This is a genomic window from Bradyrhizobium liaoningense (genome assembly GCF_018130825.1).
Classification (GTDB): domain Bacteria; phylum Pseudomonadota; class Alphaproteobacteria; order Rhizobiales; family Xanthobacteraceae; genus Bradyrhizobium; species Bradyrhizobium liaoningense_B.
Map to the genome: position 1 here is coordinate 342,058 of NZ_JAFCJS010000005.1, position 55,767 is coordinate 397,824.

Below are 55,767 nucleotides of genomic sequence, written 5' to 3' on the forward strand. Positions count from 1 at the left end.
AGGAGGCTTGCGGAGAGGGTGCGAAGGGATACAGGGATCATGGCCCGCGTTTTCAACGGCAAAGTTGAGGCGGAAATAAGAGAGGATTGCATCCCTGCCGGCAACCCCTCCGGCCCCAGATCGCAGCCTACCGTTTATTCGCCTGTCGCAGCAGCCGTTCGCGCTCCATCGGCGTCACCTGCTTGGGCAGATTGGCCTGGGCGCAGGCTTCCGCCAGCCGCCGCCGCTCCTGCCAGGGCTCGACCACGTTCATCCAGAGCTCGCGCGCGCCCATGATGGAGATAGCGAGCCCGAACGGGATCACGAAATAGAGCAGGCGGAACACCAGCAGCGTTGCCAGAAGCTGCTCACGGCCGAATTCGGGCAGCGCCACCAGCATGGCGGCGTCGAACACGCCGATCGAGCCGGGCGCGTGGCTGGCGAAGCCGAGCAGGGTCGCCAGGATGAACACCACGGCGAGCGAGAGGAAATCGATCGGCGGATTGGCCGGCATCAAGAGGTACATCGCCGTGGCGCAGAAGCCGAGATCGACCACGCCGATCAGGATCTGCACCAGCGTCAACGGCGCCGAGGGCAGCACCACCTTCCAGCCCTTCTGGCCGAGCTCGCGCCGCTTCTCGCCCATGCAGAGCCAGACCAGATAAGCGCCGATCGAGGCGAGGCCGCCCAGCGCGATCAACCGGTTGAGCGACGAGGGGAGCTGATCCATCGAGGACGCGGCATCCGGATGGATGGCCATGCCGATCGAGAGCACGAAGATGTTACCGAGCCAGAAGGTCAGGCCCGACAGGAAACAGATTTTCGCGACGTCGATCGCGTTCAGCCCGTAGTCCGAATAGATCCGGAAGCGGATCGCACCGCCGGTAAACACCGTGGCGCCGATGTTGTGGCCGATCGAATAGGACGTGAAGCTGGAGAGCGCTGCGATGCGATAGGGAACATGCTTCTTGCCGATCGTTCGCAGTGCAAAAAAGTCATAGAACGTCAGCGTACAGAACGCGAAGAAGACGCAGATCGCCGCCAGCCCGATGCTGCCGCGGGGAATCTCGGTTAACGCGGTCAGGATGACGCCGGTATCGATGCCCTTGAGGGTCCGCACCAGCGTTGTGATCGCGAAGGCGATGATGAAGACGCTCGCGGCAATTCCGAGCCGTCGCCAGCCAATCCATCTCTTGAAGCCGCGTTTCAGCGCGGGCAGCAGTCCGTGCATTCATCCTCCCGGCGGGGGGCAAGACCGACCCGGCCGGGCATTGGCCAGTCGGGCGCGATCGTTGCCGAAGGCAAGTGTCGATCGCTAGATATGATCCAGCTCATTTAAGGCAAAAACGGTGACTTGTGCAGCCCTTGACAAGGATAGGTTCTGCGCCAGACCAGCTACTTTTGTCATATGCGGTTCACATCGGACCGCGCGTTAAGCATATGAGTCGGCAGATCGGCCCGGATCGTACGTTCACATACCGGCACGATTTCATATCGAGCTACCGCCTGCATTGTTCCAGCTCAAGCGATGCGGGCTTTTATGGAACGTCGATGCCGGGCGCTCGTTAGCGGCCCATCAGCAACCGAACATGGCGGAATAACGGGCTTTTCGTGCAAGCCGCCGCCTCCGTGTTCCCGAAACGCAAGAGGATTGGAACGATGGGACTGTTCACAAAGGACATCAAGACCATGAACGACCTGTTCGTGCACCAGCTCCAGGACATCTACTACGCCGAGCAGCAGCTCACCAAGGCGCTGCCGAAATTGGCCAGCAAGGCCACCGATCCGCAACTGAAACAGGGCTTTTTGACGCACCTCGAAGAAACCAAGCAACATGTCAAGCGGCTCGAGGAAGTGTTCAAGATGCACGGTGTCGCCGTGAAGGCAGTCGACTGCCCGGCGATCGACGGCATCATCGAGGAGGCTGATGAGACCGCCGGCGAAGTCGCCGACAAGGCGGTGCTCGACGCCGCGCTGATCAACGCGGCGCAGGCTGCAGAGCATTACGAGATCGTGCGTTACGGCAGCCTGATCGCCTGGGCCAAGCAGCTCGGCCGCAACGATTGTGCCACCGTGCTGGCCAAGACGCTGGAGGAAGAGAAGGCGACCGACAAGAAGCTGACGGCGCTTGCCGAGAGCAAGGTGAATCTGCGCGCGGCAAGTTAGGGCGAGGTCGCTTGCGGAGTGCGTCGCGGTGATCCGCGGCGCTGCCGCCACATAGACTCTGTCATCGCCCCCTTGTGCGCACTTGCGCGCTCGGGCGGGCAATCCAGTATTCCAGAGACAGCAGTGATTACGCAGAAGCCGCGGCGTACTGGATGCCCCGCCTTCGCGGGGCATGACAATGAATGTCAGGCAAGGGCGTTCGCCACACATCGATCCTTCGTCCATTGTCGAAACATGACAGCGGATCGGCGGCGTATGTTTCGCATGGGGCTGCAACCGAGGTGGCAGCATGCGCGTGAGCACCATCAAATATGAAGCCTTCGGCGACGAAGCCGGCGCACGGCGTGCCGGCTCGCGTCTTGCGACTTCGCTGACGCTTGCCGCAATGAGCCTCGGCTATGGCGTGGTGCAGCTCGACGTCACCATCGTCAACACCGCGCTCGATGCGATGGGCAAGACGCTCGGCGGCGGTGTCACCGAGCTGCAATGGGTGGTCAGCGCCTACACCATCGCCTTTGCCGCGTTCATCCTGACGGCCGGCGCGCTCGGCGACCGGATCGGCGCCAAGCGCGTCTTCATGGCCGGATTCGCCATCTTCACGGCGGCCTCGCTCGCCTGCGCGCTGTCGCCCAATGCGATCGTGCTGATCGCGGCGCGACTGGTCCAGGGGCTGGCGGCGGCGATCCTGGTGCCGAATTCCCTGGCGCTGCTCAATCATGCCTATACGGACGATCGCGTGCGCGGCCGGGCCGTTGCAATCTGGGCTGCCGGCGCCAGCCTTGCGCTCACCGCGGGTCCCTTCGTCGGCGGCGCGCTGATCACGCTGGTCGGCTGGCGCGCGATCTTCCTCGTCAACCTCCCGATCGGCCTCATGGGCCTTTGGCTGACCTGGCGCCACGCAACCGAGACCACGCAAGCGCGCTCGCGCGAGATCGATCTGCCCGGCCAGCTCGCAGCGATCGGCGCGCTGGGGGCGCTCGCCGGCGCGATCATCGAGGGCGGCGCGCTTGGCTGGGATCATCCGGCCGTGCTCGCGGCCTTCGCTTCGGCCCTGGTCCTGGGCGTGCTGTTCGTCTGGCGGGAAAGCCGCGCGGCGCAGCCGATGCTGCCGCTGGCGCTGTTCGGTCACCGGCTGTTTACCCTGACCGCGCTGGTCGGACTGCTCGTCAACATCGCGATCTACGGACTGATCTTCGTGCTCAGCCTGTACTTCCAGCGGATCAACGGGCTGTCGGCGTGGTGGACTGGGCTCGCCTTCGTGCCGATGATGGCGGCGGTGCTTCCGGTCAATCTGCTGGCGCCGGTTCTCGCCGAGCGTATCGGCGCGTGCCCGACCATCGTGGTCGGCGCCTGCATCTCGGCGCTGGGCTGTCTCGGCCTGCTCTGGATCGCACCTGACACGCGCTATTGGATGATCTGCGCGCAGATGATCGCGATCAGCGGCGGACTCGGGCTGCTGGTGCCGCCGCTGACCTCGACCCTGCTGGGCAGCGTCGAGAAGGCGCGCTCGGGCATCGCGGCGGGCGTCCTGAACGCGACGCGGCAGACCGGCAGCGTGCTCGGCGTTGCGCTGTTCGGCTCGCTGGTGGCTTCGGAGGGGGGCTTCATGGCCGGGCTGCACGCGTCGCTGGCCGTATCGGCCTGCGTCCTGCTGCTCGCTGCCGCCGCGATCGGGATCGGCGCGCCCTCGCGAGGATGAACAATCCGAGCGAATGAACACATCTCCCGTTCACCATCCGCGGAACCAGCACATAGCCGGTTACCGATCGTCCACCTCTGTCGGTTGAAGTACGGGTCCATAGGGGCCGGCAATGTATCAAGTTCTTTACTGTCTCACCGACGAGCATGATTGGCGACTGGTCGCGCTGGGCGGAGCGGTGTGCCTGCTCGCGAGCGCCGCAGCGATCAGCCTGTTTCACCGGGCGCGCGCGACGCGGGGCCCGGGACGCCTCGCCTGGATCACCCTGGATGCTGCCGTCAGCGGATGCGGCGTCTGGGCGACGCATTTCATCGCGATGCTCGCCTATGGGCCGGGCGGCGCCGGCGCCTACAACATCCCGGTCACGATCCTTTCGCTGATCCTTGCGATCTCCGTAACCTTCGTGGGTCTGAGCATCGCGGTATCGTCCTCGCGCGCGGCTTGGGTCGTCGTCGGCGGCGCCATCGTCGGCGGCGGTGTCGCGGCGATGCATTATACCGGCATGGCGGCGCTGGAGATGCCGGCCCGCGTGGACTGGGTCGGAAGCACTGTTGCCGTTTCGGTGTTGCTCGGAATTGTCTTTGCTGCACTCGCGCTGTTCGTCGCCGCGCGACGCGACGATCTCTCCCATGCGCTGAGCGCGACCGCCTTGCTGACGCTCGCCATCGTTGCACATCATTTCACCGCGATGGGCGCCGTGCTGCTGACGCCGGACCCGACGCTGGCGATCAGCGGGCTCGCGGTTCCGCCTGCCTCGATGTCCTTCCTCACCGCCACCGCCGCGGTTGCGATCATCGCGATTGCGCTCGCTTCCGCGCTGCTCGACCGCCGCGCCAAGGGCGAACTGGGACGCCAGCAGCTGGTGCTGGACTCCGCGCTCGAGAACATGTCGCAGGGGCTGTGCATGTTCGATGCGGACGGCAAGATCATCCTGTTCAACGAGCGATATGCGTCGATGCTCCGCCGTACCGACATCGCGCTCACCGGCCGTCTGCTGGTCGACGTGCTCAGGGAAGAGCAGGCCAAGGGCCAGTGGCTGGGCGATGCCGATGAATTCTTCGCGCGGCTCGTCGCCGATGCGCGCGAGGGCCGCACCACGACCGACGTCGTCAACCGGTTCGGCCGCTCCATCCGCGTCGTCAACCAGCCGATGCAGGGCGGCGGCTGGGTCGCGACCTTCGAGGACATCACCGAATGGCTGGAGGCCCAGGCCAAGATCACGCACATGGCACGCCATGACGCGCTGACCGGCCTGCCGAACCGCGTGCTGTTCCACGAGGAGCTCGAGCAGGGACTGCACCGGGCGAAATCGGACGATCAGCTCGCGGTGCTCTGTCTCGATCTCGATCATTTCAAGGACATCAACGACTCGCTCGGCCATCCCATCGGCGATGCGCTGCTCAAGGAGGTCGGTCGCAGGCTGAAGGCCACGGTCGGCGAGCACGACACGGTGGCTCGGCTTGGCGGCGACGAATTCGCGGTGGTCCAGATCGGACGGTCGGAGGAAGCCGCTGCGCGGTCGCTTGCCGGCCGCCTCGTCGAGGTGATCTCGGCGCCTTACGAGATCGACGACCATCAGATCGTCATCGGTGTTTCGATCGGCATCTCGTTGTCGCCGCAGGACGGCGACAATCCGGACGAGCTGCTCAAGAACGCCGATCTCGCGCTGTACCGCGCCAAGGCGGACGGCCGCGGCACCTATCGCTTCTTCGAGACCGGCATGGATGCGCGCGCGCAGGCGCGGCGCCTGCTGGAAATGGATCTGCGCGCAGCGCTGCAGCGCGACGAGTTCCAGCCGTACTATCAGCCGATCCGCGACGTCGCCAGCGGCCGGGTCGTCGCCTTCGAGGCGCTGTTGCGCTGGAATCATCCGCAGCGCGGCCTGATCGCTCCCATCAGCTTCATTCCGCTCGCCGAGGAAACCGGACTCATCGTCCAGCTCGGCGAATTCGTGCTGCGCTCCGCCTGCACCGACGCGGCCACCTGGCCCGACGATATCGACGTTGCCGTCAACCTGTCGCCGGTGCAGTTCAAGAGCCCGAACCTGATCGCATCCGTGACCGCGGCGCTGGCCGCCTCGGGACTTGAGGCGCACCGCCTCGAGCTCGAGATCACCGAGTCCGTGCTGCTGCAGAACAGCGAGGCGACGCTGACCACGCTGCACGAGCTGCGCGCCATGGGCGTGCGGATCTCGCTCGACGATTTCGGCACCGGCTATTCGTCGCTGAGCTATCTGCGCAGCTTCCCGTTCGACAAGATCAAGATCGACCGCTCCTTCGTGTCGGAGCTGGCGACGCGCGAGGATTCCATGGCGATCATCCGCGCCGTGACCGGCCTTGGCCGCAGTCTCGGGATCGTCACCACGGCGGAAGGCGTCGAGAACGATGCGCAGCTCGAACTGCTCCGGCGCGAGGGTTGCACGCAGGCGCAGGGTTATCTGTTCAGCAAGCCGCGGCCTGCCTCGGAAGTGGCGATGATGCTGGACCGGCCGCGGCTGCGCGCCTCGGCCTGAAGGATCAGCCGCGGCGCAACGCGAAATGCGCGCCGCAGAACGCCATCACGGCGCCGAGGCACAATGCGGCAAGGCCAGCCAGCACGCCCGAGACGGTCGGGATCGGGCTCGGCGCCGAGGCGACCTGGCCGGCACCCGCAAGCAGGAGCACGCCGACCGCGATCAGGAACTGCCGCATCCGCTGCGGGATCTGGCCGGAGACGGCGCTCTGCATCAGGCTCGCTGTGAAATAGCCGCCGGAGAATCCGACCGTTGCGATCAGCCACCAGGCGATCGCCGCGCCGGCCGGAATGAACTCATGCGTGTCGGAGCGCCAGAGACCGCCGAGGTCGAGACCGTAGCGCGCGCCCAGCATGTGCACCGCGAGCGCGAGCAGCACGCCGGAGATCATTGCGGCGCCGAGAATCAGGCGACGCGGAAAAAAGGTCGTCTCAGCCATGCCTCGCTTGTAGGATGGGCGAGGGCGATCGCGCAAGCACATCGCGGACGGGATTGAATTCGAGATGCAGGTTTCGGGAGCCGAGGCGGCCACGAGCTACGCCTACAAGGCGTCACTGATCGGCTCGGCGCATCGTTTCGAGCTGACGGAGGAGGGATTGTCCTGGCACATCGCGGGACGTTCGGGCCTGTGGCGCTATGACGAGATCTCGGCGATCCGGCTGTCGTTCCGTCCGGTGTCGATGCAGCAGCATCGCTTTCGCGCCGATGTCCGCCACGCCAAGGGCGGCCGCATCGCCATCCTGTCGACGAGCTGGCAGACCGCGGCCCTGATGGCGCCGCAGGACAACGGTTTTCGCGATTTTCTGATCGAGCTCCACGCGCGGATGGCGAAAGCGGGCAGCCGCGCGGAATTGACCGCAGGTCTCGGCCGCAAGACCTATGCGGCCGTGCTGGCATTCCTGGCGGTGCTCGCCGTGGCGATGACGGGGCTCCTGATCCGCGCCCTCATGATCGGCGAATTCGCCGGTGTGCTGTTCATCCTCGGCTTCGCCGCGCTGTTCGCCTGGCAGGTCGGCGGCTTCGTGCGGCGCAACCAGCCGCAGCGCTACAGTTTCGATCGCGTGCCGAAGGCCCTGCTGCCTTAGTCCCCACGGTGCGCTACTCTGTCGAGTCGAAATCCTCTTCCTTGGTGCCGAGCAGCGAGACGATCGTGCGCAGGCCGGAATCGAGTTGCTCCGGGGTGGGCGGGGCGAGCGCGAGCCGCACCGCGTTCGGTGCATGGCCATGCGCAATCGCGAAGGTCGAGGACGGCGTCAGCGCGATGCCGCGCCTCGCTGCGGCCGCGACGAAGGTCTGCGAGCGCCAGTGCGGCGGCAACGTCAACCACAGATGATATGCGCGTGTGTCGGCCGCGATCTGGTAGCCGGCGAGCAGCCTTGCCGCGGTCTGCTGGCGGCGTGCGGCGTCGATGCGCTTCAGCCGCGTCAGCTCGGCGACGGTGCCGTCGGCCATCAGCCGCTGGCCGGACGCGAGCGCGTGGCCGGAAGCGATCCAGCCGCCGGTGCGGACCGCGCTCATCACGCTCTCGCGCAAGTGAGGCGGGGTGACGAGGATGCCGAGTGCAAGGCCCGGCGCGACCTTCTTGGACAGGCTGTCGATCACGATGCAGCGGTCCGGCCCGAGTGCGGCCAGCGGCGTGTCGTCGGCGAGGAAGCCGTAGACGGCGTCCTCGATGATGGTGAGATCGAGCTTCTCGGCGACGCGCATGATGTCGGCGCGCCGCGTCGCGTTCATGGTGACGCCGAGCGGGTTCTGAATGATCGGCTGGAGGTACAGCGCCGACAGATGCGCCTCGCGATGCGCTTTCTGAATCGCATCGGGACGCGCGCCGAATTCGTCCATCGGAATCGGCACCAGCGTGATGCCGAGCCGCGCGGCGATGCTCTTGACGTAAGGGTAGGTCAGCGCCTCGACGCCGCAGCGCCCGCCGGTGGGGACGAGCGCGGCGAGCGCGGCCGCGAGCGACTGCTTGCCGTTGGCGGTGAAGACGATCTGCTCGGCCTGCGGCATGAAATCCTTGCGCGCGAGATAGGCCGCGGCCGCATTGCGCGCGCTCTTGGTGCCGGTGCTGGTCGAGACCCGCAGCGCCGATTCGAGCGCGTCGACGCGCTCGAGACCCGCGAGGCTCTTGGCGATCATGGCCCATTGTTGCGGCAATAACGGATAATTGACCTCGAAATCGATCCGAGCGTCGCGCGGCTCACTCAGCGCCTCGACCTCGCGCCTGATGTCGCCGGAGATGAAGGTGCCGCGGCCGACCTCGCCGACCACGAGGCCGCGGCGGAGCAACTCCGTATAAACCCGGCTCGCGGTCGAGACCGCAATGCCACGATCATAGGCAAAATTGCGCTGCGGCGGCAGCCGGTCGCCGGGCCTTAACGTGCCGTTAGAGATATCCGCGGCAATGGCATCGGCAAGCTTCACGTACTCGAACTTGGACATTATTGCACCGAGAGCAATGTTTTACTTGCTCCGAGAAGTGTACTGGAGCATTTAAGTTTCATCAAGTTCCGCGATTGAGCCGAGGAGAGCGAGAGCAATCCGACGGCAAATGAGGTGCAGGCGCTGAGTGCGTCCGTGCCAACGGCACCTGCTTCGCCGCGCGGGACGATACGCCGGAGAAGAAACATGACCACGATCTCGCAAACTGCCGGGCGGAGTTTACGCCCATCCTCCTCGAGCGGATTTTTTGGCACGCTCGTCACCGCCGCCTATGCGCTGTTCGACCGCCTGGAGCGCCGCTCCGCCGTCAAGACCCTGAACGAGCTCGACGACCGCGCCCTGCGCGACATCGGCATCAATCGCAGCCAGATCGAGGACGCCGTCTACGGGCAGTTCAAGGCCGAGCTGTCGCGGTATCTGTAAAACGCCACTCTCGTGTCCCGGACGCGACGCAGCGCGCGAGCGCTGCGGCGCAGAGCCGGGACCCAGCGGGCCCGCACTCGCTGCAGCATGGGCCCCGGCTCTGCAGCGCGCCGCTGAAGTAGCGCTGCGCTACGTCCGGGGCACGAAACCTAGTTTTCGCGCACACTTGCCTCAACGTCGTCATTGCGAGCGCAGCGAAGCAATCCAGAATCTCTCCGCGGAGGCAGTATCCATCCCGTCATCCTGAGGCACGAGTAGCGCGGTGCGGAGCATCGTGCTGAGAGCCTCGAAGGATGAACGGCCGAGATGCCGCCGGGCCGTCGCCCTTCGAGGCTCTCCACGCGACGCGTTGCGTCGCATGGTTCGCGCTCAGGGTGACGGTCTTGGATAGTTCTCGTAGGATGGCTAGAGCGAAGCGAAACCCAGCACACTTTTGAATACACGGAAGCATGATAGGTTTTGCAAGAGCTCAATCCATCGGATTTGCAGGCACACCTTTGCAGCCTCGCGGCTTGTTTCGCCCGAGCTAGGATTGCGCGGACAGGTATTTGAGGTTTAGACGATGGTCGACAGCTTCGACTCTCTGCCTTGGCACGATGCCGCGTTGCTGGAACTGACGATTGATCGGCGGGACCCTGGGGCTCGTGACGAGATTCGCGTTCAAGTCATTTGGCCTGACGGCGGCCGCGCAACCGTGTTTTTCGCGATTGCTATGCCATGACGGCCGACATGAATTTCGGCATTATCGCCGACGAGCGAGTTCTCAGCGCTTCGTTGATCGAAGACGATCCGGGCTTAACATCGATTCGAGACCGGTGGAGGCCGCTCGGCGTAACGCTAGACATGCTACGCTGCTATCGGCTGGAGATGTCTTCGACATCCAGCGTCCTGCGAATCTACGCCGAAAAATTTGAAGTCGCATAGCTTCGTAGCCCGGATGGAGCGCAGCGTAATCCGGGATTCCATCCACACGGACAGAGCGGCCCCGGATTGCGCTGCGCTCCATCCGGGCTACGAGCCCGGTGCTCCCCTCAATGCCTGACCACCAGCACGGAGCACTTGGCATAGCGCACGACGTGCCCGGCATTGGAGCCGAGGAAGTAGGTGCGCATCGCAGGCCTGTGCGAGGTCATCACGATCAAATCGGCCTTCATGTGCACGGCTTCTTCCAGGATCTCGTGGTAGATGCCGCCCTGGCGCACCACGCTGGAGATGCGAGCAGGCTCGATGCCGGATTCGCGCGCGACGATGGCGAGGGCTTCCTCGGAGGTCTGGCGCTGCTGTTCGTCGAAATCGGCCGGGACGTATTCGGCGAGCATCACCGGCGTCATCGGCAGTACGTTGAGCAGGCGCACAGTGCCGCTCCAGGTCTGCGACAGCGTTGCCGCGGTCGCGATCGCCGGCTTGGCGAGATCGGTGTCGGCGAGGTCGATGGGCACGAGGATGGACTTGAACATCTGCGCCTCCAGTCTTCCGGTCAGGAAGTCTTGTGACCAAGCTGGATCAACCGGTCGAGACGGCGCCCGCGCGTCTCTAGCCCGATCGAAGCAGCTTGGGGCTGACGAACAGCACCAGCTTGCCGTGGCGGTAGGCCACGTCCCCCCAATCCTTGACGTCAAAGTCGAAGATCGCAAGCCCCGCCGTGGGCAGGTTGTGGGCGAGCGCCTTGGCGCCGGTCTGATCGCCGCCGCCGATCAGCATCAGGGCGATCTCGTGCATGCCGGGATTGTGCCCGACCAGCAGCAACCGCTTCGGATCGGCGGGAATCGTTGCAGTGCGAATGGATTCCAGGAGCTGCGCGGGATCGGCGCCGTAGAGTTCTGGCAGGACCTCGACCTGCGGCGCCGGGACGCGGTCCTTCATCGTATGCCAGGCGATGTCCCAGGTCTGCCGGGCGCGGACGGCATGCGACACCAGCACGGCATTGGGGAAGGGCGGGTGGCTGGCGATCCAGTCGCCCATCTGGGCGGCATCCTTGTGGCCGCGGTCGTCGAGGCGGCGATCCTGGTCACGGCCGCTTGGCGCGTCAGTCTCTGTCTTGGCGTGACGCAGCAGCATCAAACGGCGCATTGGCATTCTCGAATCGTTCCACGTCCTGGATAATCTACAGGCGCCGGTTGAGGACAAGGTGACAGGCGCCCGGTTGGTATTTTAAGAAAACGACATGAGCGAGACTTTCACAAGCGTGTCCCAGGAAGAAGCCGGCTTTCGCGAGCGCGCACGGCTGTCGTTCGAACTTGACGCCGACATCTGCGTGATCGGGGCCGGGCTTGCGGGGCTCTCCATCGCGCTGGAGGCGGCCCGGCTCGGGGCCAGCGTCGCGGTGCTCGAGGGCCGCCATGTTGGCTGGAATGCCTCCGGCAACCAGCTCGGTACCGTGATGCCGGGTTTTGCGCTGCCGCTCACCGAGCTGATCGAGCGCATCGGTTTCGAGGACGCGCGCGAATTGTGGGCGCTGTCGAAGGAGGGGGCCGAATTCGTCCGCGCCAACGCCACCGAGGAGAACATGCCGGGAATCGCCCCCAGCGACGGCGTGCTGGAGGTCTCCAACGTCGATGCCGGCGACCGGCTGATCAGCCGGTTGCAGATGCTGAACGAGGATTTTGACACCGAGGTCGAGGGCTGGCAGGTCGATCGCGTCCGCGAGGTGCTGAAGACCGATCGTTACTTCCACGGCGTGTATTATCCCCGGGCGTTCCAGGTCGACGGCCGCAAATACGTGCACGGCCTTGCGGCGCTGGCGCGGCGGGCAGGCGCCCGCATCTTCGAGGACACGCCGGTCGTCAGCATCGATCATTCCGGCATCCGCAAGCGCATCGTCACGCCCTCGGCGCGGCTGCGGGCCACCCACATCGTGCTCGCCGGCAACATCCATCTCGGCGCGCCCTTACGGCGCCTGTCGGAGACGCTGCTGCCGGTCTGGCGTTATGCCGGCATCACTGCGCCGCTCGGCGAGCGCGTGCATGAGATCATCGCCTTCAAGGGATCGGTGATGGATTCCGACGGCGTCGATCATTTCCGCATCGTCGATGGCGACCGCCTGCTGTGGGAAAGCCCGGAGACCACCTGGGCCGCGCGGCCGCAGCGCTTTGCAGGCAGCGTCAGGCGGCGGATCCGGTCGATCTTCCCCGAACTCGGCAATGCCGAGATCGCCGAGACATTCGGCGGCGCTACCGGCCACACCGTGCACGGCATGCCGCAGATCGGCCAGCTGCGCAAAGGCCTGTGGGTGGCGAGCGGGTTCGGCCGCCAGGGCATGAACACATCGGCCATGGCCGGACAGTTGATCGCGCGCAGCATCCTGTGGGGCGATGACCGCTGGAAACTGTTCTCGCCATTCGAGCTGGTCTGGGCCGGCGGGGCGACCGGCCGCGTTGCCGGCCAATTGGTCGGCATCTGGGGCAGGGCGAGTTCGGCCGCAGCGGGCTCGCTCGCCCGCTACCGCGAGCGTGCCAGGGCCAAGGACAGAGAGCGAGAGGCCCGTCTGGCCGAGGCCAACCGCGCCGCCGGCACCGGTCCGCGCCGTCTGCCGCCGGGTCTGCGGCCGCAGCCGGCGCTTGCGCCGGAACATGCGGCCCAAGGCGTGAAACAGGCTGCGGAACCGGCTGTCCAGGACCAGAGCGTCTCGCAATAAGTTGAGAAATCCTCCGCCCGGAAGTGTAACGTCGGCCGTTAGAGCCCGTATCTCAGGGCGTGGACGTCCCGCGCACGGAGAATGAGATGTTTGACCGCCGCATCCTGCTAACGACTGTCGCCGGCCTGTTCGGTCTTTCGGCCTTCCGCTGGCTGAGAGGATCACCTGCCGAGGCTGGCGAGAAGGCCGCGGAAAAGTTCGAGATCACGAAGACGGAGGCCGAATGGCGTGCCCAGCTCACGCCGCAGCAATATGAGATTCTGCGCAACCACGGCACCGAGCGGCCGGGCTCCAGCCCGCTGTTGAAGGAGCATCGCAAGGGCATCTTCGCCTGCGCCGGCTGCGACCTGCCGCTGTTCTCGTCCGAGACCAAGTTCGAGAGCGGCACGGGTTGGCCGAGCTTCTACCAGCCGATCGAGGGCAATGTCGGCAAGACCGAGGACCGCACCTACGGCATGGTGCGCACCGAGGTGCACTGCCGGCGCTGCGGCGGCCATCTCGGCCACGTCTTCGATGACGGTCCGAAGCCGACCGGACTGCGCTACTGCATCGACGGTTTCGGGCTGGTTTTCCACCCGGCGGCGGCGTCGGCGACGTAGGCTCTCGCTGGAGTCATTCCGGAGCGGTGCGTGAGCATCGAATCCGGAATCTCGAGGTTCTCAGGTGTGCAATCGCGCACCAGAGTTCGATGCTTCGCGTCGCCCCGGAACGACGATATGTCCCGGCAATTGTTGCCGGTCCCGGCAATTGTGCCCTGGTCATCAGACCGGGGCTTTTTCAATAAGTCATTGATTTTTCGAAGATACCCGCATTGGCATAGCCCTTGCGACTGTCTCCTCCGACTGCGGCCATGGTCGACCGGCCGCCGGGATCGGATTTGGAGACAAAGTTATGGGTATCTTCGATGCAATGAACACCTCGGTGGGTGGCCTGCAGGCGCAGTCCTACGCGCTGCAGAACATCTCCGGCAACATCGCGAACTCATCCACCACCGGTTACAAGGGCATCGGGACCAGCTTCGTCGATCTCATTCCGGACGCCTCGGTGCCGAGCAAGCAGGTCGCGGGCGGCGTGACGGCCAACGCCAAGGCCACCATCACCACGCAGGGCACGATCTCGTCCTCCACCGTCGCCACCAACATGGCGATCACCGGCGACGGCTTCTTCTCGATCCAGAAGGCGACCGGCGTCGTCGACAACGTCCCGGTGTTCAGCGGCGTCACCTACTACACCCGCCGCGGCGACTTCCAGCTCAATGCCAACGGCAACCTGGTCAACGGCGCCGGCTATTATCTGATGGGCACCACGGTCGACCCCAAGACCGGCAACCCGACCGGCAACGTGGCGACGGTCCTGAAATTCCAGAACAACTTCATCCCGGCGCAGGCGACCACCTCGATCCAGTACGCGGCGAACCTGCCGTCCCAGCCGAACACGGCGGCCAGCTCGACCGCGGCGAGCAAGACGCTGCTGGCGGCCGGCGGCCTGAACCCGTCGGACTTCCAGGCCAACCCGCTGCCGGTGGGCACGCCGCCTGCACCCTACACCAACGCGACGGTCTCCGGCGCGGCCGCCACCGGCAACATTCGCTCGGCCTATTCCTCGACGACCGGGACGGGCACGGTTGCGCTCCAGAACAATTCGTCCGCGGTGGCCTCGACCACCACGTCTCTCGACAACACCGTGGGCACGCATCTCGCCTCCAGCATTCTCACCGCGCTGAGCGGCCAGACGCTGACCATCAACGGCAACACGATCACCTTCAACGCCGGCACCACGGTGACGATCGGCACCAACTCCACGATTGGTCTTGGCGCGGGTACCACCGCAACGGTTGCCGACATCCTGAACGCGATTCAGTCGGCGGGCGGTGCCGGTGTCACGGCCTCTCTCTCTGCCAGCGGCAACATCCAGATCTCGAGCGGCACCGGCACCGACGTGGCGGTCAACAGCGGCACGGCAGCGACGGCCCTCGGCATCAGCAGCGTGACGCGCGGCGGCAACGTGCTGTCCTCGCCCGCCATCTCGGGCTCCACGGTGCTGAGCGGCACCGCGACCGCCGGCGGCGCCCAGGTGCTGTCGTCGGGCTTTTCGGCAGGTCCGCCCGCGGACACGATCACCGTTAACGGTCAGACGCTGACTTTCGTGGCTTCGGGCGCGTTGTCGACCGATAACACCCAGATCAACATCACTGACAACATCTCGATGCTGCTCCAAAAGATCGACGCTCTTGCCGGCGCGTCAGGCTCGTCGGTCAGCAGCAGCGGCGTGATCACGCTCAACACCGGCACCGCTTCCAACCTGCAGGTGTCCAGCTCCAACAGCGCAGCGTTCGCCGCGCTCGGCTTCACGTCGACCGTCACCAAGAACCGCGACGGTGGCGGCACTGCGGGCACCGGCGGAGTGATCGGCAACGACATCGCCACGTTCACCAAGGAATCGATCAGCGGCGGTGCGGTCACGGCCTACAACGCCGCCGGCACGCCGGTGAACCTGCAATTGCGCTGGGCCAAGACCGACAGTGCCTCTCTGGGCACGGGTCATAGCGATAGCTGGAACCTGTTCTACCAGACCGACCCGAACGCGACCGGCACGACGGTGGGCTGGGTCAACACCGGACAGACCTTCACCTTTGCGGCCGACGGCTCGCTGACCTCGCCGAGCGGCTCGGGCATCACCATCAACAATGTCAGCGTCAGCGGCCAGTCGCTCGGCTCGGTTGCCTTCAACATCTCCTCGGGCGGGCTGACGCAATACGCCAGCACCAGCGGCGCGGTGACCATCAACACCATCACCCAGAACGGCTACGCCGCCGGTCAGCTCCGCTCGGTCTCCGTCAACAACAACGGCCTCGTGATCGGCACCTTCTCCAACGGCCAGAACCTCGATCTCGCGCAGGTCTCGCTGTCGCACTTCAACGGCACCAACTACCTGAAGGCCCTCGACGGCGGCGCTTACGCCGCGACCGAACAGTCGGGACCTGCGATCGACGGCGCGTCGGGCACCATCAGCGGCTCGTCGCTCGAAGGCTCCAACACCGACATCGCCGACGAGTTCACCAAGCTGATCGTGACCCAGCAGGCTTATTCGGCCAACACCAAGGTGATCACGACGGCCAATTCGATGGTGCAGGACCTCCTGAACGTGTTGCGCTGATCGCGCGTGACGTAACCAAAGGCGGGTAAGTACACATGGGTTTGAGTTCAGCCCTCGCCAGTGCGATGAGCGGTCTGCGTGCCAACCAGGCCGCGCTCTCGATCGTCTCTTCGAACGTCGCCAATTCGCAGACGCCGGGTTACGTCGTCCAGACCCCGAACCAGATCGAGGTCACCACCGGCGATTTCGGCTCGACGGCGATGACGACCGGCGTCAGCCGGGAGCTCGACACTTTTGTGCAGAACCAGCTGCGCACCGAGACCGGCGGCAGCGGTTACGCCGACCAGATGGCCAACATCCTGAAGCAGCTTCAGAATGTCTATGGCACGCCCGGCAATAACGGCACGCTCGAAACCGCGCTGAACAATTTCACCACGGCGCTCCAGGCGCTCTCGACGAGCTCGGGTTCGTCGTCGGCGCAGACCGTTGCGCTGGGCGCGGCTCAGGCTCTGGCGCAGCAGCTCAACGTCACCACCAGGGGCATCCAGTCGCTGCGCTCCAACGTCGAGCAGGACCTCGGCACCTCGGCGCAAGCCGCCAACGCGGCGCTGCAGCAGATCGCCGACATCAACACCAAGCTCCAGGGCCTGTCAGCCAACGATCCCTCGGCCGCGACGCTGATGGACCAGCGCGACCAGGCCATCAACACGCTGTCGAAATTCGTCGACGTGCGCGTCACCACCGACGGTTCGAACCAGGCTAACATCTACACCACGACCGGCGTCCAGCTGGTCGGCGCCGGGCTCGCCTCGCAGTTCACCTTTGCCTCCGCCGGCGCACTGTCGGCGACCTCGCTCTACAACATCGACCCGGCCAAGTCCGGCGTCGGCGCGCTCAACATCAAGCTGCCGAACGGCTCGCAGCTCGACGTCGTCGCCAACAACGTGGTCTCGTCCGGCCAGATCGCGGCCGACCTGAAGCTGCGCGATCAGACGCTGGTGCAGGCGCAGAACCAGATCGACCAGCTCGCCGCGACGATGTCGAGCGCGCTGTCGGACAAGACCACGGCCGGCAGCACCGTCTCGGGCCCGCCGGCCGGTTTCGACCTGGAGCTCGCCGGCGCGCAGCCGGGCAACACGGTCAACATCACCTACACCGACACGACGACCAACACCCAGCGCCAGATCACGCTCGTCAACGTGACCGATCCGGCGGCGCTGCCGCTCCAAAACGCCACCAATGCCAATCCGATGCGGGTGGGCGTCAATTTCTCCGGCGGCATGAGCGCGATCGCCGCCGCGCTCAACACCGCGCTCTCGGGCTCGCATCTGTCGTTCTCCGCGGCGCCGTCGCCGGCGACCGCCACGACGCTGCGGGTGACCGATGACAACACCGGCCTTGCCAAGGTCAATTCGGCCTCGACCACCAAGACGATCTCGTCGCTGACATCGGGCAGCCCGCAACTGGCGGTGTTCACCGACGGCGGGCAGGCGCTCTACACCGGTGCGATCACGGCGTCGGGCTCGCAGATGACCGGCCTTGCCGGGCGCATCGCCGTGAATACGCAGCTCGTCAGCGATCCCACGCGGCTGTCGGTCTACAGCACTTCGCCGGTGACGCCTGCGGGCGACACCACGCGTTCCGACTATCTCTATTCGCAGCTCACCAATGCGGTGTTCTCCTATTCGCCGACGACGGGCCTCGGTTCGGCGAACCAGCCGTTCACAGGCAGCGTCTCGAACTACCTCCAGCAGTTCCTGAGCATTCAGGCCAACGCCTCGACCCAGGCCACCCAGCTCCAGCAGGGCCAGAGCGTCGTGGTCTCGACGCTCCAGGCCAAGTTCAACTCGACCTCCAGCGTCAATCTGGACTCGGAGATGTCGAACCTGATCCAGCTCCAGAATGCCTATGCCGCCAACGCCCACGTCATGTCGGTGGTGCAGGGCATGATGAACACGTTGCTCCAGGCTCAAGCGTAAAAAGTAACAGGGCTCTGAAACATGTCGATCAGCAGCATCAACTACTCATCGTCGGTCCTCGGCGCGCAGATCCGCAACATCAATCAGCAGCTGACCGACCTGTCGACGCAGCTCTCGACCGGCAAGCTGTCGCAGAACTACTCCGGCATGGGCACCAACGAGGGCTTCGCGATCGCCTCGCGCGCGCAGCTCTCCAACATCGCCGCCTATACCGACACGATCACCAACGTCAACGTCAACATCAACCTCGCCAACACCGCGCTGCAGTCGCTGACGACGATCCGCAACACGGTGCAGACCGGCTCCGCCAGCACCGCGCAGGATCTCAACGTCAACGGGCAGACGGTTGCGCAAAACACCGCCGCGGCGCAATTCGGCTCGATGGTCGGCGTGCTCAACACGCAATCGGGCAACCGCTATCTGTTCTCCGGGACGGCCGTCAACACGCAGTCGGTCGCTGACGCCGGCGACATCATCAACGGCACGACGACGCAGGCGGGCTTCAAGACCGTGATGGCGGAGCGCCAGGCCGCCGACTTAGGGGCCAACGGCATGGGGCGGCTGGTGCAGACGCAGCCGACGCCGAGCTCGGTCCAGGTGTCGGAAGACGTCGCCGGTTCGCCGTTCGGGCTCAAGATCAAGGCGGTATCCTCGACGCTGACGGGCGCGACGCTGACGGGCCCGAGCGGCTCGCCGGTGTCCTTCTCGGTCGATCTCAACGGCGTCAATCCGAACAATGGCGACAAGCTGAGCGTCCAGTTCACGCTGCCAGATGGTACGACCGAGCAGATCGATCTGACCGCCTCGACCGCCACGCCGACGCCGGCCGGCAGCTTTGCGATCGATACGACCACTCCGGCCAACACCGCGACCAATCTCAACACCGCGCTGAACACTGCGATCCTGAAGCTCGCCAACACCTCGCTGGTCGCGGCGTCGGCCGTGACCGCCGGCGATAATTTCTTCAACACCGCAAGCTCCGCGATCGGCACGCCCTTCAACAACCAGGCGGCACCGCCGGCGCCAGTGACCGGGGCGACGGCGCTGTCCGGTGCGAGCCCCTCGGACTCGATCTCGCCGGGCTTCGTCGCCGGCGACACCATCACCGTCAACGGCACCACGCTCACCTTCGTCAGCTCGGGCGCGACCGGCAACCAGCTCAACGTCACCGACAGCATCCAGACCCTGCTGAGCAAGATCGACGCGATCACGGGGACTTCGAAGCCGTCGACCGTCCATGGCGGCGCGATCACGATCAACACCGACGATGCGGCGAGCCTGAACATCACGAGCTCGAATACGGGTGCGCTGGGCTCGCTCGGTTTCAGTGCGACGCCGGTCACCGCCACGCAGCCGCCGCTGCGCGTCGGCTCCTCGCCGGCGAGCTCGGCGACGACGCTGGTGAACGGCTCGGCCAACACCGTGAAATGGTACCTCGGCAATGACGGGCCCGGCTCGCCGCGCTCCACCGCGATGGCGCGGGTCGACGATTCCGTCACGGTGCAGTATGGCGCGCAGGCCAACGAGGACGCGATCCGCCGCCAGTTGCAGGCGATCGCCGTGTTCGGGACCTTCTCGACCTCGCCGACCGGGCAGTATTCGGGCGGGCAGGTCTCGGCGCTGAGCCTGCGGGTGACGCAGGCGCTGACCCAGCAGCCCGGCCAGCAGCGCATCGAGGACATCCAGACCGACATCGCGATGGCCCAGAACACGATGAAGGACGCGACCACGCGCCAGACCCAGGCCAAGGCGCAGCTCCAGAGCATCGTCGATCAGGCGGAATCGGCCTCGCCCGACCAGGTCGCGAGCGAGATCCTCGCGCTCCAGAACGCGCTCCAGGCGTCCTATCAGGTGACCTCGAACCTCGCGCAGCTCTCGCTCGTCAAGTTCCTGTAAGGTTGCGTTAAGACGCCGTTAACCATGCCTGTTTACCTCTTGGTGAGGATTGCAGCGGGGGCGGAGCGGTCGATGTCTGACAGGATGCAGCTGGTGGTGGCGACGCCGTGCTTCGGCGGGCAGGTGTCGAGCATCTATGCGAGCTCGATCTTCGCGCTGCAGCGCGCCGTCCACGGCATGTCCAATCTCGAGCTCAAGGTGCACTTGCGCGACGGCGATGCGCTGATCACGCGGGCGCGGGCCAACCTGGTCGCGATGTTCCTGGACGATCCCAACGCGACGCATTTCCTGTTCATCGATGCCGATATCGGCTTCAAGCCGGAGCAGGTGTTCCGGCTGATCGAATGCGGCGCGGACGTCGTTGCGGGCTGCTATCCGATCAAGCGGGTCAACTGGGACAAGGCCGCGCGTGCGATCCAGTCAGGTCGGGCCGACGTGCCGGCCGCCTCGCTCGACTACGTGCTCGAGATCGAGGATCCCGACCGCATCGTGGTGGTCAACGGCTTTACCCGCGTGCGCTATGCGGGCACGGGTTTCCTGATGATCCGCCGTCACGTGCTGGAGGCGATGTGCCGCCATAGGGACTACGCCAACCTTCAGTTCTTCCGCGAGCACTCGCATGACACGCTGGCGGCGAGCCAGAACCGGTTCGCGCTGTTCGAATGCATGATCGACCCCGCGACCGGCACCTATCTCTCCGAGGACTTCGCCTTCTGCAAGCGCTGGACCGATATCGGCGGCGAGATCTGGGCCGACATCCAGAGCTCGCTCGATCACGTCGGGCCGTCGGTCTTCCACGGCGATATCGCATCGCAATTCGCACCGGCGCCCGCGGCGGCGGCCGACGCGGCCTGAGCGCTCCGGGATGAGCACCGGCGCATCCCGTCCGGCCGACATCGAGCGAGCGTCCGACGGCGGCTCGCGCTATCGCCTGCGCGATCTCTTCACCCCGCTCGACACGCTGCTGGTCTCCGGCGGCGATCCGCGCCTGACGCTCGATCCTGACGATCGCGTCAACGCCTATGGCTGTGCGCCATCGCCGGAGCCGGAGATCTGGAATTTCGCCTCGTCGACCGCATCCACGATCTCGCAAGCAGCTTACGACCGCGCCGCGCTGGCGCGCGAAGAGCTGATGCACCGATGCCTGTTAGACGAGGTCGAGGTCGCCTTCGACGCACGTGGCGAGGGCATCCGCGAGGAGCTGCGCGGGCATCTCCAGCTTTCGCCGCGCGTCGACATCGTGTTCTCGCCGTCAGGCACCGACTCTCAGCTCCACGCCTTGTTCCTGGCGCGCGCGGTGCTCGGCGCACCGCCGGTGACGATTGTGGTCGGCGCCGATCAGACCGGAAGCGGGACGGCCCATACTGCGGGCGGGCGCCATTTCAGCACGCTGACGGCGAGCGGCCTTGCGGTGCGCAAGGACGGCGCGGTGGCCGGCCTTGCCGGTGACAGCATCGCGGTGCCGCTGCTCGACGCCGCCGCGTCCGACATCGCGATGCGCGCCGATGCCGACGCTGCAGTAATGCGTGCAATCGAGAACAGCCTCGCGCAAGGCCGGTGCGTTCTTCTGCACATCATGGATTCGTCAAAACTCGGCTGGCGCGCGCCGAGTGCTGCCTGCCTCGATGAGATCGCGCGGCGCTGGCCGCGCAAGGTTCAGGTGGTCGTCGATGCCTGCCAGGCGCGACTCGGCCGGCGCCGGCTGCGTTCCTATCTCGATCGCGGTTACATGGTGCTGATGACCGGCTCGAAATTCTTCGGCGGTCCGGCCTTCAGCGGTGCGCTGCTGGTGCCGAAGGGGCTATCGCGGTCGATCGACCGGATTGGCGCGATCGCGCCCGGCATCTTCGACTATGCCGGCCGCTGCGACTGGCCGATCGCCTGGACGGCGCTGCGCTCGCGGTTCGAGCGCCGGCCGAATTTCGGTCAATGGCTGCGCTGGGAGGCGGCGCTTGCGGAGATCGGCCGTTATTATGCCGTGCCCGGCGCATTCCGCGCCAGGGCGCTGGCTGAGCTCGCTTCCGGCATCGACAGCATGATCAAGCTGTCGCCGGCGCTTCGCCCCGTTCCGAACGCATCTGAGAACGGCGGCGTCGACGACGAGGAATTCGCACGAGGCACGATCTTTCCGCTCGCGTTGCTGCGCGGCGGCGAGCCGGTCTCCATCGCCGAAACCAGCGCGGTCTATCGCGCTCTGGCCCGCGACATGAGTAGTGAGATCGACGGCAGTGCCGCGGACCAGCAGGTGGCCGCACAGCGCTGTCTCGTCGGCCAGCCGGTGCGGCTGGAGCGGACGGACGGCAAGCCGCAGGGATTGCTGCGGCTGTGCGTCGGCGCGCGGCTCGTCACCGAATCCTGGTCGGCTGACGCCGCCCAAGCGCAACGCAATTTGCAGCATATGCTCGATCGCATCGCCCACGTGCTGGCGAAGATCGAGCTGCTGCTCGACCGTGCGGCGACTGTGCCGGGAAAGTCTGTGCTCGAGACCTAAGATGCTGCCTCCTGTTTCTGCGCCGAACGGCATGACCACACCGAACTATTCCGACCGCATCGGCTTTGCGCAGTTGACGCGCCGGGCCTTCGAGGGCGGCGACCTGCATCCGTTGCGCGAGCATCTGCTGGCGCGGATCGCGGAGGGGACCGCGGAGGCCGGCGAAGGTCTCGATCTGTCGCTGGTCGCCCAGCTGCTCGGCGAGAAGGAGGCCGGCCTCGTGATCCAGACCGAGGTGCTCGCCTTCCATCAATTGTTCCGCACGCCTTGCGCGGGCACGAAACCGCGCATGCGCGTGCTGGCGCTCGCGGCCGATATCGACATGGGCGGCAACACCCCGATCGAGTTTCTGCTCGAAGGCTCCGACATCGAGCTGCTGACGCTCTACGTGGTCAAGGGCGTCGGTCTGCCGGAGACGTTGCCCGATCACGACGTGGCCATCGTGGTCGCCTCCGATTCCGAGGAATGCCGCGAGGCGCTCGCCGTGATCGAACAGGCTGCGCCGCGCTGGCCGCGGCCGCTGCTCAATCGCCCCGAGCTGATCGGCAATCTCGATCGCGACAAGCTGTATCGGTTGCTGGCTGATATCCCCGGTCTCGATATTCCCGTGACCGCCAACGCGACCCGTGCGCAATTGACGGCTCTCTCAGAAGACCGGATCGCTTGCGCGGAGATTACGAGCGAATTGCACTTTCCAATGATCGTACGGCCGCGCGGCACGCACGCCGGCGTCGGTCTTGCGAAGGTCGACGATGCTGCCGCGCTGAAGGCCTATCTGGTCGAGCGACAGGAGCAGGACTTTTTCGTCGCGCGTTTCGTCAACTACGCGAGCCCCGACGGGCTCTTTCGCAAGATCCGGCTCACCATGGTCGACGGCGAGCCTTATGCGTGTCACATGGCGATCGCCGATCGTTGGGACATCTGGTATCTCAACGCCTACATGGCGTTCAGCGAGGAGAAGCGCGCGGAAGAGGCCATCTTCATGCAAGACTTCGATCATGCCTTCGCTGCGCGCCACAAGAATGCGCTCGACGAGATGAGCCGGCGCGTCGGCCTCGACTATTTCATCGTCGACTGTGCCGAGAACCAGGACGGCGAGCTGCTGGTGTTCGAGGCCGACAACACCGCGGTCGTGCACAACATGGATCCGCCCGCCGTGTTTCCATACAAGCCGCCGCAGATGCGCAAGATCTTCGCCGCGTTCACGGCGATGCTGTCGCGGCATGCAAAGGTGGGCGAGGCATGAACGAGATCATCCGCAACACGCAAGGCTCCGTCACGCACACCTCGCTCGATCCGCAGGACTGGAGCGAATTCCGCACGCTCGCCCATCGCATGCTCGACGAGGCGATCGACGGCATCGCCAATGTCCGCGCGCGTCCCGTCTGGCAGCCGATCCCCGATGATGTCCGTGCGGCCATCAAGTCCGACGTGCCGCGTGAGGCAACCGATCTCGCCGATGTCTATCGCGAATTCGCTGAACATGTCGCGCCTTACGCGACCGGCAACGTTCATCCCGGCTTCATGGGCTGGGTGCATGGCGGCGGCACGGCGGTCGGCATGGTCGCGGAGATGCTCGCTGCGGGTCTCAACGCCAATCTCGGCGGGCGCGACCACATGCCGATCGAGGTCGAACGCCAGATCGTCGACTGGATGCGCCGCCTGTTCGCGTTCCCGGAAGAAGCGAGCGGCATCTTCGTCACGGGCACGTCGATGGCCAATCTGATGGCGGTGCTGGTGGCGCGCAACGCTGCGCTCGGCACGCTGGCGCGGCAGCACGGCATCGGCAATGACGGTGCGCTGCTCGCGGCCTACACGTCGCGGGCCGCGCATGGCTGTGTCTCCAGGGCGATGGACATCGCCGGGCTCGGCACCGATGCGCTGCGCAAGATCGGCGTCGACGCCGATCATCGCATCGACGTCGACGTACTGCGAGCGCAGATCGCAGCCGACCGCGAGGTCGGCTTCAAGCCGTTCCTCGTCGTCGCTTCCGCCGGCACGGTCGATGTCGGTGCGATCGACGATCTCAGGGCCGTCGCGAAGCTGTGCCGCGAGGAAGGACTCTGGTTTCACGTCGATGGCGCTTTTGGCGCGCTCGCAATTCTCTCCCCCGAGCTCGCGCCATTGCTCGGCGGCATCGAGCTTGCCGATTCCATTGCGCTCGACTTCCACAAATTGGGGCAGGTGCCCTACGACGCCGGCTTCCTGCTGGTGCGAGACGGCGAACGGCACCGGCAGGCCTTTGCCCAGCCGGCGGCCTATCTGAGCCGCGAGGCGAGGGGGCTGGCGGCCGGTGCGGTCTGGCCCTGCGATCTCGGCCCCGATCTGTCGCGCGGCTTCCGGGCGCTGAAGACCTGGTTCACGCTGAAGACGTTCGGCACCGACCGGCTGGGTGCGGTGATCGCGCGAAGCTGCGCGCTCGCCAAATATCTGGAGGCACGCGTGCTGGCCGAACCGCGGCTGGAATTGCTGGCGCCGGTGAATCTCAACATCGTCTGCTTCCGCTACCGGTGCGGCGACGCTGTCAATCGCGAGATCGTCGCCGACATCCAGGAATCCGGCATCGCCGCGCCCTCGGGGACGACCCTGGACGGCAAGTTCGCGATCCGTGCGGCCATCGTCAATCACCGCACGAACGAGACTGATATCGATGCGCTGGTTGCGGCCGTGCTGGAGTTCGGCGGACGGCGGAGCGGCGGAGTGATCGAAGTCGAGGCGCCGCCGCTCGTGGCGCAGTAGCGTCGCTGCATGGCTGAAACGACGACGGCCCCGGAGGCGATCCGGGGCCGTTGTCGTTCGTCAGGTGTGGTCGCCCGCGCGAACGCCTGTGGTCAGGCGGCGCTGCTGACGTCGTTCTTGCCCGCTGCCGCCTTGGGATGCGTGGCCTCGAACTGGCTCCGCAGCTTCTCCTCATAGGCGATCAGCTTGCGGGCATCCTTCAGCGCGCGATAGAGATCGCCGCTCATGATGTTGTTGTTGATGTCTTCGATGATCGGCCAGGCGCTCGGCACCGCGGTAACGATGTCGCGCACCAGGCTGAAATAGGTGCCGTGCTGGGTCTGCGGGTCCGGCGAGATGTACATGAGCTGGACCGCCAGATAGACGAGCTTGGCCGGCGTGTCGGCGGTCTCGGGCGTGAGGATGTCGCGCTCGCGCAGGATCGGCACGTTCTCGCCATCGATCAGGAGGCGGGCACGCTGGTCCGTGTTGGTGATCACGGAGTTACCGACGATGATGCGCTCGTGCGGTTTGAGCTCGACCTTGAGAGCCATGCCTGTTCTCCATCAATCCTTTTGCAGCAAGCGGTCGGTGCGCCCCTTCTATATGGCGACGATCGGCAGCGATTTGGGGCGATCGTCGCGCAACATGGTTAACGGAGAGTAAACGAACACGCTTGTGGCCGAAAACTCAGTGATTCGAGCGTTGTAGCGGTATTCTGGTCGCCTCCGCGGCTGCTCCCGGGAGAGGGCTCGCGTGCTGACGCAGAGAATGCGGGGGGTTCATTTCACGGATTGTTAGAGGCTTGGACGCAGGTTCCGGCGGTCGTCTGACCAATCATGGTCAGATGGGACGCGTAGCTACCAGAAAGGTACCAGTATGTCCGTTGTCCTCTCCGCATCGGTTCGTCAGAACCTGCTCTCTCTCCAGTCCACCGCCGACCTTCTCGCCACCACCCAGTCCCGTCTTTCGACTGGCCGCAAGGTGAACTCGGCTCTCGACAATCCCACTAACTTCTTCACCGCGCAGGGTCTCGACAACCGCGCCAGCGACATCGGCAACCTGCTCGATGGCATCGGCAACGGCGTTCAGGTGCTGCAGGCCGCCAACACTGGTATCACCTCGCTGCAGAAGCTGGTCGACAGCGCCAAGTCGATTGCAAACCAGGTGCTGCAGAGCCCGACGGGCTACTCCGCCAAGTCGAGCGTGACGTCAGCTGCGATCACCGGTGCGACTGCCGACAATCTGCTCGGTACGGGCTACACGAACGCCACGGTCACCGGCGGCACTGTCACCAACGACAACACCACGACTGCCGCCAACATCACGGCTGCCACTAAGCTGGTTGGCACGGCCGGCACTGGTTCCGACAACCTCGGCACCGCCATTACCAACGGTTCGGTTCTGACCGTCAACGGCAAGACCATCACCTTCTCGACTGCGCAGACCACCTCGACCACCGACGCTTCCGGCAATGTCACGATCGGCATCGGCTCGGGCAGCACCTTGGCGGTGAGCGATGTCCTCTCGGCCATCGACGGCATCACGGGAGCCGGCACGGCTTCGACCGTCACCAGTGGCCAGCTTGTGCTGAGCACCGGCACGGCCTCGGACCTGACGATCTCGGGAAGCGGTAACGTGCTCACCGCGCTCGGTTTGACGGCTGGCACCACCGCCCGTGTCCCGCCCGCCATCTCGGGCAAAACGTTGACGATCGGCGCAACCGCTGGCGGCACTGCGACCAACATCACGTTCGGCACCGGCGCCGGTCAGATCTCGACCCTGAACGGGCTGAATACGGCGCTCGCAGCCAACAACCTGCAGGCCTCGATCGACTCGAACGGCAAGATCACCATCACGACGACGAACGATGCGGCTTCCGCGACGATCGGCACGATCGGCGGCACTGCGGCTGGCTCCAGCCAGGCATTCAACGGCCTGACTGCGGCGGCTCCGGTTGCCGACCCGACCTCGCAGGCCCAGCGTGCGAGCTTGGTCGCGCAGTACAACAACGTGCTCGCGCAGATCAACACGACCGCGCAGGATGCCTCGTTCAACGGTGTCAACCTGCTGAACGGCGACACCCTGAAGCTGACGTTCAACGAAACCGGCAAGTCGACGCTGAGCATCACCGGTGTGACGTTCAACACCGCTGGTCTCGGCATCTCGTCCCTGACTTCGGGCACCGACTTCCTGGACAACGCTTCGGCCAACAAGGTTCTGACCACGCTCAACGCCGCCAGCAGCACGCTGCGGTCGGAAGCGTCGACGCTGGGTTCGAACCTCTCGGTCGTGCAGATCCGCCAGGACTTCAACAAGAACCTGATCAACGTTCTGCAGACCGGTTCGTCCAACCTGACGCTGGCCGACACCAACGAGGAAGCGGCCAACAGCCAGGCGCTGTCGACCCGCCAGTCGATCGCGGTCTCGGCGCTGTCGCTGGCCAACCAGTCGCAGCAGAGCGTGTTGCAGCTTCTGCGCTGATACGCGGCGAAAATCGTCACTCAAGGCATCGCGGCGGGGCTTTTGCCCCGCCGCTTTTTTGTTGCGCGCTCGCGCGAGGCCGGGGGAACCGGGGCGCGTTAACGCCTCGTTAACCTTGCTGCTTAAGCCGCCATTAACCTTAATTTAAAGGAGACCCCCTAAGACTGGACGAAAGTGCATTCCCCGATCGGCGAGCACCGATTCGTACAGCGTCGCGCAAGAGGAAGATCCGCCAATGTCCAACATCGTTCTCTCGGCATCAGTTCGCCAGAACCTGTTGTCGCTGCAGTCGACAGCCGACCTGCTCGCCACCACGCAGCAGCGTCTTGCGAGCGGCAAGAAGGTCAATACGGCGCTGGACAACCCGACCAACTTCTTTACCGCCCAGGGGCTCGACAATCGCGCCAACGATATCAGCAACCTCCTCGACGGCATCAGCAATGGCGTCCAGGTTCTGCAGGCCGCCAATACCGGCATCACCTCGTTGCAGAAGCTGGTCGACAGCGCAAAGTCGATCGCCAGCCAGGTGCTGCAAAGCCCGACGGGTTATTCGCCCAAGTCCAACGTGACGGCGGCCGCGATCACCGGTGCAACCGCCAACAACCTGCTGGGCACGGCCTACACCAACAACACCGTCACCGGCGGCACCGTTACCAACGACAATACCACCACTGCCGCCAACATCACCGCTGCGACCAAGTTGGTCGGCACGGCGGGCACGTCGTCCGACAACCTCGGCACGACCATCACCAACGGTTCGGTTCTGACCGTCAACGGCAAGACGATTACATTCTCGACCGCGCAAACCACCTCGACCACGGACTCATTCGGCAACGTCACGATCGGCATCGGCACCGGCAGCGCTCTCTCGGTGCAGACCGTGCTGGACGCGATCGACGGCATCACGGGCGCGGGTACGGCGTCGACCGTCAACGGTAGCGGTCAGCTCGTGCTCAGCACCGGCACGGCCCAGGATCTGGCGATCTCCGGTTCAGGCAACGTGCTCACGGCGCTCGGCCTCACCGCCGGCACCACAGCCCGCGTCCCGCCTCCGCTCAGCGGCGAGACTTTGACGATCGGCGCGACCGGCAGCGGCACCCCCGTCAGCATCACCTTCGGTACCGGCACCGGGCAGATTTCCACGCTCAATCAGCTCAATGCCGCGCTGGCGCCGAACAACCTGCAGGCAACGATTGACCCGACCGGGCACATCAACATCGTAACCAGCAACGATGCCGCTTCGTTGACGATCGGCGCAATCGGCGGCACGGCCGCGGCGAGCGGTCAGCCCTTCTACGGCCTGATCGCGCAGCCGCCCGTCGCGGACGCGAATTCGCAGTCTACGCGCGCCAACCTCGTCGCGCAGTACAACAACGTGCTCGCGCAGATCAACACCACCGCGCAAGACTCCTCCTTCAACGGCGTCAACCTGCTGAACGGCGATACGCTCAAGCTCGTGTTCAACGAGACTGGACGTTCGACGTTGACCATTCAGGGCGTGACTCTCAACGACGCCGGCCTCAGCCTTGCGCCCTTGAACCAGGGCGTCGACTTCCTCGACTCGAATTCGGCGAACGCCATTCTGACTTCGCTCAACGCGGCCAGCACCACGCTGCGCGCGGAAGCATCGACGCTCGGTTCGAACCTGTCGATCGTGCAGATCCGGCAGGACTTCAGCAAGAACCTGATCAACGTGCTGCAGACCGGCTCCTCGAGTCTGACTCTTGCCGACACCAACGAGGAAGCGGCCAACAGCCAGGCGCTCTCGACGCGCCAGTCGATCGCCGTGTCCGCGCTGTCGCTCGCCAACCAGTCGCAGCAGAGCGTGCTTCAGCTCCTCCGTTAAAGGCGGCGCCGACGAAGATGACAGATGATGCAACGGCGAAGCTGAAAGCTTCGCCGTTGTTTTGAGTGAGATCGCTAACGCTCGATTAGTCGAGATCGGCGCAGGCTCCGATGCATCGTTTACAGTGCGCGCTCTCGGATTTATTCTTGAAGCGACGATGAGATCCGGGCCCGTAATTGTCCGGAGACTGTCTGCACTCTCACGTAAGCAAATCTTAAACGGTGCTGCCTAGTGTCGGAATGAATCCTTAAGCCTGCATAACGGGCAAGGAAACTTCCAGGGTGATAAATGTCGAGTTCTGCTGCTTCGGCTTATGCGCGCGTCGCAACGACCACTGCGTCTCCCCGCGACATTGAGGCGCAAACGCTGCTGAAGGCCGCCAACAAGCTGCAAGACGCGATCAACAGCGACGACCCCTTCGGGGAGCAGACGATGCAGGCCCTGATGTTCAACCGCAAGCTCTGGACCATTTTCCTGAGCGAGGCGATGCGGGACACCAATCCGCAGCCGATCGATGTGCGGCAGAAGATCGCAAACATCAGCGTGTTCGTGCTGAGTCAGACCGCGGCGCTCCAGGCCAGCCCGCAGCTCGATCATTTCCGCCCGTTGATCGAGATCAACAGGAATATTGCCGCCGGTCTGTCCGGGCGGCCGTAGACGGAGACGGGTCGTGGCCGACGTCATGAGCATCCTGTCGAGCTCGTACAAGTCGGCCGGCATGTCGATTCCAAGCAAGACCAAATACGTTCCGGTCGATTCCTCGCTCTATCAGGGCACGTGGACGGGCAAGTATCCCGACGGAAAGACGTTCTCGCTCAGCATCTCGCAGATCGACGGCTTCCGCGGGCAGGTCCACTATCAAAGCGGCAGCACGTCTCAGTACCAGCAGGTGCTGATCAAGGACTCGGCGTTCCGGTTCGGCAACACCAAGTTTATTCTGACGGGTAACGGCACGGCCCAGATCAAGAACGTCGTCACCGACCCCGCGACCGGGTCGACCTACATCGACACCGCCCAAGCGACGCGGAGCACTTGATCAGGCGCTGAGGTCCGTGTTGAGCGGACGCGTCGGTTCGGACTTCAAGTCCAGTGCATGGAAGTAAGCGCGCCGGCGCAGCATGGCTTCGTCGGGGAACTGGTTGACCACCGCGTCCGTCCTGTCATTGACGACCTGAAAGACGAAGGATGCTGCTGCCTGGTCGAACACGACCTGGCGCGAGACGTTGTCGTTGCTGTGCACATCATTGCGCACGATCGCGCTCGCATCGCTCGCGGCGACCGTCTGGCTCACCGGAAGATCAGTTTGCACGGCTTCATTCGCCGCCGCATTCGACGTCGTTGTGATCTGCACGGGGGCCGGGATCCCCACCGGCCTGATGCTGAAATCTGTACTCATGGCAGCCTCCTGGTTGCCTTACTTGAGTCAAATCCCAACCCCTCTAATAACGCAACATTGGAACACCAGGACTGAAGACCCGGTAAGCAAACGTGCCTAACCACGCGACGATACCGTCGCGCGGTTTTTCGTAAAATTGTCGCTTGTCTTCGACTGCGCTCAGAGCGAGCGGCTGACCGCGAGCGGCGTGATGTGGCGCGGGCCGGGAGCAGCGCGACGCCCGGCGGCGGTATAGGTGTTCGGTACGTTGCGCTTCTGGATCTCGGCATTGACGCCGCGCACGACGCTCTCGGAGACCGCATGCGCGGTTGCGAGCACCGTGAGATTGACCTGGAGCATCGCGCGGAACGCATCGTGGTGGCGATGCAGCGTCGAGAGCAATTCGGGCGCGGATTTCGCGAGCTGGGCCTGGTTCGCCTTCAGCTGGCTGACGGCGCCGACATAGTTGCGCGACAGCTCCTGCTTCCTGCTCTCGAGAGTCATCGCCTCGCGCACCTTTCCGGCCCGCACCAGCTCGGTCTCGCGCTCGATCAGGCCGAGCAGGGCGCTCATGGCGTCCATCAGGTCTTCGGCGAGCTTGCGCGCCTCGGCGCTGCCGGGCGCGGTGTTCGGGCGCTGCGCTTGCATCGGCTGACGTGAGGCGTTGAACTGGTTCATCTCGTTGGACCTTATGCCGTACGAAGCGTGGTTTTCGCCTGCTGGATGATGAGGGTGCGATAGACGTCGCGGGCGACACCGACGCCGCCGGCATTGGCGAAGTTCTTGGAATATTGCTCGGTCAGCATCGAACGCCACACGCCGGTTCCGGGCGTGCTGCCGAACGGGCCATCGCCCTTCAGGCCCGAGGTCATCTGCGAGAACATGCTGTTGAGGAACATCGCCTCGAAATCGGTGGCGGTCTTCTGCGCCTTGGCCTGTTGCTGCGGCGCGACCTTTTGCAGGGCGGCCGCGAGCTCGAAATCGGGGCGGCCGTTGCGGCTCTCGACCGAGAACGCCGGGGCGTACGTCGTGAGGTGCGGGGTATTGATCGTGCTCGTCTGCATCACATCACCTCGATGTCGGCTTCGATCGCACCGGCGGCCTTGATCGCCTGGAGGATGCTGATCATGTCGCGGGGGCCGATGCCGAGGCCGTTGAGGCCGTCGACGAGCTGCTGGAGCGAGACGCCGTTCTTGACGAGGGCCAGCTTCCTGCCGTCCTCGGTGACGGTGACGCTGCTGCGCGGCGCGACCACGGTGCGGCCGCGCGACAGCGGGTTGGGCTGGCTCACCTGCGGGCTCTCGGAGATCGTGACGGTGAGGTTGCCCTGCGCCACCGCGACTGTGGCGACGCGGACGTCGCGGCCCATCACGATGATGCCGCTGCGTTCGTCGATGACGATCTTGGCGGCGAGATCGGGATCGACCTGGAGCTGCTCGATCTCGGTGAGAAAGGCGACGACGTTACCCTTGAACTCCGGCGGGACCGACAGCTGCACCGTCGAGGGATCGATCGGCTCGGCGGTCTTGACGCCGAGATAGTCATTGACCGCCGCCGCGATGCGCTTGGCGGTGGTGAAGTCGGCGTTGCGCAGCGCCAGGCGGACGTTCGGCAGGCGGTTGAGCGCGAACTCGATCTCGCGCTCGATGATGGCACCGTTGGCGATGCGCCCCACCGTCGGGACGCCGCGCACGATCTTGGCCGCCTCGCCCTCGGCCTGGAAGCCCGAGATCGCGAGCGAGCCCTGCGCCACCGCATAGACATTGCCGTCGGCACCGAGCAGGGGAGTGACGAGCAGGGTGCCGCCCTGCAGGTTCTTGGCATCGCCGAGCGCGGAGACGGTGACGTCCATGCGCGTGCCCTGGGTGGCGAAGGCCGGCAGATTGCCGGTCACCATCACGGCGGCGACGTTGCCGGTGCGGATGGTGGCGCCGCGGATGTTGACGCCCATGCGCTCGAGCATCGCCTGCAGCGACTGCTTGGTGAAGGGGATGTTGTTGAGCGTGTCGCCGGTCCCGTTGAGGCCGACGACGAGGCCGTAGCCGATGAGCTGGTTCTGCCGCACGCCTTCGATATTGGCGAGGTCCTTGATGCGCGAGGTCGCAGCCGCTGACGTGACTGACAACGCCAGCGCCGACAGCGCGGCGCAGGCCACCCCAGCAATCCTCACCCAACGAACGCCTGGCATCCTCTGCTCCCCAAGGCTTCCAAAGAGCCTCCTCAAATCGAAAAGACCTGCACGACACTCCCATGACGAGCTGGTCCGGCGCTTTCCTTGCGAGCGCTGTGCCAACGTGGGGCAGAGGGATTAGGCGGTTGAATAGGTTGAATAAATCTGTTTCGACCGGTGTCAGCGGGCGTTCGCCTTCAGGAGCGAAACTGCCGCCTGTCGGCAGATTTTGCCGGGCCGTTTACGGGTCGTTAACCATAAAACGGCGAAGGTGAGGCATCGATCACCCGGATTGCTTCCGATGCGCATCTACGGACCGAACGGCACCACGCTTGGAACGCCGGCCAGCCAGGCCAGACGAACCGGCTCTGGCACCTTCGTGCTGCCCGACACCTCCTCGGCGCAGGAGACGCGGAGCGCCGCTGCACCGAAGGCCGCAGCCAACATCGACGCCCTGCTCGCGCTGCAAGGCGTCGAGGAGGATCCGGTCGAGCGCCGCAAGCGCTCGGTCGCCCGCGGCAGGACCGCGCTCGACGTGCTCGACGAGCTCAAGATGGGGCTCCTGTCCGGCAACCTCGACGCATCGACCGTGATGCGGCTGCGCGATGCTGCGGCGAACCTGAAATCGTCCTCGGGCGATCCCGGGCTGGACTCCGTGCTCTCGGAGATCGAGCTGCGTGTCGAGGTCGAACTGGCGAAGGTGGGACAGGCGTAGTCACGTTATCCGTCACCCTGAGGTGCGCGCCCTGCAAAGCAGGGCAAGCCTCGAAGGGCGACGGCCCCGCTGAAGCATCTCGGCCATGCATCCTTCGAGGCTCCCGGCGCGATGCTGTGCATCGCACCACTCGCACCTCAGGATGACGGGACTTCTGTAAGCGATCTTCGCACGCACCCTACGCCGCTTCCTCCTTCAACTGCGCGTCGTAGCGGCGCTGGGCGGCGAGCACGTCTTTCAGATTCTGCTCGGCCCAGTCGCGCAGGGGATCGACGGCGGCGGCGAGCGTCAGCCCGAGCTGCGTGATCGAATACTCAACCGTCACGGGCACGGTTGCGATGGCGCGGCGTCTGATCAGCCCGTCGCGTTCGAGCGATTTCAGAACCTGGCTCAGCATCTTCTGCGAAATGCCTTCAATCGTGCGGCGCAACTGATTGAAGCGCATCGGTTCTTCGCGCAGCAGCAAGAGGATCAGCACCGCCCATTTGTCGCCGACGCGGTCGAGGATCTGGCGCGTGGGGCAGTTGGCTGCATAGACGTCGGGCTTCATCGTCGGGTCCTCAATCCATACCGGTCGCCTGCGTGCGCCGGTTCGTTATGCCGGTTACTCCAGCGTAATCAGGTAAGCACAAAGTGCTCTCTTAACACCAGCATTCTTTGCGATATCTAGTCACCGTTAGTTACTATAGAAGCAAAGGAGCCTTCCATGAAAATCGCAGTCGCCGGCGCCTCGGGCCGGGCCGGGTCGGAGATCACCAAGGAGCTGTCGCGCCGCGGCCACAGCGTTACCGCCATCGCCCGGAACCCGGAGAAGATTGCGGCCCTGCCAAATGTCACGCCGACCAAGGGGGACGTGCTCGACCAGGCGGGCTTGACCAAGCTGTGGGCCGGGCACGACGTGGCCGTGAGTTCCGTCCACTTCCTGGCCAGCGACCCGCAGAAGCTGATCGGCGCGGCCAAGGGGTCCGGGGTGGGCCGTTACCTCGTTGTCGGCGGAGCCGGCAGCCTCGAAGTCGCCTCCGGCGTGAAGCTGGTCACAACTCCCGGTTTTCCGGCTCAGTACAAGGCCGAGGCGGAGGCGGGCTCCGCCTTTCTCGACCTGCTGCGTCAGGAAAAGGACCTGAACTGGACCTTCATCTCGCCATCGGCGCTGTTCATCGAGGGGGAACGCACCGGCAAGTTCCGGCTCGGGACCGACCTGCTTCTCGCAGATGCGAACGGCAAGAGCTGGATCAGTTTCGCCGACTATGCCATCGCGCTCGCCGACGAGGTCGAGAAACCGGCCCATCTGAAGCAGCGTTTCACGGTCGGTTACTAGGCCTTCGGCCGCTCCCGGGCCCTTCAGGATAAACCTTCCTGTGCAAGGGCTTGGGAGCGGTAACCGGACGCTCAGGGAAATATTGTCTGTCACAGGAGGCCGCTATATAACGCCCCGCTCAACGGACCCCGTTCCGTTTGCGAGTCGTTGCTTAGACAGATAGGCCGCCCTTTGGAAAAGTTGAAAAACTACCGACCGACCGAAAAAGAGCCTTTCATGAACGACCGGCAGAAGGAGTACTTCCGTTTGAAGCTCCTCGCCTGGAAGGATGAGATTCTCAAAGAGTCCAAGCTCACCCTGCAAGCCCTGCAGGAGGAGAACGTGAACCACCCCGATCTTGCCGATCGGGCATCGTCCGAAACCGACCGCGCCATCGAACTCCGCGCCCGCGACCGCCAGCGCAAGTTGATCGCCAAGATCGACGCCGCGCTCCAGCGTATCGAGGACAACACCTACGGCTATTGCGAGGACACCGGCGAGCCAATTTCGTTGAAGCGGCTCGAAGCCCGGCCCATCGCGACGCTCTCGGTGGAAGCGCAGGAGCGCCACGAGAAACGCGAGAAGGTTTATCGCGACGAATAAGGTCCGAGCCGCAGCGATGCGGCTCTTTGTTTTTGGACGCAAGGCGCCATTTCGCGCCGTGCTCGGCATTTTGCCTGTCGCTTGCCACCGCCCGCATCAACGTGTGAGCGCAATCGCGAAAAGTGAATCGCGATCAATGGGCTAGACTCGAGTCCTCCGAGCTCACGTGAGTTCGGATGAGAAACTACCTTCACTTCAGGTGCGGGACGTTTTGCGAGTCGCATCAACTAGATCGGCTCGGATGCTCAGTGGCTGATCCAGCTGCATCAAGCAGCGCTGCAATCAGGCCTCGCGCGACGCCAGGAGGCGTGCGTCCCCATAAAGCCGCGACCAGCTCAATATTTCCTTAAACGCCGGCAGCAGCCCGTAGGCCGCATCCGTCAGCTCGTACTCGACCCTTAGGGGTTTCCCCGCAAAGGCCGTTCGGGACACCAGCCCGTCCTGTTCGAGCTCGCGCAGTTGCATGGTCAGCATGTGCTGGGTGATGCCGCTGATCGACCGCCGCAAGGCGCCGAAGCGAACCGCGCCGTTCATCAGGGCGAACAGGATCTCCAGCTTCCACTTGCCGCCGAGGGCATGGATGGCCCGCTTGAAGTCGGCGAGCAAGACGGGATCGGGGCTGCAATCGCAGTCGCCGTCGCAAGAGTTGGTCAGGTTTTCCATACCGGTCTCGAAATCCATTCTACTTGTCCGCAAGCACATAGTGACCAGATGCGGCCTTGAGCAGGGCGTTGGTGGAACCAATTTACCGGCCCGCAACGAGGGAATTTGGCAATGAGCATTGTTCTGGTCACCGGCGGGTCGGGCTTCGTCGGCATCCATGTCGTCCTGCAACTTCTGGCCGCCGGTCACGCGGTGCGGACGACGGTGCGCCGGCCGGAGCGTCAAGCCGACGTGCTGGCCATGTTGCGCGAGGGTGGGGCGGCTTCGCCGGAGAGCGTATCCTTCGTCACGGCCGACCTCGTCCGGGACGAGGGGTGGCGCGAGGCGGCTGCGGGTTGCGACTACGTGCTCCATGTCGCCTCGCCGCTGTCGACCAGTGTTCCCAAGGACGAGAACGAGATGATCATCCCGGCCCGCGACGGCACGCTGCGGGTGCTGCGCGCCGCGCGCGAGGCCGGCGTCAAACGCGTCGTCATCACCTCGTCGCTGGGTGCGGTCGGCTACGGCCATCCGCCGCGCGAGAAACCCTTCGACGAGACCGACTGGACCAATCTCGGCGGCGCCGACGTGCAGCCCTACATCAAGTCCAAGACGCTGGCCGAACGGGCGGCCTGGGATTTCATTGTGCAGGAGGGCGGTGGGCTGGAACTGTCGGTCGTCAATCCCGCCGGTATCTTCGGTCCCGTGCTGGGGCCGGATTTCTCCGGCTCGATCGAGATCGTCAAATCGCTGCTCGACGGTGCCATGCCGGCGGTGCCACGGGTCTATTTCGGCGTGGTCGACGTGCGCGACGTCGCCGATCTGCATCTGCGGGCAATGACGGCGCCGCAGGCCAAAGGTGAGCGCTTCATCGCCGTCTCCGGCGCCACGATGTCGATCCTCGACATCGGCAAGGTGCTGCGGCGGGAACTCGGGCCGGCCGCTCGCCGGGTTCCGCGACTCCAGGCCCCGGACTGGCTGGTGCGGCTGGCCGCGAACCGGATTCCGTTGCTGCGCGCGGTCGTGCCGATGCTCGGAAAGGTCAGGCATTCCACCAGCGCCAAGGCGCGGTCGCTGCTCGGCTGGCAGCCCCGCTCCAACGATGAGGCAATCCTTGCGACCGCCGAGAGCCTGATCCGGCTTGGCCTCATCAAGCCGTGAGACCGCCGCCCGCGCTTGTCAGGCCGGAGCGGGGATGCTGAACTGCCGTCCCTTGATTGGGTAACGTGGGAGGCGGCGCCGATGGACAAAATTCTCGAAGCCGCAAAGGCGATCGCGCTGGCGCGCCGCAACCATGCGCCGCTTGCGGTCCTCGAGGCTCCGCCGGCTGACGAGGACGAGGGCTACCAGGTCCAGCGCGCGCTGCACGATCTGCTGCTGCCGAATGTCGGCCCGCTCGTCGGCTACAAGATCGGCTGCACCAGCCAGGTGATGCAGGACTATATCGGCATCCCGCACCCCTGCGGCGGCGGCGTGTTCCAGAAGGGCGTGCATGAGAGCGGTGCGAAGCTCCAGGCCTCCAAATATGTTCGCGTCGGCGTCGAATGCGAGATCGCGGTGCGGCTCAAGCGTGACCTCGCCGCCGGCGAGGCGCCGTTCACGGCCGAATGGGTCGGCGAGGCGGTCGAGTCCTACCATCCCGCGATCGAGATCGTCGACGACCGCTACGTGAAATGGGAGACGATGGGCGCACCGACGCTGATCGCCGACGACTTCTTCGCCGCCGGTTGCGTGCTGGGTCCCTCGGTGCCGCGCTCGTCGGTGCCGGACCTGAATGCGGTCAAGGGCCGTGCCATCATCAACGGCGAGGAGGTCAGCCACGGCACCGGTGCCGACGTGCTCGGCCATCCCCACAACGCACTCGCCTGGCTCGCCAATCATCTCGCCGCGGAAGGCAAGGGGCTGCATGCGGGGCAGCTGGTTCTCACCGGCAGCCTGGTGAAGACGCTGTGGCTGAAGGCCGGCGACAAGGTGCGGATGGAGCTCGACGGGCTCGGCGTGGTGGAGGCGGAGTTCAAGTAGTGCTCCCTCCGCGTCATTGCGAAGAGCTCTTCGCGAGGAAGCAATCCAGAATCCCTCCGCGGAAAGATTCTGGATTGCTTCGCGGAGCCTGTCATCGGGCCGCGCTTCGCGCGGACCCGTTGGCTCGCAATGACGGAGTGTGAGGCAACAGCGTTGCTAAAATGTCGCGAGCCTCGCTCGCTATGTGTAGTTTTCTGAATTTCAGACGGAGCGCACCTTGCGCCCGCCGGCGATCGGGTATATGAGCCCCGTCCCATTCAACCTGCGCGTTCAACAATGAGGAGACCAGCTGTGAGTACTTTGTGGCGATCGACACATTCCGTGCCGACGCTCTCAGTGCGTCCGGCTGACAGTCATCCAATCATGTTGAACGACAATGGCACATTCATTGATTCAGCGCCGGCGGGAGGCCGAGCGCGCGCGGGTTGAAGCCTACGAGCTGTCGCTGCGGCATGTGTCGCAGCGGACGCGTCCTCCACCGGATTTCGAGACCGCGATCTATGAGGCCAAGCGTGGCTTCGAGGCCGACATCGTGCGCGATGCCGAAGCCTGGAAGCCGCGGATGAAGACTCGCGATGCCGCGCGTCTTCGTCTTGCCGCGGCCCGCTATCTCTTCGCGCGCTATCCTGTCGCAGAACATCTGGAGCAGATCTGGATCGACGGCGCGGGCCTGGGCGCGGACGAGATCCGTTTGCGCAAGCGCTGGTACATCGTGGCGGCCGGCGGTGGTTCGCTCTACGCTGCCGGTGCGGCCGACCGGATGTCTCGCAAGGAGGTCCACGCGTTCCTCAATCCCTTGGGGAACGTCGGCTTCGAGGCTGCGATCTGGCAGGCGATTGCGCGGTCCTATGCGAACGATCCCGGCATTGCGCTGCGGATCGCGCGCACCAGGATCACGCAGACGCCTCGTGCCGAGCACGGCTTCTGGCGCGAGGTGGTGCGCTTCTTCTGCGCGTATCCCACCACGATCGAGGAGATGGACGATCTCTACGATTACCTCGCCGCTTGCTACCGGCGTAATCGTAAGTTCAGCCTCAAGGGACGCTCGCTGGTCTCGCTCGGCCGGCAGATGCACGAATGGCATCGCGATCTCGATGCGATCGCTCGCATCGAGGCCGCGCGCCGTCGCGCCGAGGCCCTGCAGAACCGTGCGCGCGGGCTGGCGGCGGAGCCCGTCGACGAGGCCTGGCGAGGTGCGGCGATCGCGGACTGGTCCTGGACGAATTCGTCCAAGGATCGGGCCAAGCGTGAGGAGTATGTCGTGGTCCAGCTGCGGACCGCGGACGATCTCGTGGCTGAGACGCGCGGCATGCGTCACTGCGTCGCCAGCTACGCGACAAAGTGCATTGCCGGGCATGCGTCGATCTGGTCGCTCCGCCGCCGCGCCGGAGGCAGTGTCCAGCGGCTGCTGACCATCGAACTGGATCCCCGTTCCCGGGCGGTTCAGGTTCGCGGGTTTGCAAACCGGCCGCCGCTCGCCGAGGAGAGCAAGATCCTCGAGCGGTGGGCGCAAGCACGCGGGATCATGCTGCTGTGAGAGTTGCCTGCGCCGCTACGGCGGCGCAGGCAAAATACATGCGGCCCTCGCCAGGGGAGCTAGCGAGGGCCGCGTAGTACACCGTCGTTCGCGCCTAGGTTCGCGAACACGATGTGGGAGCTCTTGAAGAGGCTTAGAAGGGCAGCAGCACGTCCATGACCTGCTGACCGTAGCGCGGCTGCTGCACGTCCATGATCTGGCCGCGGCCGCCATAGGCGATGCGGGCCTGGGCGATCTTGCTGGAGTCGATGGTGTTGTCGCTCTGGATGTCCTCGGGACGGACGATGCCGGCCACGATCAGCTCGCGGATCTCGTAGTTGACGCGGATCTCCTGCTTGCCTTCGACCACGAGGTTGCCGTTCGGCAGTACCTGGGTGACGACCGCGGCGACGTTGGTCTGCAGGGCTTCCGTGCGGTTGACCGAGCCCTTGCCGTCGGCAGAGGATGTCGAGTCGGTGGTGAGAAGGCGGCCGGGCAGGATCTTGAGCGGCTGCGTCACCGTCTGGCTGCCGATAAAATCGGTAATTCCCGAATCTTCCTTGGCGGTGCGGCTGCGCTGGGTCTCGTTGGCGATGTTGGCCTTGTCGGTGATGTTCACGGTCACGGTGAGGAGGTCGCCCACCTGGTGGGCGCGCTGGTCCTTGAAGAAGGCGCGGCTGCCGTTGCGCCACAGCGAGTTCGGATTGTAGGAGGCGACTTCCGGCTTCGGCATCGGCATCTGCACCGGCTTGTAGCCGGGCTGCGTCGTCGGATTGTCGATCGCGGACAATTTCGGCTGCTCGCCGATCTGCGACAGGCGGTCGATCGAGGAGCAGCCGCCCAGCGCGCAAGAGGCCAGCAGCAGGGCAGAGATCGCGATGCGACGAAGACGGGAAGCCGAACTGAACGGGGACATGACTTACTCTGACTTGGCTGGAGCTTGCGAGACGCGGGCTTGCGGGATCTGGGCTTGTGCGATGTGAGCTTGAGCGGCTTGGGCCGGCGCCGCGGGGGCCTGGACCAGGCCCCGGACGAGGGCTGCAGTGTCGACGGGGGCGGGCGCTTCGTCGCGCTTGAGCGAGGAGGTCTGCTCGACCGCCGGCGCCATCGGCGCGGACTGGCTGGCGCCCTGCACGGTGACCTGGCCGCGGCCGGTGACGACACCGGTCAGCGTGCGCTTGGATTGCAGGTTGAGCACGGAGACGGTGTCGCCTTCGGCGCCGCTCTCGATCGCCTTGCCGCGCGTGGTGAGGTAGAGGCCCGGCACCTCGTAGATGATGGTGACGCTCTGGTCGCGCTGCACGAAGTCGGGCTTGACGATGTCGGCGACGCGGATCGGCGTGCCCGCCCGCATCGGCCGGCGCAGCTGCATGCCGATGGTGCGATCGCGCGAGGCGGGCTCGCCGGCGACCTCGGCCTTGGGCCGGCGCTCCAGCGAGATGTCCGAGGCTTTCAGCATGTCGGAGCGGTCGATGTCGCGGGTCAGCACGGCGACTTCCACGGTCTCGATCGCGGTGCCGGTGAAGCGCAGCTTGGTCGGCGTCGGGTTGTTGTCGTTGTTGATCTCGAAGGCGATGTCGAAACGGCCGCTGCGCGCATCGTAGCGGGTTGCGACCGGCTGCAGCGTGCCGGTGTTGGAGGCGTCGAGCCGCATGTCGGAGACGCCGCGGTCGAAGGTGACGGTGATGTTGGCGGCATCGCCGAGGCCGAAGCGGCGCTCGAGCGCGGACGCCACCGCGTTTTCGAGGTCCTTGTTGGCGAGGGTGCGGGCGAGGCGGGTGACCTGCACCTCCTTGATGTCGCCGGTCATCACGCCGATCACCTGCTTTGCGCGCAGCACGCCCAGGACTTGGGCGACCGGCAGCGCACCGGTGGCGCCGAGATCGGGCGAGCGATAGACCGGGATCAGCGCGGCCGAGCCGGCATTGTCGATGAGGTCGCCGACCCGAACCACGTCCGAGGTCACGGTGACGTTCGCGCGCAGCGTCGGCGCGGCGATGCCGTCGTCGGCGGCCTCTGCCGGCAGTGCCAGCAGCAGGAGAGCTGAGATCGTGGCGAGGGCGGTGCGGATCATCGTCATTACCTCAGCGGAACAGCGCCGTGGTCGACTGCATCATCTGGTCGGCGGCGCTGATGACCTTGGCGTTCATCTCGTAGGCGCGCTGGGCGGCGATCAGGTCGCTCATCTCCGAGACGACGTCGACATTGGCCTGCTCCAGGCTTCCTTGCGTGATCTTGCCGTAGCCTTCGGAGTTCGCCGTGCCGTCCTGCGGCGGGCCCGAGGACGGCGTCTCGGTGAACTGGTTGCTGCCGACCGGCTGCAGCCCCGCCTTGTTGATGAAGCGGGTCACGTTGATCGTGCCGACGATCGAGGAGGTCGACGATCCCGGCAGTGTCACCGAGACCTGGCCCTGCTCGCTCACCGTGATGCCCGAGGCATTGTTCGGGATAGTGATGGTCGGCTGCACCGGGTTGCCCTGCGCGGTGACGACGCGGCCCTGATTGTCCATCTGGAAGGTGCCGTCGCGGGTGTACTGATAGGTGCCGTCGGGCATCAGGATCTTGAAGAAACCTTCGCCCGAGATCGCGAGGTCGAGGTCGTTGCCGGTCTGAGACAACGTGCCTTGCGTCATGCTGCGCGGCGTGCCGACGGTCTTGACGCCGCCGCCGATGTCGACGCCGACAGGCAGGATGGTGCCCTGGTCCGAGGCCTGCGCGCCGACGCGGCGCACGTGCTCGTAGATCAGGTCCTGGAACGCCGCGGTCTGTTTCTTGAAACCGGTGGTGCGGAGGTTGGCGATGTTGTTGGAGATCACCTGAACGTTGAGTTCCTGTGCCGCCATTCCGGTCGCCGCGGTGTGAAGCGCCTGCATGTCAGTTCTCCCCTAATCAGGCCGGAACGTCGGCGAGCTTCTCGATCGCCGATTTGTGGAGGTCGCTCTGCTGCTGCAGCAGATTGGCGATGGCGGTGTAGCTGCGCATGACTTCGACCATGCGGGTCATCTCGCCGACCGAGTTGACGTTCGACTTCTCGATGTAGCCCTGCCGCACGCTGGACTTGGTGTCGGCCTGCTGGGCGGCCGAGCCGGTGTCATAGAGGTTGGCGCCGAGCTTGGTCAGCTTGGTCGGATCGTCGAACGAGACCATGCGGATCTTGCCGCGGATCGAGTCGGTTCTGGCCGTGCCCTCAAGCACCGTGACGGTGCCGTCGGGGGCGATGTTGATGTCATGGTCGGTCGGCTGGAAGGTGATCGGGCCGCCGGTGCCGAGCACGAGGTTGCCGTCGGAGGTGACGAGCTGGCCGGTGCTGTTGAGCGAGAACTTGCCGTCGCGCGTGTAGCGCTCGGCGCCGTTGGCCTGCACCGCGAAGAACGCGTTGCCGTCGATCGCCATGTCGAGCGGGTTGTTGGTCGGCTCCATCGGCCCCTGGCCGACGTCGCGGAAGGTGCCGCGGTCCTGCACATAGGAGACCCGGCGGTCGGAGCCGATGAAATTGTCCTCGCGCGCGTTCGAGTTGAGGTACTCCTCGAACAGCGAATGGTCGGCCTTGAAGCCGTTGGTGTTGGCATTGGCGACGTTGTTGGCGATGACATCCATCTGCCGTTCCAACGTCATCTGCCGTGACAAGCCGATCAGAAGCGCGTTCTGCATCGGAGGATCTCCCCTGAGTGAGATCTGCCTCCTCGCTCTCCCAAGCGCCTTGGCGGACCCCGTGAAGAGACCGCCTGGTTCTCCCAAACCGTTCGGTCTCGGTCCTCTCTCAGCGAAAGCCGTGCCAACCTGAAAAGCTATGAAACTTCAATGTGTTGTGGATTTTTCGAGGGTGCGGGAGGGCGGCAGAAAGGTTCTGTTAGCCATGTTTGCCCGGCAGATTTTTCCTAGCTGAGCCCCAATCGAAAGAAACCGTTAACCATTATTACCGTAGCGTTTGCGTGCAAGAGGAGCGCATTGCGCTGGGACATTCGTATCGCGTCACTGTCTGCCAGGGGGCTTCGCTCTTTCGATTCCTTTAAGAGATGAGCGAGCCCGGCGACCATGGCAGAGAATGAAGCTGAAGGCGGCGCAGCCGCCGAGGGCGCCGAAGCCGCTCCCCCCAAGAACAAGCTCAAGCTCATCATCATGGCCGTCGGCCTGCTCGCCATCCTCGGCGGCGGTGCTGCGACCTGGTTCTTCTTCTTCCGTCACGGCGACGACGAGCATCATGCCGAGGTGGCGCCCCCGCCGAAGCCGCCGGCCTTCGTCGACGTCCCTGACATCATGGTCAACCTCGCCGGCGCGCCGGGCGAGCGCGTGCAATATCTGAAGCTGAAGATCGTGCTGGAGCTGAAGGAAGAGAAGCAGATCGAGGCGATCAAGCCGACCATGCCGCGCGTCACCGACATCTTCCAGACCTATGTGCGCGAACTGCGCTCCTCCGACCTCAACGGCTCCGCCGGCATCTTCCGTCTCAAGGAGGAGCTGACCAAGCGCGTCAACGCGGCGGTCTCGCCGATCCAGGTCAGCGCGGTGCTGTTCAAGGAAGTCGTGATCCAGTGATGATGCTGCGGAAGGCAACGGGCTAGCGTCATGGCCGGCAACGAGCAAATGGACCAGGATGCGATTGCCGCCCAATGGGAGGCGTCGCTCGATTCCGAGGATCCCGCGGAGGCCGCGAAGGCCGCTGCCGAAAACGAGCTGTCGGAGACCATGGCCCTGCAATGGGCGGCCATGGTCGAGGACGGCAGCCGCGATCTCGGCAGCGGCAAGAATTCCGGCGAGCGGGTGCTGTCGCAGGAGGAGATCGACAATCTCCTCGGCTTCACCGTCGGCGACGTCACGCTCGACGACCACAGCGGCATTCGCGCGATCATCGATTCGGCGATGGTCTCCTACGAGCGCCTGCCGATGCTCGAAATCGTCTTCGACCGCCTGGTGCGGTTGCTGACGACCTCCTTGCGCAATTTCACCTCCGACAACGTCGAAGTCTCGCTCGACCGCATCACCTCGGTGCGCTTCGGCGACTACATGAATTCGATCCCGCTGCCCGCCGTGCTCTCGGTGTTCAAGGCCGAGGAGTGGGACAATTTCGGTATGGCGACGGTTGATTCCAGCCTGATCTACTCGATGATCGACGTGCTGCTCGGCGGCCGCCGCGGCACGAGCCAGCTTCGCATCGAGGGCCGGCCCTACACCACGATCGAGACCGAGCTGGTCAAGCGGCTGGTCGAGGTGGTTTTGATCGACGCCGAGCAGGCGTTCCGGCCGCTGTCGCCGGTGACCTTCACGATCGACCGGCTCGAGACCAATCCGCGTTTCGCCGCGATCAGCCGTCCCGCCAACGCCGCGATCCTGGTGCGCCTGCGCATCGACATGGAAGACCGCGGCGGCAACATCGAGCTGCTGCTGCCTTACGCCACCATCGAGCCGATCCGGGGCGTCCTGCTCCAGATGTTCATGGGCGAAAAGTTCGGCCGCGACCCGGTCTGGGAAGGCCATTTCGCCACCGAGATCAACCAGGCCGAGATCGCGGTCGATGCCGTGCTCTACGAGGCCGACATCCCTCTCAAGCAGCTGATGCGGCTCAAGGTCGGCGACACGCTGCCGCTCGACATGCGCGCCGATGCCAACGTCACCGTGCGCTGCGGCGACGTCACGCTGACCGAGGGGCGGATGGGCCGGGTCGGCGACCGCGTCGCGATCCGCGTGACGAAACCCCTGCGCAAGCCAAGTACGACACTTGCGATGTTCGAGAAGGTGGACGAGCAGAACAAGATGATGGAGGCCCCATGAACCACTCCCTGGGAATGGCGATCGAGACGCTGGTGGCTATCCTGCTGATGCTCACGATCGGCTACTGTATCCTGCTGAACAAGCGGCTGACGCGGCTGAAGGCGGACGAGCATTCGCTGAAGGCGGTCATCGCGGAGCTGATCACCGCGACGGAGATCGCCGAGCGCGCGATCGGCGGGCTGAAGCTCGCCGTGCGCGACGTCAACGAGAACCTCGGCAGCCAGCTCGCGGCGGCGACCCAGATGTCGGACCAGCTCTACAAGCAGCTCGGCGAAGCCGACAACGTGGTGCGGCGTCTGTCCAAGATCGCGATCGCCGCGCGTCCCGTGACCAGTCCGGAAGCGGTTGCCGCGCCCGTGGCAAAACCCTCGTCGGCGAAGGCGGTGGCGGCCGCGGCCGAAGCCTTCTCCGAGCGCCGGCGATCCAACGGCATCGCCGCATAAAGCCATGGTATGAAGTCCTTCCGTAACATCCGCGTCATTCCGGTCGTCCTGGTCGCCGTCGGAGGTCTCGCGACGCTCAAGGTCGCGGGCCTCGTGGTCAATGGCGGCTATGTCTTCGACTACAAGCCGAACCAGGCGAAGAAGTCCTGGGCACAGGAGAATCTGAACTTCCCGACCGGCCGTGAGGATCCTGACATCACCGGCTCGACCCATGGCGCGCCGAAGGAGGCGCCGAAGCCCGCCGCGCCCGAGACCAAGCCCGAAGGCACCGTGGTGAAGGTGGAGGAAGGCCAGCCGCAGGTCTCGGCCTCCGAGCGCGCGATCCTCGAACGCCTGCAGGCGCGCCGCCAGGAGATAGAGGCGCGCCAGCGCGAGATCGACATCCGCGAGAGCCTGCTCAAATCCGCCGAGAAGCGCATCGAGAACAAGGTCGAGGAGATGAAGGCGGTGGAAACCCGCATCTCCGCGACCCAGGCCGAGCAGAAGGCCGCCGAAGCCCAGCGCATGAAGGGTCTCGTCACCATGTATGAAGGCATGAAGCCGAAGGACGCCGCGCGGGTGTTCGACCGGCTCGAGATGGGCGTGCTGATCGAGATCGCCTCGGCCATCGCGCCGCGAAAGATGTCGGACATCCTCGGATTGATGTCGCCGGAGGCCGCCGAGCGGCTCACGGTCGAAATGGCCCGCCGTGCCAATGGCGGCGGCGATCAATCCGCCTCGGCCGGCGACCTGCCCAAGATCGACGGCAAGCCGACGCAAAAGCCGAATTGAGGGCTCATACTTAAGAAGTCCTTAATTGGCAAAACCTACATTCGAGGGCATCGGCCGGCGCCAGTTGCCGGCGTGAACCGCCGAACCGGAAGACATGCCGCAAATGGCGCGAGAGGCTGCCGCTGGATTTGTGTCGCGAGCCCGCGCCTTGGCGCTGGGGCTGTCGCGGCATGCCCGCAAGGTGCCGGTGCTGGCAGCCTGCCTCGTGATCGGCCTCGCGGCGCCCGGCCTAGCGGCCGATGCCGTCAGGGGCGAGGCGACCTTCTCGGCCGGCGGCGGCTTTGCCCGTCTCGTCATCAAGCTCGGCGAGGATGTTCCGTCCGAGGTGACGACGGCCGGCTCCATTCTCATCATCCGCTTCGACCGTCCCGTCGAGGTTCCCGTCGACCGCGTCCCGGAAGGCGCGCCCGACTATGTCAACTCCGCCCGCCGCGATCCCGATGGCGGCGCCATCCGCCTGTCGCTGGCGCGGCGCGTCACCGTCAACACCATGAATGCCGGTGAGCGCACCTTCATCGATCTCCTGCCGGAGGGCTGGAAGGGGCCGCCGCCGAGCCTGCCGATGGACGTGGTCAAGGAACTCGCCGAGCGTGCGCGTATCGCGGAGCGGGCGCTGCGCGCCCAGCGCGCCGCGGCCGAGACCAAGAAGCGACCGCAGATCCGCGTCCGCGCCTCGATGCAGCCGACCTTCGTGCGCTTCGTGTTCGAGATGCCTGACGGCGTCGGCGTGTCCTCGGTGCTCAATGAGCAGAAGCTCACGCTGATGTTCAACGCCAATCTCAATTTCGATCTTGCGGACGCCGTCGTCGCCGCGCCGCCGAACGTCGCCTCGATCAAGCAGAAGGCCGACATCGACCAGACCAGTGTCGAGATCGCGCTGATCGGCGATTCCGACGTGCACTCCTTCCGCGACGACAAGAACTACGTCGTCGACGTCTCCTTCCAGCCGGACAAGGGCAAGACGGCCATGACGCCGGAGGCGGCGATCGCGCAGGCCAGGCCTGCTGGCCACGCATCGGCGCCTCCGCCGGAAAAGCCGGCGGTCGAGAAGCCGAAGGAGGTCCGCCGCGAGGTTACGCCGCCGACATCGGAGACGATCGCGCGCGAAGCCAAGATCGAAGTGAAGCCGGAAGCTCCCGCCGCGATGCCAGCCGCCGAAGCGCCGAAACCGGTACCGGCGCCTGTTGCCGAAGCTCCGGCTGCACCCGCCAAGCCCGCGACGGCCGAGGCGCCCAAAGAGGTCGTGACGGAAGCTGCGAAGGAGCCGGTCAAGGAAGCCGTCATGGCTCCGCCTGTCGAGGCGCCGGCAGTGCCGCAGCCCGCCGTTGCCGGCGTCGAAGCGCGCCGCGACAGCGACGGCCTGCGCGTCACGTTTCCGCTTCAGGTCTCGACCCCTGCGGCAGCGTTCCGCCGCGGCGACACCATCTGGCTGGTGTTCGATACACCGAAGCCGATCGACGTCGAGGCGATCCGTACCAAGGGCGGCGCGATGGTCGGAGAGGTCGGCCGCATCCCGCTCGACAAGGGACAGGCGGTGCGCATCCGTCTCACCCGGCCGCTGGTCTACTCGCTGACGACCGAGGAGGTCGGCAAGGAGACCAACTGGCTGCTGACCCTTGCCGACAAGATCCAGGCGACGCCGCTGCCGCTGATGATGTCGCGCAACATCACCGATCCTGCGCTCGCCAACATCGCGATCCCCTTTGCCAACCCGGGCCAGCTGCACAAGCTGACCGATCCCGATGCCGGCGACACGCTCTATGTCGTCACCGGGCAGCGGCCGGTCCGTGGCTTCATCAAGCGGCAGGATCTCGTCGATCTCTCGCTGCTGGAATCCGCGCACGGCATCGCGATCCGGCCGAACTCGGACGAGGTCGGCGTCGAGGTCGGGGCCGACAAGGTCATTCTCGGCAAGAAGGGCGGGCTGACGCTGTCGCCGGTCGACATCTCCGCCGAGCGGGCACCGACCGCGGTGCGCCCGATCTTCAGCCCGGAAGCCTGGCGCAAGGGGCAGTCGGAGAATTTCTGGACGCGGCAGAGCGATCTGGTCATGGCGATCTCCACCGTCGATCCGGCGCAGCGCTCGCTGCCGCGGCTCGACCTCGCGCAGTTCTACATGTCGCGCGCCATGTATCACGAAGCCAAGGCCGTGACCGAATTGATGCTGGCCGATGCGCTCAACAAGGAGGAAAGCGGCGCGCTGATCCTGCACGCGATCGCGAGCATCCTGATCGGCCGGCCGGCACAGGGCCTGAAGGACCTCGCCAATCCCGTGATCGGCAACAGCCACGATTCCCAGCTCTGGAAGGCGCTCGCCTATGCGCGCCAGGGCAAATGGACGGACGCGCGCGAGAAGTTCAAGAACGTCGAGTTCGCCATCGCCTCGCTGCCGCTCGACATCCAGCGCATCGTGACCATGGACGCGATGCGGGCTTCGCTCGAAGTGAAGGACTATGCCGGCGCCTCCAAGCGCCGCAGCGAGCTCGAGGTCGTCGGCGTCTCGCCCGAGGCGGCGCCCGGCTTTGCGGTGTTGCGCGGCCGGCTCGCCGAGGCGCTCGGCCACGACAAGGATGCGCTCGACGACTACAAATTCGCGGTCGTCTCGAACGATCGCCTGGCTGCGGCCGAGGCCAAGCAGCTCGAGGTCGCACTGCGCCAGAAGCGCGACGAGATCGGCAAGGAAGACGCGCTGCGCGAGCTCGAGACGCTGTCGATGACCTGGCGCGGCGATGCGATCGAGGTCAAGACGTTGCAGATGCTGTCGCAGCTGTATGCCGCGAATGGGCGCTACCGTGACGCGCTCACAGCGGCGCGCACCGCGACGAGGCTGCAGCCGAACGCCGAAGCCTCGCGCCAGGCGCAGGACCTCGCCTCCGAGCTGTTCACGCAGATCTTCTTAGGCCCGAAGGGCGACGAGCTGCCGGTGGTCGAAGCGCTCGGCATGTTCTACGAGTTTCGCGAGCTGACGCCGATCGGCCGCCGCGGCGACGAACTGATCCGTCGCCTTGCCGACCGTCTCGCCTCGATCGACCTGCTCGACCAGGCCGCCGAGCTCCTGCAATACCAGGTCGACCACCGCCTCGAAGGCGCCGCCCGCGCGCAGGTTGCCGCGCGCCTGTCCATGATCTATCTCGCCAACCGCAGGCCCGACAAGGCGATCTCGGCGCTGCGCGCGAGTCGCATCAGCGATCTCTCCGGCGAGCTCAGGCAGCAGCGCCTGCTGCTGGAAGCGCGCGCGCAGAGCGACGTCGGCCGTCACGATCTCGCGCTCGACATCGTCTCCAACGTGTCCGGACGCGAGGTGCTCCGCCTGCGCTCCGACATCTTCTGGGCGGCGCGGCGCTGGCGCGAGTCCGCCGAGCAGATCGAGCTGTACTACGGCGAGCGCTTCCGCGACTTCAAGCCGCTCAACGCGGTGGAGAAGAGCGACATTATCCGCGCCGCCGTCGGCTATGCGCTCGCCGACGACTCGATCGGCCTGTCGCGCTTCCGCGAGAAATACGCGCCGTTGATGAGCGAGAGCGCCGACCGTCTCGCCTTCGACATCGCCAGCAAGCCGGCCGCGGCCTCCAGCGCCGAATTCGCCGAGATCGCGAAGCTCGCCGCCAGCGTCGACACGCTCGACGGCTTCCTGCGCGAGATGAAGCAGCGCTTCCCCGACGCCACCGCCCGCGCGCCGGCCTCGCCGCAGGCCAAGGACGAGAGCGACCACACCGGCTCGCTGCCCACGATCCCCGTCGTGCGGCAGATCAAGATGACGCGCTAGGAACCCTGCTACCTCTGGCCCACTCGACAGGTGCTGCGCGAGACGGCAACCTGCAGTATCTTCATGCCGGAAGAGGAACGATATGAGCAAGCCTGCCAAGACCGAAGCCGAACTCATCGCCATGGCGCGGGCCGAATTGAAGGCCCATGTCGATGGCCCCGACGGCTTCGCCATCTCCATCGTTCGCGACGGCGACAGCTGGGAGTTCCGCGTCGATGCCGATCAGGCCACGCGGGACAAGCCGGGCTTCCCCGAAAGCGTCGCCATGCTGGTCCAGATCGGCGACCATCTCAGCAAGCAGTATGACGTGAAGGGGTAGGGGGCGCGCGAACCCAAGCGCCTCATCCCCCGTAGCTCTGCACCAAACTTCCCGCCACCAGCGACCAGCCGTCGACCAGCACGAAGAAGATCAGCTTGAACGGCAACGAGATCGTCGCCGGCGGCAGCATCATCATGCCCATCGACATCAGCACCGAGGCGACGACGAGGTCGATGATCAGGAAGGGCAGGAACAGCAGGAAGCCGATCTCGAAGGCACGCTTCAGCTCGGAGATCATGAAGGCGGGAACGAGGATACGCAGCGCGAGGTCGTCGGGGGTGGCGGGCGGCGGCTCGCCGGAGAGGTCGAGGAACAGCTTGAGGTCCTTCTCGCGCACGTTCTTCTGCATGAAGCCGCGCAAGGGGACGGAGGCGCGCTGGAGCGCATCCTCGACACTGACCTGGTTGGCGACGAGCGGACGGATGCCGTCGTCGTAGGATTTTTGCAGCACCGGGCCCATCACGAAGAAGGTGAGGAACATCGCGAGCGCGATGATCACCGAGTTCGGCGGCGCGGTCGCCGTGCCCATCGCGGTGCGCAGCAGCGACAGCACGACCACGATGCGCGTGAACGACGTCATCATGATCAGGATCGACGGCGCGATCGAGAGCACCGTGAGCAGCGCGATCAGCTGGATCGCGCGCTCGGTGACGCCGCCGCCCTGGCCGCCGAGATTGATGCTGATGTCCTGCGCGTGCGCGGGCATCGCGAGCGAAGCCGCGCCGACCAGGACAGAAAGGAAAAGAACTCTACGCGGGAGGGCCGGCAGCCTCACGAAGACGGCTTCGGACGGCCGAGCAGCGAGGCCATCTCGTCTTCGAGATTTTCAAAGCTGGTCTTCTCCGCGGCGGGCTTTGCGGGCGGGGCCGGGGGCGCCGGCGGCTCGCTGCGTGCGACGCGCGGCGGACCGGCGGGCGGCTCCGGTGCAACCGGGGGCGCGACCGGTTCGCCGGCCGGGCGCCGCAGGGCGGCCTCTAACCGCTGCGCCATTTCGGCAAGATTCTGCTCGGCGCTCGACGGCACAGCGGCGGCGGGCGCCGGCGGCGGAACAGGCGGGGCCTGCGGCACTGGCGGAGGCGGCGGCGCTGCTGCGCGCTCGGCGCGCACCGGCGGCATCTTTGCCGGTTCGCTTTGGCGCGGCGGACGCGGCATCAGCGGCGGCTCGCTGCGGGCAATACGGGGCGGCAGCGGCTCGGGCCGCGGCTCACGCTCGGGACGCGGCGCCATCGGCTCCGGCGGAAAGCCGGGCAGGGCCGGCTCGCCGCGGCGTTCGGCCAGAGCGGGAGCGGGCCGGCGCACTTCGTCGGCGAAGGACGGCCGCGCGGGCCGCGGCGGCGGCGGCTCGGGCATTTGCGGCTCGGGATGATCGAGCAGTTCGGGCCGCGGCGCTTCGTCGGCCCAGGCGCCGGCATCGGGCATGGGGGCGAGGCGCGGCGGTTCGGCGGCGTTGGGGCGCTGCGGGAGCTGGTCGCGGCCGGGCGCGGCGCGCACGATATTGGGCTCGACGACGATGTCGGTCGGGCCGCCGATCATCAGGAGATGCTCGACATTGTCGCGCCGGACCAGCACCAGGCGGCGCCGGCCATCGACCGCGGCGGCATCGATCACGGCAAGCCGGGGCATCCGGCCGCGCTGGGTGTTGGCGCCGATCCGGCTGCCGGCGAATCGGCGGACCAGCCATGCAGCGACGCCGATCAACGCCAGAACGACGATGAACGCGACGATGAAGGTGATAGGGCTGCCTTGCATACTTGTCCCCGACAAATGGCGCTGTTCTCGCGCCCGTGGTCAGCTGCGCCAACCACCGGCGTACGATGCCCCAAACTGCGATCTCTTAACGTTCCACGGCAAGTTTTGCCGTCCCCAACTCTTAATAACCCATGAATCGCTCGATCCAAAACGACTTCTTGGCCCGTGCGCGAGCGGCCAAGCGGTTGGGTTAATGCCGCTTTTTGGTGCGTAGAATCACGGGATCGCAAGGTCGTGTCCCGCCCGGGGACATGTCCCGGCAGGATCCTTAACCAGCTGTTAACCATACAGGCGGCAAATTCTGCCTAGCTTCGGACACAAGTCCGACGGCGGAAGGAGCCGCAACGATGTCCATCAACGACCTCCCGGTGCTGTCGGCGCTTCGCACCAAGATGCAGTGGCATCAGGAGCGCCAGCGGGTCCTCTCCGAGAACGTCTCCAACTCCGATACGCCCAAATTCCGGCCGCGCGACCTGGTCGAGCCGAAGCTCGACAAGAGCGGCGCCGTCACGGGCTCGATGGGTCCCCTGGCGATGACCGTCACCAGCGCCTCGCACATGAAGCCGTCAGGCGCGGCCTCGGGCTTCGACCAGAACAAGAATGCCGGCTTCGAGACACGCCCGGCGGGCAATGCCGTCAATCTCGAAGAGGAGATGATGAAGGCCGCCAGCAACCAGATGGACTACGCGGCGGCGACCTCGCTCTATTCCAAGAGCCTGCATCTGCTCAAGACCGCGATCGGCAAGGGTTAAGAGCTAGGGGAACCGCATCATGGCGAATGACAGCAGCGACTTTGCCCGCTCGATGGCGATCGCGACGTCCGGCCTGCGCGCGCAGGCTGGACGCATGCGGGTGATCTCGGAAAACATCGCGAACGCAGATTCGACCTCGCAGTCAGCGGGCGGCGATCCCTACCGGCGCAAGGTTCCGACCTTCTCCTCGGCGCTCGACCGCACGCTCGACGCGCAGGTCGTCACACTCGGCCGGATCAAGCCCGACCAGTCCGCCTTCCGCGTCAGATACGAGCCGAACAATCCGGCGGCGGACGCGACCGGCAACGTCAAATATCCCAACGTGAACTCGGTGGTCGAGATGACCGACATGCGCGATGCGCAGCGGTCCTACGAGGCCAATCTCAACATCATCAGTGCGACGCGCCGGATGATCCAGCGCACGCTCGACATCCTCAAGAGCTGAACAGGACATTTGAGCCATGGCATCACCGACAATCGCCGCCAACGCCTATGCCAACCTCGCCCGCGTGCTGGAGAACAGCGGCGCCGGCAAGGGCAGCGAGCCGAGCGGGCAATCCTTCGCCTCGCTGCTGAAAGACGCCGTCGGCAGCGTGATGGAATCCGGCCGCAAGTCCGACGCGCAGACGGTGGCGATGGCCGCCGGCAAGGCCAACGTGATGGACGTGGTGACGGCGGTCGCCGACACCGACGTCGCCGTCTCCACCCTGGTCTCGGTCCGCGACCGCGTGATCTCGGCGTACGAAGACATCATGAAGATGCCGATCTGACGGATGCTGTCATTCCGGGGCGCGCGAAGCGCGAACCCGGAATCTCGAGATTCCGGGCTCTCGCTTCGCGCGCCCCGGAATGACGGAAATTACTGGAAGTGAGAAATCGAAAATGACCGGACCCGAGACCCTCGACGTCGCGCGTGACGCGATCTGGACCATCGTGATCGTGTCCTCGCCGCTGATGGTGGTCGGCCTCGTGGTCGGCGTGATCGTGTCGCTGTTCCAGGCGCTGACGCAGATCCAGGAGCAGACGCTGATCTACGTGCCGAAGATCCTGGCCATCTTCGCCACGATGCTATTGGCGCTGCCGTTCATGGCCGACTCGCTCCATGCCCACATGCTGCGGATCTCGTCGCGAATCATCGGTGGCTGAGGCACAATGCGCCCGCTATGCGCATCGACGTCTCGCTGCTGCCGGCGCTCGCCGCGTCCTTCATGCTCGCCTTCGCCCGGGTCGGCGCGATGGTGATGCTGCTGCCGGGCCTCGGCGAGACCAACATCCCGACGCGGATCAAGCTGTCGATCGCGCTGCTGCTCACGCTGATCATCCTGCCGCTGCATCGCGATGCCTACCACGTCGACATGGGGTCGCTGGCGCCGATGCTGGTATTGATGCTGCATGAGATCGCGATCGGCATCGTGCTGGGCGCGACCGCGCGGGTGACGCTGTCGGCGCTCCAGGTCGCGGGCTCCGTGATCGCGCAGCAGATGGGGCTCGGCTTCGTCACCTCGGTCGATCCGACCCAGGGACAGCAGGGCGTGCTGGTCGGCAACTTCCTGACCATGCTGGGGGTGACGCTGCTGTTCGCCACCGACAGCCATCACCTGGTCATCGCGGCGCTGAACGACAGCTACACCATCTTCTCGCCGGGCGAGACGGTGTCGAGCGGCGATGTCGCTTCGCTGGCGACGCGTGCCTTCGCCGCGGCGTTCCGGCTCGGCCTGCAGCTCTCGGGGCCGTTTTTGGTGTTCGGCCTCGTATTCAACATCGGTCTTGGCGTGCTGGCGCGGCTGATGCCGCAGATGCAGGTCTATTTCGTCGGCGTGCCGCTGTCGATCTTCGCGGGCTTCCTGGTGCTCGCCGTGGTGCTCACCGCGATGATGGGCACGTATCTCGATTATTTCATCGGTGTCATGCACCAGATGATGCCGCTCAGGTAACGAGGGATCGATGGCGGAAGACAACGATCCAGAAAGTCAAACAGAAGACCCGACGCAAAAACGTCTCGACGATGCGCTCGAGCGCGGCGACGTTGCCAAGAGCCAGGAGATCAACACCTGGTTCATGATCGCCGGCGGCACGCTCGTGGTCTCGACCTTCTCGGGCTCGGTCGGCAGCGGGCTGGTGACGCCGATGCGCAACCTGCTCGCCAATTCCTGGATGATCAAGACCGACGGCGGGAACCTGCTCAAATTGATGCAGCAGATCGAGGTCGCCGTGCTTGCCGCGGTCGGCGTGCCTCTCCTGATGTTGGTGCTGGCGGCGATCGCGGGCAACATGCTCCAGCACCGCCTGGTGTGGTCGGCCGAGTCCCTGAAACCCAAGTTCAGCAAGATCTCGCCCGGCGCCGGCTTCAAGCGCATCTTCGGCAAGCAGGCGGCGGCGAACTTCCTCAAGGGCATCGGCAAGCTGATCGCGCTCGGCGTGGTCATGACCATGATCCTGTGGCCGGAACGTCACCGCATGGAGGCGATGGTCAGGCTCGATCCGGCCGCGATG

55 protein-coding genes (2 of these 55 cut by a window edge) are annotated in these 55,767 nt (G+C 65.4%); 36 read left to right on the plus strand and 19 right to left on the minus strand.

Features of this window, described 5'->3' with window-relative positions:
- Both JQ603_RS23390 and JQ603_RS23395 read right to left on the minus strand, forming a co-directional pair.
- Nucleotides 1-41: the beginning of a hypothetical protein gene (locus JQ603_RS23390; RefSeq protein ID WP_212342921.1), read on the minus strand. 1,912 nt of this gene lie to the left of the window's left edge; 41 of the gene's 1,953 nt are visible here — the first part of the coding sequence; its start codon is at nt 39-41; its stop codon lies beyond the left edge, outside the window.
- Between the two features lie 86 nt (nt 42-127).
- Entirely contained in the window at nt 128-1,210 is a 1,083-nt protein-coding gene (locus tag JQ603_RS23395; RefSeq protein WP_212342922.1) for a lysylphosphatidylglycerol synthase transmembrane domain-containing protein, read from the minus strand.
- A 428-nt stretch (nt 1,211-1,638) separates the two neighbouring features.
- On the opposite strand from JQ603_RS23395, the gene JQ603_RS23400 reads away from it, so the two are divergent.
- The 3 genes from JQ603_RS23400 (at nt 1,639) to JQ603_RS23410 (ending at nt 6,356) form a co-directional block, all read left to right on the plus strand.
- A complete protein-coding gene (locus tag JQ603_RS23400; RefSeq protein ID WP_212342923.1) occupies nt 1,639-2,145 on the plus strand; it encodes a ferritin-like domain-containing protein in 507 nt (168 codons plus the stop codon).
- Nucleotides 2,146-2,434: 289 nt separating this feature from the next.
- The gene (locus tag JQ603_RS23405; protein ID WP_212342924.1) at nt 2,435-3,844 is read left to right on the plus strand and encodes an MFS transporter; all 1,410 of its coding nucleotides are present in this window, start codon (nt 2,435-2,437) and stop codon (nt 3,842-3,844) included.
- 112 nt (nt 3,845-3,956) lie between these two features.
- On the plus strand, nt 3,957-6,356 hold the full coding sequence (locus tag JQ603_RS23410; protein WP_212342926.1) for a bifunctional diguanylate cyclase/phosphodiesterase: 2,400 nt from the start codon (nt 3,957-3,959) through the stop codon (nt 6,354-6,356).
- Between the two features lie 4 nt (nt 6,357-6,360).
- Here JQ603_RS23410 and JQ603_RS23415 read toward each other — a convergent pair whose 3' ends face one another.
- Nucleotides 6,361-6,795 carry a hypothetical protein gene (locus JQ603_RS23415; protein WP_018642849.1) on the minus strand — a complete coding sequence of 145 codons (435 nt, stop codon included), beginning with the start codon at nt 6,793-6,795 and terminating at the stop codon, nt 6,361-6,363.
- Nucleotides 6,796-6,859: 64 nt separating this feature from the next.
- On the opposite strand from JQ603_RS23415, the gene JQ603_RS23420 reads away from it, so the two are divergent.
- A complete protein-coding gene (locus JQ603_RS23420; RefSeq protein WP_212342931.1) occupies nt 6,860-7,441 on the plus strand; it encodes a hypothetical protein in 582 nt (193 codons plus the stop codon).
- A gap of 13 nt (nt 7,442-7,454) precedes the next feature.
- Here JQ603_RS23420 and JQ603_RS23425 read toward each other — a convergent pair whose 3' ends face one another.
- Nucleotides 7,455-8,798: a PLP-dependent aminotransferase family protein gene (locus tag JQ603_RS23425; protein ID WP_212342933.1), complete on the minus strand. Its 1,344-nt coding sequence runs from the start codon at nt 8,796-8,798 to the stop codon at nt 7,455-7,457.
- 186 nt (nt 8,799-8,984) lie between these two features.
- Between JQ603_RS23425 and JQ603_RS23430 the strand changes: the two genes are divergently transcribed.
- Nucleotides 8,985-9,221, plus strand: a complete 237-nt coding sequence (locus tag JQ603_RS23430) for a DUF1127 domain-containing protein (protein ID WP_212342935.1) — start codon at nt 8,985-8,987, stop codon at nt 9,219-9,221.
- 1,031 nt (nt 9,222-10,252) lie between these two features.
- Here JQ603_RS23430 and JQ603_RS23435 read toward each other — a convergent pair.
- Nucleotides 10,253-10,678: a universal stress protein gene (locus JQ603_RS23435; RefSeq protein ID WP_018642845.1), complete on the minus strand. Its 426-nt coding sequence runs from the start codon at nt 10,676-10,678 to the stop codon at nt 10,253-10,255.
- A 76-nt stretch (nt 10,679-10,754) separates the two neighbouring features.
- Nucleotides 10,755-11,291, minus strand: coding sequence for a SixA phosphatase family protein (locus tag JQ603_RS23440; protein WP_212342937.1), 537 nt, complete (start codon nt 11,289-11,291; stop codon nt 10,755-10,757).
- Nucleotides 11,292-11,385: 94 nt separating this feature from the next.
- Between JQ603_RS23440 and JQ603_RS23445 the strand changes: the two genes are divergently transcribed.
- The 9 genes from JQ603_RS23445 to JQ603_RS23485 all read left to right on the plus strand — a co-directional run bounded on the left by JQ603_RS23445 (nt 11,386) and on the right by JQ603_RS23485 (nt 25,056).
- Nucleotides 11,386-12,855 (plus strand): NAD(P)/FAD-dependent oxidoreductase, encoded by a 1,470-nt coding sequence (locus tag JQ603_RS23445; RefSeq protein ID WP_212342938.1) that lies wholly within the window; start codon nt 11,386-11,388, stop codon nt 12,853-12,855.
- Between the two features lie 86 nt (nt 12,856-12,941).
- Nucleotides 12,942-13,454 carry a peptide-methionine (R)-S-oxide reductase MsrB gene (gene msrB / locus JQ603_RS23450; protein WP_212342940.1) on the plus strand — a complete coding sequence of 171 codons (513 nt, stop codon included), beginning with the start codon at nt 12,942-12,944 and terminating at the stop codon, nt 13,452-13,454.
- 292 nt (nt 13,455-13,746) lie between these two features.
- On the plus strand, nt 13,747-16,011 hold the full coding sequence (locus JQ603_RS23455; RefSeq protein WP_212342942.1) for a flagellar hook-basal body complex protein: 2,265 nt from the start codon (nt 13,747-13,749) through the stop codon (nt 16,009-16,011).
- Nucleotides 16,012-16,046: 35 nt separating this feature from the next.
- A complete protein-coding gene (gene flgK / locus JQ603_RS23460) occupies nt 16,047-17,930 on the plus strand; it encodes a flagellar hook-associated protein FlgK (RefSeq protein WP_212342944.1) in 1,884 nt (627 codons plus the stop codon).
- A gap of 21 nt (nt 17,931-17,951) precedes the next feature.
- Complete coding sequence (locus tag JQ603_RS23465) at nt 17,952-19,826, plus strand: flagellar protein (protein ID WP_212342946.1); 1,875 nt, start codon at nt 17,952-17,954, stop codon at nt 19,824-19,826.
- A gap of 72 nt (nt 19,827-19,898) precedes the next feature.
- A complete protein-coding gene (locus JQ603_RS23470; protein WP_212342952.1) occupies nt 19,899-20,681 on the plus strand; it encodes a hypothetical protein in 783 nt (260 codons plus the stop codon).
- 10 nt (nt 20,682-20,691) lie between these two features.
- Nucleotides 20,692-22,317 (plus strand): hypothetical protein, encoded by a 1,626-nt coding sequence (locus JQ603_RS23475; protein ID WP_212342953.1) that lies wholly within the window; start codon nt 20,692-20,694, stop codon nt 22,315-22,317.
- A gap of 1 nt (nt 22,318) precedes the next feature.
- A complete protein-coding gene (locus JQ603_RS23480; RefSeq protein ID WP_212342954.1) occupies nt 22,319-23,563 on the plus strand; it encodes an ATP-grasp domain-containing protein in 1,245 nt (414 codons plus the stop codon).
- Nucleotides 23,560-25,056 (plus strand): pyridoxal phosphate-dependent decarboxylase family protein, encoded by a 1,497-nt coding sequence (locus JQ603_RS23485; protein ID WP_212342957.1) that lies wholly within the window; start codon nt 23,560-23,562, stop codon nt 25,054-25,056. Before JQ603_RS23480 ends, JQ603_RS23485 begins: the two co-directional genes overlap by 4 nt.
- Nucleotides 25,057-25,148: 92 nt before the next feature.
- On the opposite strand, the gene flbT is transcribed toward JQ603_RS23485, so the two are convergent.
- Entirely contained in the window at nt 25,149-25,589 is a 441-nt protein-coding gene (gene flbT / locus JQ603_RS23490; RefSeq protein ID WP_212342958.1) for a flagellar biosynthesis repressor FlbT, read from the minus strand.
- 325 nt (nt 25,590-25,914) lie between these two features.
- Here flbT and JQ603_RS23495 point away from each other — a divergent pair, with 325 nt between their 5' ends.
- The 4 genes from JQ603_RS23495 to JQ603_RS23510 all read left to right on the plus strand — a co-directional run bounded on the left by JQ603_RS23495 (nt 25,915) and on the right by JQ603_RS23510 (nt 30,401).
- Complete coding sequence (locus JQ603_RS23495) at nt 25,915-27,519, plus strand: flagellin (RefSeq protein ID WP_212342959.1); 1,605 nt, start codon at nt 25,915-25,917, stop codon at nt 27,517-27,519.
- 235 nt (nt 27,520-27,754) lie between these two features.
- Entirely contained in the window at nt 27,755-29,365 is a 1,611-nt protein-coding gene (locus tag JQ603_RS23500; RefSeq protein WP_212342960.1) for a flagellin, read from the plus strand.
- Nucleotides 29,366-29,653: 288 nt separating this feature from the next.
- Nucleotides 29,654-30,022 carry a flagellar biosynthesis regulator FlaF gene (gene flaF, locus JQ603_RS23505; protein WP_183240137.1) on the plus strand — a complete coding sequence of 123 codons (369 nt, stop codon included), beginning with the start codon at nt 29,654-29,656 and terminating at the stop codon, nt 30,020-30,022.
- 13 nt (nt 30,023-30,035) lie between these two features.
- Entirely contained in the window at nt 30,036-30,401 is a 366-nt protein-coding gene (locus tag JQ603_RS23510; RefSeq protein WP_212342961.1) for a hypothetical protein, read from the plus strand.
- Here the strand turns inward: JQ603_RS23510 and JQ603_RS23515 are convergent, their stop codons facing one another.
- From JQ603_RS23515 to JQ603_RS23530, 4 genes are all read right to left on the minus strand, one after another.
- A complete protein-coding gene (locus JQ603_RS23515) occupies nt 30,402-30,761 on the minus strand; it encodes a hypothetical protein (protein WP_212342962.1) in 360 nt (119 codons plus the stop codon). It abuts the gene before it with no gap.
- Between the two features lie 159 nt (nt 30,762-30,920).
- Complete coding sequence (locus JQ603_RS23520; protein WP_212342964.1) at nt 30,921-31,418, minus strand: hypothetical protein; 498 nt, start codon at nt 31,416-31,418, stop codon at nt 30,921-30,923.
- Between the two features lie 11 nt (nt 31,419-31,429).
- Complete coding sequence (flgJ, locus tag JQ603_RS23525) at nt 31,430-31,804, minus strand: flagellar assembly peptidoglycan hydrolase FlgJ (protein WP_212342965.1); 375 nt, start codon at nt 31,802-31,804, stop codon at nt 31,430-31,432.
- Complete coding sequence (locus JQ603_RS23530) at nt 31,804-32,928, minus strand: flagellar basal body P-ring protein FlgI (RefSeq protein WP_212342966.1); 1,125 nt, start codon at nt 32,926-32,928, stop codon at nt 31,804-31,806. The genes flgJ and JQ603_RS23530 overlap by 1 nt, the downstream gene beginning before the upstream one ends.
- A gap of 283 nt (nt 32,929-33,211) precedes the next feature.
- Here JQ603_RS23530 and JQ603_RS23535 point away from each other — a divergent pair, with 283 nt between their 5' ends.
- Entirely contained in the window at nt 33,212-33,625 is a 414-nt protein-coding gene (locus JQ603_RS23535) for a flagellar assembly protein FliX (RefSeq protein WP_212342967.1), read from the plus strand.
- A gap of 178 nt (nt 33,626-33,803) precedes the next feature.
- On the opposite strand, the gene JQ603_RS23540 is transcribed toward JQ603_RS23535, so the two are convergent.
- The gene (locus tag JQ603_RS23540; protein ID WP_025037390.1) at nt 33,804-34,175 is read right to left on the minus strand and encodes a winged helix-turn-helix transcriptional regulator; all 372 of its coding nucleotides are present in this window, start codon (nt 34,173-34,175) and stop codon (nt 33,804-33,806) included.
- Nucleotides 34,176-34,331: 156 nt separating this feature from the next.
- Between JQ603_RS23540 and JQ603_RS23545 the strand changes: the two genes are divergently transcribed.
- Nucleotides 34,332-34,943 (plus strand): NAD(P)-dependent oxidoreductase, encoded by a 612-nt coding sequence (locus JQ603_RS23545; protein ID WP_212342968.1) that lies wholly within the window; start codon nt 34,332-34,334, stop codon nt 34,941-34,943.
- A 216-nt stretch (nt 34,944-35,159) separates the two neighbouring features.
- Complete coding sequence (gene dksA, locus JQ603_RS23550; protein WP_008554760.1) at nt 35,160-35,525, plus strand: RNA polymerase-binding protein DksA; 366 nt, start codon at nt 35,160-35,162, stop codon at nt 35,523-35,525.
- Between the two features lie 282 nt (nt 35,526-35,807).
- Here dksA and JQ603_RS23555 read toward each other — a convergent pair whose 3' ends face one another.
- Nucleotides 35,808-36,206 carry a winged helix-turn-helix transcriptional regulator gene (locus JQ603_RS23555; protein ID WP_212342969.1) on the minus strand — a complete coding sequence of 133 codons (399 nt, stop codon included), beginning with the start codon at nt 36,204-36,206 and terminating at the stop codon, nt 35,808-35,810.
- A gap of 93 nt (nt 36,207-36,299) precedes the next feature.
- On the opposite strand from JQ603_RS23555, the gene JQ603_RS23560 reads away from it, so the two are divergent.
- From JQ603_RS23560 to JQ603_RS23570, 3 genes are all read left to right on the plus strand, one after another.
- The gene (locus tag JQ603_RS23560) at nt 36,300-37,328 is read left to right on the plus strand and encodes an SDR family oxidoreductase (RefSeq protein WP_212342970.1); all 1,029 of its coding nucleotides are present in this window, start codon (nt 36,300-36,302) and stop codon (nt 37,326-37,328) included.
- A gap of 81 nt (nt 37,329-37,409) precedes the next feature.
- The gene (locus JQ603_RS23565; protein ID WP_212342977.1) at nt 37,410-38,189 is read left to right on the plus strand and encodes a 2-keto-4-pentenoate hydratase; all 780 of its coding nucleotides are present in this window, start codon (nt 37,410-37,412) and stop codon (nt 38,187-38,189) included.
- A gap of 376 nt (nt 38,190-38,565) precedes the next feature.
- Nucleotides 38,566-39,726, plus strand: coding sequence for a PcfJ domain-containing protein (locus JQ603_RS23570; protein ID WP_212342985.1), 1,161 nt, complete (start codon nt 38,566-38,568; stop codon nt 39,724-39,726).
- A 133-nt stretch (nt 39,727-39,859) separates the two neighbouring features.
- On the opposite strand, the gene flgH is transcribed toward JQ603_RS23570, so the two are convergent.
- Genes flgH through flgF form a run of 4 tightly spaced genes read right to left on the minus strand, consistent with a single transcriptional unit; the run spans nt 39,860 to nt 43,356 of the window.
- Complete coding sequence (gene flgH / locus JQ603_RS23575) at nt 39,860-40,621, minus strand: flagellar basal body L-ring protein FlgH (protein WP_212342986.1); 762 nt, start codon at nt 40,619-40,621, stop codon at nt 39,860-39,862.
- A gap of 3 nt (nt 40,622-40,624) precedes the next feature.
- On the minus strand, nt 40,625-41,779 hold the full coding sequence (gene flgA / locus JQ603_RS23580; protein WP_212342988.1) for a flagellar basal body P-ring formation chaperone FlgA: 1,155 nt from the start codon (nt 41,777-41,779) through the stop codon (nt 40,625-40,627).
- A gap of 10 nt (nt 41,780-41,789) precedes the next feature.
- Complete coding sequence (gene flgG, locus JQ603_RS23585) at nt 41,790-42,578, minus strand: flagellar basal-body rod protein FlgG (RefSeq protein WP_212342989.1); 789 nt, start codon at nt 42,576-42,578, stop codon at nt 41,790-41,792.
- 16 nt (nt 42,579-42,594) lie between these two features.
- On the minus strand, nt 42,595-43,356 hold the full coding sequence (gene flgF, locus JQ603_RS23590; RefSeq protein ID WP_212342990.1) for a flagellar basal-body rod protein FlgF: 762 nt from the start codon (nt 43,354-43,356) through the stop codon (nt 42,595-42,597).
- Nucleotides 43,357-43,740: 384 nt separating this feature from the next.
- Between flgF and fliL the strand changes: the two genes are divergently transcribed.
- The 6 genes from fliL to JQ603_RS23620 all read left to right on the plus strand — a co-directional run bounded on the left by fliL (nt 43,741) and on the right by JQ603_RS23620 (nt 50,773).
- A complete protein-coding gene (fliL, locus tag JQ603_RS23595; protein ID WP_212342991.1) occupies nt 43,741-44,241 on the plus strand; it encodes a flagellar basal body-associated protein FliL in 501 nt (166 codons plus the stop codon).
- 30 nt (nt 44,242-44,271) lie between these two features.
- Nucleotides 44,272-45,474 (plus strand): flagellar motor switch protein FliM, encoded by a 1,203-nt coding sequence (gene fliM, locus JQ603_RS23600; protein ID WP_212342992.1) that lies wholly within the window; start codon nt 44,272-44,274, stop codon nt 45,472-45,474.
- Complete coding sequence (locus tag JQ603_RS23605; protein ID WP_212342993.1) at nt 45,471-45,917, plus strand: DUF6468 domain-containing protein; 447 nt, start codon at nt 45,471-45,473, stop codon at nt 45,915-45,917. The genes fliM and JQ603_RS23605 overlap by 4 nt, the downstream gene beginning before the upstream one ends.
- 9 nt (nt 45,918-45,926) lie before the next feature.
- Nucleotides 45,927-46,688, plus strand: a complete 762-nt coding sequence (locus tag JQ603_RS23610; protein WP_212342996.1) for a MotE family protein — start codon at nt 45,927-45,929, stop codon at nt 46,686-46,688.
- 103 nt (nt 46,689-46,791) lie between these two features.
- Nucleotides 46,792-50,454, plus strand: a complete 3,663-nt coding sequence (locus tag JQ603_RS23615; RefSeq protein ID WP_212342997.1) for a tetratricopeptide repeat protein — start codon at nt 46,792-46,794, stop codon at nt 50,452-50,454.
- Nucleotides 50,455-50,536: 82 nt separating this feature from the next.
- Entirely contained in the window at nt 50,537-50,773 is a 237-nt protein-coding gene (locus tag JQ603_RS23620; protein ID WP_212342998.1) for a hypothetical protein, read from the plus strand.
- A 22-nt stretch (nt 50,774-50,795) separates the two neighbouring features.
- Here the strand turns inward: JQ603_RS23620 and fliP are convergent, their stop codons facing one another.
- Together fliP and JQ603_RS23630 are read right to left on the minus strand one after the other, a co-directional pair.
- Nucleotides 50,796-51,548 carry a flagellar type III secretion system pore protein FliP gene (fliP, locus tag JQ603_RS23625; protein ID WP_212343001.1) on the minus strand — a complete coding sequence of 251 codons (753 nt, stop codon included), beginning with the start codon at nt 51,546-51,548 and terminating at the stop codon, nt 50,796-50,798.
- A complete protein-coding gene (locus JQ603_RS23630) occupies nt 51,545-52,522 on the minus strand; it encodes a flagellar biosynthetic protein FliO (protein ID WP_212343003.1) in 978 nt (325 codons plus the stop codon). The genes fliP and JQ603_RS23630 overlap by 4 nt, the downstream gene beginning before the upstream one ends.
- Nucleotides 52,523-52,869: 347 nt before the next feature.
- Here JQ603_RS23630 and flgB point away from each other — a divergent pair, with 347 nt between their 5' ends.
- The 6 genes from flgB to flhB all read left to right on the plus strand — a co-directional run.
- Nucleotides 52,870-53,274: a flagellar basal body rod protein FlgB gene (flgB, locus tag JQ603_RS23635; protein WP_212343004.1), complete on the plus strand. Its 405-nt coding sequence runs from the start codon at nt 52,870-52,872 to the stop codon at nt 53,272-53,274.
- A 19-nt stretch (nt 53,275-53,293) separates the two neighbouring features.
- On the plus strand, nt 53,294-53,719 hold the full coding sequence (flgC, locus tag JQ603_RS23640; protein WP_212343005.1) for a flagellar basal body rod protein FlgC: 426 nt from the start codon (nt 53,294-53,296) through the stop codon (nt 53,717-53,719).
- Between the two features lie 16 nt (nt 53,720-53,735).
- Nucleotides 53,736-54,044, plus strand: coding sequence for a flagellar hook-basal body complex protein FliE (gene fliE, locus JQ603_RS23645; RefSeq protein ID WP_212343009.1), 309 nt, complete (start codon nt 53,736-53,738; stop codon nt 54,042-54,044).
- Nucleotides 54,045-54,156: 112 nt separating this feature from the next.
- Nucleotides 54,157-54,420, plus strand: coding sequence for a flagellar biosynthesis protein FliQ (fliQ, locus tag JQ603_RS23650; protein WP_011088555.1), 264 nt, complete (start codon nt 54,157-54,159; stop codon nt 54,418-54,420).
- 17 nt (nt 54,421-54,437) lie between these two features.
- A complete protein-coding gene (fliR, locus tag JQ603_RS23655; protein WP_212343010.1) occupies nt 54,438-55,208 on the plus strand; it encodes a flagellar biosynthetic protein FliR in 771 nt (256 codons plus the stop codon).
- 10 nt (nt 55,209-55,218) lie between these two features.
- Nucleotides 55,219-55,767, plus strand: partial view of a flagellar biosynthesis protein FlhB gene (gene flhB, locus JQ603_RS23660; protein WP_212343012.1) — the 5' portion only. 531 nt of this gene lie beyond the right edge of the window; only the first 549 of its 1,080 coding nucleotides appear in the window; it begins with the start codon at nt 55,219-55,221; its stop codon lies off the right edge, out of view.

Bases quoted from the DNA above. Each gene is read 5' to 3' on its own strand.
- JQ603_RS23395 (WP_212342922.1), bottom strand. From the start codon at position 1,210: ATGCACGGACTGCTGCCCGCGCTGAAACGCGGCTTCAAGAGATGGATT.
- JQ603_RS23400 (WP_212342923.1), top strand. From the start codon at position 1,639: ATGGGACTGTTCACAAAGGACATCAAGACCATGAACGACCTGTTCGTG.
- JQ603_RS23405 (WP_212342924.1), top strand. From the start codon at position 2,435: ATGCGCGTGAGCACCATCAAATATGAAGCCTTCGGCGACGAAGCCGGC.
- JQ603_RS23410 (WP_212342926.1), top strand. From the start codon at position 3,957: ATGTATCAAGTTCTTTACTGTCTCACCGACGAGCATGATTGGCGACTG.
- JQ603_RS23415 (WP_018642849.1), bottom strand. From the start codon at position 6,795: ATGGCTGAGACGACCTTTTTTCCGCGTCGCCTGATTCTCGGCGCCGCA.
- JQ603_RS23420 (WP_212342931.1), top strand. From the start codon at position 6,860: ATGCAGGTTTCGGGAGCCGAGGCGGCCACGAGCTACGCCTACAAGGCG.
- JQ603_RS23425 (WP_212342933.1), bottom strand. From the start codon at position 8,798: ATGTCCAAGTTCGAGTACGTGAAGCTTGCCGATGCCATTGCCGCGGAT.
- JQ603_RS23430 (WP_212342935.1), top strand. From the start codon at position 8,985: ATGACCACGATCTCGCAAACTGCCGGGCGGAGTTTACGCCCATCCTCC.
- JQ603_RS23435 (WP_018642845.1), bottom strand. From the start codon at position 10,678: ATGTTCAAGTCCATCCTCGTGCCCATCGACCTCGCCGACACCGATCTC.
- JQ603_RS23440 (WP_212342937.1), bottom strand. From the start codon at position 11,291: ATGCGCCGTTTGATGCTGCTGCGTCACGCCAAGACAGAGACTGACGCG.
- JQ603_RS23445 (WP_212342938.1), top strand. From the start codon at position 11,386: ATGAGCGAGACTTTCACAAGCGTGTCCCAGGAAGAAGCCGGCTTTCGC.
- msrB (WP_212342940.1), top strand. From the start codon at position 12,942: ATGTTTGACCGCCGCATCCTGCTAACGACTGTCGCCGGCCTGTTCGGT.
- JQ603_RS23455 (WP_212342942.1), top strand. From the start codon at position 13,747: ATGGGTATCTTCGATGCAATGAACACCTCGGTGGGTGGCCTGCAGGCG.
- flgK (WP_212342944.1), top strand. From the start codon at position 16,047: ATGGGTTTGAGTTCAGCCCTCGCCAGTGCGATGAGCGGTCTGCGTGCC.
- JQ603_RS23465 (WP_212342946.1), top strand. From the start codon at position 17,952: ATGTCGATCAGCAGCATCAACTACTCATCGTCGGTCCTCGGCGCGCAG.
- JQ603_RS23470 (WP_212342952.1), top strand. From the start codon at position 19,899: ATGTCTGACAGGATGCAGCTGGTGGTGGCGACGCCGTGCTTCGGCGGG.
- JQ603_RS23475 (WP_212342953.1), top strand. From the start codon at position 20,692: ATGAGCACCGGCGCATCCCGTCCGGCCGACATCGAGCGAGCGTCCGAC.
- JQ603_RS23480 (WP_212342954.1), top strand. From the start codon at position 22,319: ATGCTGCCTCCTGTTTCTGCGCCGAACGGCATGACCACACCGAACTAT.
- JQ603_RS23485 (WP_212342957.1), top strand. From the start codon at position 23,560: ATGAACGAGATCATCCGCAACACGCAAGGCTCCGTCACGCACACCTCG.
- flbT (WP_212342958.1), bottom strand. From the start codon at position 25,589: ATGGCTCTCAAGGTCGAGCTCAAACCGCACGAGCGCATCATCGTCGGT.
- JQ603_RS23495 (WP_212342959.1), top strand. From the start codon at position 25,915: ATGTCCGTTGTCCTCTCCGCATCGGTTCGTCAGAACCTGCTCTCTCTC.
- JQ603_RS23500 (WP_212342960.1), top strand. From the start codon at position 27,755: ATGTCCAACATCGTTCTCTCGGCATCAGTTCGCCAGAACCTGTTGTCG.
- flaF (WP_183240137.1), top strand. From the start codon at position 29,654: ATGTCGAGTTCTGCTGCTTCGGCTTATGCGCGCGTCGCAACGACCACT.
- JQ603_RS23515 (WP_212342962.1), bottom strand. From the start codon at position 30,761: ATGAGTACAGATTTCAGCATCAGGCCGGTGGGGATCCCGGCCCCCGTG.
- JQ603_RS23520 (WP_212342964.1), bottom strand. From the start codon at position 31,418: ATGAACCAGTTCAACGCCTCACGTCAGCCGATGCAAGCGCAGCGCCCG.
- flgJ (WP_212342965.1), bottom strand. From the start codon at position 31,804: ATGCAGACGAGCACGATCAATACCCCGCACCTCACGACGTACGCCCCG.
- JQ603_RS23530 (WP_212342966.1), bottom strand. From the start codon at position 32,928: ATGCCAGGCGTTCGTTGGGTGAGGATTGCTGGGGTGGCCTGCGCCGCG.
- JQ603_RS23535 (WP_212342967.1), top strand. From the start codon at position 33,212: ATGCGCATCTACGGACCGAACGGCACCACGCTTGGAACGCCGGCCAGC.
- JQ603_RS23540 (WP_025037390.1), bottom strand. From the start codon at position 34,175: ATGAAGCCCGACGTCTATGCAGCCAACTGCCCCACGCGCCAGATCCTC.
- JQ603_RS23545 (WP_212342968.1), top strand. From the start codon at position 34,332: ATGAAAATCGCAGTCGCCGGCGCCTCGGGCCGGGCCGGGTCGGAGATC.
- dksA (WP_008554760.1), top strand. From the start codon at position 35,160: ATGAACGACCGGCAGAAGGAGTACTTCCGTTTGAAGCTCCTCGCCTGG.
- JQ603_RS23555 (WP_212342969.1), bottom strand. From the start codon at position 36,206: ATGGATTTCGAGACCGGTATGGAAAACCTGACCAACTCTTGCGACGGC.
- JQ603_RS23560 (WP_212342970.1), top strand. From the start codon at position 36,300: ATGAGCATTGTTCTGGTCACCGGCGGGTCGGGCTTCGTCGGCATCCAT.
- JQ603_RS23565 (WP_212342977.1), top strand. From the start codon at position 37,410: ATGGACAAAATTCTCGAAGCCGCAAAGGCGATCGCGCTGGCGCGCCGC.
- JQ603_RS23570 (WP_212342985.1), top strand. From the start codon at position 38,566: ATGGCACATTCATTGATTCAGCGCCGGCGGGAGGCCGAGCGCGCGCGG.
- flgH (WP_212342986.1), bottom strand. From the start codon at position 40,621: ATGTCCCCGTTCAGTTCGGCTTCCCGTCTTCGTCGCATCGCGATCTCT.
- flgA (WP_212342988.1), bottom strand. From the start codon at position 41,779: ATGATCCGCACCGCCCTCGCCACGATCTCAGCTCTCCTGCTGCTGGCA.
- flgG (WP_212342989.1), bottom strand. From the start codon at position 42,578: ATGCAGGCGCTTCACACCGCGGCGACCGGAATGGCGGCACAGGAACTC.
- flgF (WP_212342990.1), bottom strand. From the start codon at position 43,356: ATGCAGAACGCGCTTCTGATCGGCTTGTCACGGCAGATGACGTTGGAA.
- fliL (WP_212342991.1), top strand. From the start codon at position 43,741: ATGGCAGAGAATGAAGCTGAAGGCGGCGCAGCCGCCGAGGGCGCCGAA.
- fliM (WP_212342992.1), top strand. From the start codon at position 44,272: ATGGCCGGCAACGAGCAAATGGACCAGGATGCGATTGCCGCCCAATGG.
- JQ603_RS23605 (WP_212342993.1), top strand. From the start codon at position 45,471: ATGAACCACTCCCTGGGAATGGCGATCGAGACGCTGGTGGCTATCCTG.
- JQ603_RS23610 (WP_212342996.1), top strand. From the start codon at position 45,927: ATGAAGTCCTTCCGTAACATCCGCGTCATTCCGGTCGTCCTGGTCGCC.
- JQ603_RS23615 (WP_212342997.1), top strand. From the start codon at position 46,792: ATGGCGCGAGAGGCTGCCGCTGGATTTGTGTCGCGAGCCCGCGCCTTG.
- JQ603_RS23620 (WP_212342998.1), top strand. From the start codon at position 50,537: ATGAGCAAGCCTGCCAAGACCGAAGCCGAACTCATCGCCATGGCGCGG.
- JQ603_RS23630 (WP_212343003.1), bottom strand. From the start codon at position 52,522: ATGCAAGGCAGCCCTATCACCTTCATCGTCGCGTTCATCGTCGTTCTG.
- flgB (WP_212343004.1), top strand. From the start codon at position 52,870: ATGTCCATCAACGACCTCCCGGTGCTGTCGGCGCTTCGCACCAAGATG.
- flgC (WP_212343005.1), top strand. From the start codon at position 53,294: ATGGCGAATGACAGCAGCGACTTTGCCCGCTCGATGGCGATCGCGACG.
- fliE (WP_212343009.1), top strand. From the start codon at position 53,736: ATGGCATCACCGACAATCGCCGCCAACGCCTATGCCAACCTCGCCCGC.
- fliQ (WP_011088555.1), top strand. From the start codon at position 54,157: ATGACCGGACCCGAGACCCTCGACGTCGCGCGTGACGCGATCTGGACC.
- fliR (WP_212343010.1), top strand. From the start codon at position 54,438: ATGCGCATCGACGTCTCGCTGCTGCCGGCGCTCGCCGCGTCCTTCATG.